The organism is Escherichia sp. XD33, assembly GCF_019375075.1.
GTDB classification, from domain to species: domain Bacteria; phylum Pseudomonadota; class Gammaproteobacteria; order Enterobacterales; family Enterobacteriaceae; genus Enterobacter; species Enterobacter flexneri_A.
In genome coordinates this window covers 57,672-115,342 of the sequence record NZ_JAENDM010000009.1, presented here as the reverse complement: position 1 = coordinate 115,342, position 57,671 = coordinate 57,672, and the positions used below count along the sequence as shown (strand labels likewise).

Here is a 57,671-nt window from a genome sequence, read left to right as displayed (position 1 = left end):
CCGATCAGCCTCGCTGATGGGTAATTGCGTCAGATTAATGCTGTGCGGCTGCGCGTCGGGGTTACGTACATGTGCCAGTAACTCATGCGCCAACGGTAGGCCATTCATCAGGCCATCAATGGGCGGCGGTAACAGCGAATCTGTCGGCAAGAGATTTTGCGTTGCCGCCTGCCACAACGCCAGCGGCGCGCAGCCAGCCTCCAGTTTGTCCTCCAGCAACTTTTCGCCGCGACGTCTGCGCACCCGCCATAATCCGCAGAAGATCGCCTCCTGTATTTCACTTTCACTGTCGTCAGCCTGCTGAATGCGCACTGACACTTCCCCTTCCCCGAGAAGCGTATTGATAAAGTGACGATCGTCGGCGTTGAGATTTAACAGATCGACTGCCAGCACCTCGCCCAACGGCGGTTGGCGTTCGCTTAGTTGATGTTGTAACTCGTTTAACAGCGCAATCACCTGCGGGCTGTGAGCACATTGCTCCAGGGCCGCCATACTCGGTTCATCATTCACCTGACAGGTGATCGGCAGTGGATTCATGCTGAAACTGTCATCGTTCGGTTGCGTTCCTGGCCCCAGCAGATGGAAAAAAGTTTCGCTCATGAGGCACGCTCCTGCTGCGGTTCGACAAGCCCGCGCATCAGGTTTATCAGTTCCGCCCACGGGTGAATACCATTCAGCACGCCGCGATAGTTTCCGCCGGTAAACACTAAAGTGGCAGGAAAGCGAAAGACGCCAAAGCGATCGCCGATGGCTTCGCTCTGCTCAAGGTCAGCAATCGCCACCTGCCATGTATAGTCGGGAAACTCGCGCAGTAATTCGCCAATCATTACCGGATTATCGCTGACCTCTGGCGTGCGTTTCGGGTCACTGCTTAATAACACCACGCCGTCTGGCGCTTGCGTAAGCCAGTCGTCAAGACGGGATTCACTGACTGGCGTCCAGCCGCGCGCCAGCATTCGTTGCCACAACGCATCAAATGGCGTGTCGTTGCTCATCCCTGCTCCTCCTGTGTCATCCGGTACTGGCGCAAGCGAACGCCTTCGTAATTTTCCATCGACAGACAGTCATAATTGAGACAGCGCGATTCATTAGCCGGTTGCGGCACAATTCCCCACGCAGCAAGCTGCGCCAGCGCCGCCTGTTCCGCAGCGGGCAGTTGCTCCCGTGCCAGTTCGCTCAGGCTACCGCCGTAGTCGTCGAGCATTGCGGGTTGCAGACCGACGAGGGCAATATGTGCTGGCAGATGTCCGCGGATATCCGCCAGCGCCAACACTTCGGAGAAACTGTTCTGATGCAGGCTCATTTTCTTCGCGCTGAGATAAGCCGGAATGCGTTCTCCGGCATAGGTTCGCAGCGTTCCAGGTTCCAGCCCGTAGTCAATGGCATCGAGAATCAACAGATGGCTGGCGCTTTCGACATACCCCAGCAAGTTCAGTCCCTGAGTACCGCCATCGACAATCTCCACATACTCGGGCCAGTGGTAATGGGCATACAGCCGTTCCGCCACCCGCACGCCGAAGCCTTCATCGGCCCACAGCAGGTTGCCCAGCCCCATGACCACCACGCGTTGCTCGCTCATGAACGCTCCTTGTTACTTATTTTGCCAAATTTGTGGCTACGGTAGCCGTTGACCATGGTGGAGATCACCGTGTCGTCGGACATGATGTCTTCACGCAGCGCCATGTAGACATGACCGATCACAAACGCGCCAATCAGCCACATCCCCAGCCGATGCCAGCTGTGAATGTCCATTGAGTTGCCACCCGTCCAGTAGAAAAATTCCACCACATAACGGAACGGCGCAAAAATAGCGTACTGGCTGTGTTCGCTGTACAGCGCAAAACCAGTGATGATCATAAAGACCGACATCAGGAAATAGCCGAACATCGCCGCCTGGGCGATGGGATTATGGCCTATATCGGCACTCGGACGTTTTGCCAGAAACAGATACCAGCGGATTTCATACCACACGCCCTGCCACCAGCTTTTACGCCATACCGGCACGATAAACAGCTCGCGGGAGTATCGATTGCCAACAAAAGCCCAGTAGATCCGCATCAGCAAAACCACGGTAAAAACCATCCCGGCGCTGAAGTGAATTAACCTGATGTAGCCCATATAGAACAGATACGTCGCCTCGCCGCTGACGGAAGGTAGCGGCTTGCCGATAAAGTATCCGGTGACCATCAACACCGCCATGCATAACACCGTCAACCAGTGCCAGATGCGCACTGGCGCTTCAAAGACATAGTGGCTGACAACGTTGTCGCTTTTCTGTTGCATGATGATTCTCCTTCGCTGTTAACGCACCTGCACGGAGATCAGCTCGCTACCGTCGTCGCCCAGCACGTGTGTTGAACAGGCGAGGCACGGGTCAAAGCTGTGCAGAGTACGCAGGATCTCCAGCGGTTGCTCGGGGATCGCCATTTTGGTGTTCATCAGCGCCGCTTCATAAGCGCCAATCTGCCCTTTGGGATCGCGCGGGCTGGCGTTCCAGGTGGTCGGCACCACGCACTGGTAGAGATCAATCTTGCCATCGCGAATGGCGGCCCAGTGGCCTAACGCCCCGCGCGGCGCTTCGGTAAAACCGACACCACGGCACTCTGTCGGCCAGGTTGCAGGTTCCCATTTTTCCGTGGAAGCAGTGGCGAGATTGCCGTTTTTCAGGTTGGTCATCAGCTTGTCGAAGAAATACTGCAACTTACCTGCGGCCCACTGCGCTTCGTGCGCGCGGCACAAAATGCGGCCTAACGTTGACTGGATACCGGAAAGCGGCAGGTTCAACGCCGACATCATGCGATCGACCGACTCAACGGTCGCAGCATCGCCTTTGTGATAAGCGATTAACGTGCGCGCCAGCGGCCCCACTTCCATCGCGTTACCGCGCCAGCGTGGCGCTTTGATCCACGAGTAGCGTTCCTGTTCATTCAGCTGCTGAATGTTGGTATCGCTGCCTTTGACATCGCCGGGGTTGTACCACGGGTCGGTGATGCCATCGAACGGATGACGCCCGACCTGATCGTTGGGATATCGATACCAGGCGTGGTCGACAAACTCCTGCACCTGCTGCGGATCAACCAAATCCACTGGCAGCACATTGTTGAAGTCGCCGTTAATCACCGCGCCGCCAGGCATCAGCAGACTTTTCTCGCCAAAGTCGTTGGCAATATCCGGGAATGCGCCGTAGCTGAGAACGCATTTATCAGAAAGACCAGTGCCGATTTCGCTCCACGGTTTGTTGAACTGACCGATGGCTAAGGCGTCGGGGATCATCACGTTGTTAATGAAGTCCGCCGTGCGGGTGATAATTGACTGCACCAGGTTCAGGCGTTCCATATTGACTGCCCCGACCGCGCCGCTTTCGTCAATGTTGATGGCGCAAGGCATCCCGCCGACAATCCAGTTTGGATGCGGGTTTTTACCGCCAAAGACCGCGTGGATTTTGACAATTTCACGCTGGAAATCGAGAGCTTCGAGATAGTGGGCAAAGCCCATCAGGTTAGCTTCTGGCGGCAGTTTGTACTGCGGGTGCCCCCAGTAGCCATTGCGGAAGATCCCCAACTGCCCGCCTTCAACAAATTTTTTCAGGCGGTTTTGTACGTCGAAGAAATAGCCAGGGGATGATTTCGGCCAAGAGGAGAGACTTTGCGCCAGTTCGGAGGTTTTCCGCGGGTCGGCTTTCAGCGCATCTAACACATCGATCCAGTCCATCCCGGCAAGCTGATAGAAGTGCACCAGATGATCGTGGCACCAGAGCGTTGCCAGCATAATGTTGCGGATGATATTGGCGTTGTCCGGCACTTTAATGCCGATAGCATCTTCGATGGCGTAAACCGAAGCCAGGGCGTGTACGCCAGTACAGACGCCGCAGATACGTTCAACGAACGCCCACGCATCGCGCGGGTCGCGCCCTTGTAGGATGATCTCCAGCCCGCGAAACATGGTGCCGCAGGAGACGGCATTGGTGATCACATTCTGATCGTTAATATTCACTTCGCAGCGCATGTGGCCTTCGATGCGCGTAATCGGGTCGACCACCAGGCGGCGTCCGGCATTATTGATGGTGTATCCCTGAGTTTCGTACTGAGTGCTCATGCCTGTTTATCCTCATTGCCTGGCTGATGTTCGGTTTCTGTAGGTTGCTGGTTATGACGTCTGCGCTGGTCAACGGCGCTGGCGACTGCGTGCACACCAACAGCCGCTGCCACCACGCCAAGCGCGGTTAAACCGACGGTATCGGCGGTGGAATGAGTACCCATTTGCGGAATATCGACCACGCGGCTGTAGAACGAACCGCGATCCCAGAAACCATTTTCCGCACAGCCCAGGCAGCCGTGACCAGACTGGATTGGGAAAGAAACGCCATCATTCCAGCGTGTGGAGGAACAGGCGTTATAGGTGGTAGGCCCTTTGCAGCCCATTTTGTACAGGCAGTAACCTTTGCGGGCAGCGTCATCATCCCAACTCTGGACGAACTCTCCGGCGTCGAAGTGGGCGCGGCGATAGCATTTATCGTGGATTCGCTGACCATAGAACATCAGCGGACGGCCCATTCTGTCGACATCTGGCAAGCGATCAAAGGTCACCATGTAAGTAATGATGGCGCTCATCACATCCGGGATCGGCGGGCAGCCAGGTACTTTGATAATGGGTTTGTCGGTGATGACTTTGTCGATAGGCGTTGCCTGCGTCGGATTGGGTCGCGCGGCCTGCACGCAGCCCCAGGACGCGCAGGTTCCCCAGGCGATAATCGCGCTGGCTCCGGCAGCGGCACGTTTGAGTTTCTCAATAAACGGTCGACCGCTGCTGATACAGAACATCCCCTGCTCGCCCAGCGGCGGATTACCTTCTACTGCGAGGATATATTTGCCATTGTATTGCGTGATGATGTCTTCAAAGACTTCTTCCGCCTGGGTTCCGGCGGCAGCCATCAAAGTATCGTCGTAATCGAGGGAAATCAGGGAAAGGATGACGTCCTTCGCCAGTGGGTGAGCGGAGCGGATAAAAGATTCGGTACAGCAGGTGCATTCCAGACCGTGGATCCATACCACCGGAATGCGCGGTTTGTTCTCCAGCGCCCAGGCAATCTTTGGTGCCATTCCCGCGCCTAATCCCAGCGACGTGGCAGCCAGACTACAATATTTGAGAAAGCTGCGCCGGGTAACGCCCTGACGCCGCATGGCCTGGTAAAATGTTTCCTCGTTATTCATATCGCACGTCTCTCCTCCTTGCGACACCGGCAGGACACCGGGCGCTTATGGTCGGCAAGCGACGTCCCTGTAGCAAGGCAAACCATCGCTTCACGTGAGATGCTGAAAACGAAAGCTCATCCTTCTGCACTGGCGCACGTCGCCAGAAAGTATTGTTAATAAAGCGTAGTGAAACTTTTGCACAAAACAATACAAACTGTGTGGATTTATCTTTTAGCGATAAAAATGGACCTATTTTTCTTTTGGCCGGGCGGTGGGGATGTTTAGCCGGTTGCTAAACGAGTAAAAGAGAAGGAATTCATGGTGATGAAATGATCAATCTGCTGTTATTTCACGCTATCAATGCACTTTTGGCTGTTTTTCAGGCAAACAAACAAATTAGGGGTTTACACGCCGCATCGGGATGTTTATAGTGCGCGTCATTCCGGAAGTGTGGCCGAGCGGTTGAAGGCACCGGTCTTGAAAACCGGCGACCCGAAAGGGTTCCAGAGTTCGAATCTCTGCGCTTCCGCCAAATAAGATAAGGGGTTAGCTAAATGCTAACCCCTTTTTCTTTTGCCTGTCGAAATTCTCAGGGCGTTATATTTGCTTAATGACCTGATAATCCGCTGTTAAACCTGTTCCAGATCAAATGCGTAAAGATGGGTAAAACTTCTGGGTGCCCTTACGCATTATCATTATGCTGCTTAATTAATTACATCTGTCATAGAGAGTGACTCAATGGATCGTATTGTTAGTTCTTCACATGACCGTACATCACTGCTTAGCACCCATAAGGTGCTGCGTAATACCTATTTTCTGCTGAGCCTGACGCTGGCCTTTTCGGCGATTACCGCAACTGCCAGTACGGTGCTGATGCTGCCATCTCCGGGTCTGATTCTGACGCTGGTGGGTATGTATGGTTTGATGTTCCTGACCTATAAAACGGCGAATAAGCCGACCGGGATTATCTCCGCATTCGCCTTTACCGGTTTTCTGGGTTATATCCTCGGACCTATTCTGAACACCTATCTGTCTGCCGGAATGGGTGACGTAATCGCTATGGCACTGGGCGGAACGGCGTTAGTGTTCTTCTGCTGCTCTGCATATGTGCTGACCACCCGCAAAGATATGTCGTTCCTCGGCGGTATGCTGATGGCGGGTATTGTGGTGGTGCTGATTGGTATGGTTGCGAATATCTTCCTGCAGCTGCCTGCTCTGCATCTGGCGATCAGCGCGGTCTTCATTCTGATCTCCTCTGGCGCTATCTTGTTTGAAACCAGCAACATCATTCATGGCGGTGAGACGAACTATATTCGTGCCACGGTTAGCCTGTATGTTTCGCTGTACAACATCTTCGTCAGCCTGCTGAGCATTCTGGGCTTCGCTAGCCGCGATTAATCTCACCCGCTAACACTTTCATAGCCTCGCTTTATGCGGGGCTTTGTTTTTTGTTACACTGCCGCCAGTCTGATTAAGGTAGTAATAATTATGCTGATCTTCGAAGGTAAAGAGATAGAAACGGATACCGAAGGCTATCTCAAAGAAAGCAGCCAGTGGAGTGAGCCGCTGGCTGTGGTGATTGCAGAGAACGAAGGGATTTCGCTGTCACCGGAACACTGGGAAGTGGTGCGTTTTGTGCGTGATTTCTATCTGGAATTCAATACTTCTCCGGCGATTCGTATGCTGGTAAAAGCGATGGCGAATAAATTTGGCGAAGAAAAAGGTAACAGCCGCTATTTATACCGACTGTTTCCGAAAGGTCCGGCTAAGCAAGCCACCAAAATTGCTGGCCTGCCAAAACCGGTAAAATGTATTTAACGGATACGAAAATCGGTTAATTCCCCCGAGGGATGATGCGGCTCGCTGAGCACCCGTTCTACACGCGCAGAACGCGGGCCGCCACTCTTTAACCACTGCATTAATTTTTCCACCTGCCCTTCTTCACCGCAAGCAACCACTTCCACGCTGCCATCGTCAAGATTTTTGGCGTACCCGGTTAAACCCAGTCTTTTCGCTTCGTACTGTGTGGTGTAGCGAAATCCTACGCCCTGAACTCGCCCGTAAACCCAGGCAATTATGCAGACTTTCGACATTGCTGCTCTCCTTATCCTTAATGGACGCGTTGCAAATCCATGGAAAACTCCGGACAATGACGCCCATTTCTTTGCATCGACAGAAAAGTAAATTATGAGTGTACGTTTAGTGTTAGCCAAAGGGCGCGAAAAATCATTACTTCGTCGCCATCCGTGGGTCTTTTCCGGGGCCGTTGCCCGCATGGAAGGTAAAGCCAGCCTCGGTGAAACCATCGATATTGTTGATCATCAGGGAAAATGGTTAGCACGCGGCGCTTATTCGCCAGCTTCGCAAATCCGGGCGCGCGTCTGGACGTTTGACCCGTCTGAGTCTATCGACATTGCTTTTTTTTCCCGCCGTTTGCAACAAGCACAAAAATGGCGTGACTGGCTGGCGCAAAAAGATGGCCTCGACAGCTATCGTTTAATCGCCGGAGAATCTGATGGCCTGCCGGGTATTACTATCGATCGTTTCGGTAATTTTCTGGTGCTGCAACTGCTGAGTGCTGGGGCAGAATATCAGCGCGCGGCATTAATTAGTGCCCTGCAAACGCTGTACCCGGAATGTTCGATTTACGATCGCAGCGACGTCGCGGTACGTAAAAAAGAAGGAATGGAGCTGACCCAGGGCCCCGTCACCGGCGAGTTGCCACCTGCCCTGCTGCCGATTGAAGAACACGGAATGAAACTGCTGGTGGATATTCAGCACGGACACAAAACGGGCTACTACCTGGACCAGCGTGATAGCCGCCTGGCTACCCGCCGCTACGTTGAAAATAAACGTGTGCTGAACTGTTTCTCCTATACCGGTGGTTTCGCCGTATCGGCACTGATGGGCGGTTGCAGCCAGGTTGTCAGCGTTGATACCTCCCAGGAAGCGCTGGATATTGCACGGCAGAACGTTGAGCTGAACAAACTGGATCTGAGCAAGGCTGAGTTTGTCCGTGATGATGTCTTTAAATTGCTGCGTACTTATCGCGATCGCGGTGAAAAATTTGACGTTATCGTGATGGACCCGCCGAAGTTTGTTGAGAATAAAAGCCAGTTGATGGGCGCGTGTCGTGGTTATAAAGACATCAACATGCTGGCGATTCAGCTGCTGAATGAAGGCGGTATTCTCCTGACTTTCTCCTGTTCCGGTCTGATGACCAGCGATTTATTTCAGAAAATCATCGCGGATGCCGCAATTGATGCCGGTCGTGATGTACAATTTATAGAGCAGTTCCGTCAGGCAGCCGATCATCCGGTGATCGCTACCTATCCGGAAGGGCTATATCTGAAAGGGTTTGCCTGTCGCGTCATGTAACTTGAAATGTGGAATTTTACCCTTATATCAAAGGTAAAGATTTCCCGGGAGGTGACTATGATTGCCAGCAAATTCGGTATCGGCCAGCAGGTCCGCCATTCCCTGTTAGGTTATCTCGGAGTGGTCGTGGATATCGACCCGGTTTATTCGCTCTCTGAACCGTCGCCTGATGAGCTGGCGGTGAATGACGAGCTTCGCGCCGCTCCGTGGTATCACGTAGTGATGGAGGACGATAACGGCCTACCGGTTCATACCTACCTGGCTGAAGCCCAGCTAAGTAGCGAATTGCAGGATGAACATCCTGAACAGCCATCCATGGATGAGCTGGCGCAGACCATCCGCAAACAACTCCAGGCCCCGCGTCTGCGTAACTAATCCCTGAACAAATCCCCGGAAGGTTTTTGCCTTCCGGGGATTTTTTATTTGGCCAGGCCCAGGCGAGGGATCTCAATAGCCGGGCAGCGATCCATCACCACATTTAACCCGGCATCCCGTGCCAGTACTGCCGCTTGCTCATTAATCACCCCCAGTTGCATCCAGAGGGTTTTCGCGCCAATGGCAATAGCTTCCTGTGCCACGCCCCACGCCGCTTCTGAATTACGGAAAACATCGACCATATCGACTTTTTCCGGAACGTCTGCCAGCGTGCCATACCCCTTCTGGCCCAGCAGCGTTTTGCCGGCAACTTTTGGCGAAACCGGAATGACGTGATACCCCTGGTCGAGTAGATATTTCATCACGCGATAGCTGGGACGATCGGGTTTGTCGCTTGCCCCCACCAGCGCAATGGTGTGAGTGGACGTTAAAATGCCTGCAATATCGGTTTCTTTCATTATTTCCTCCAGACTGTTTAACAAAGTGTACGACAAAGCCGACATGCCAACCATGCAGCTAATACGAATGAATGAGAGCAAAAGCGGGAAATATGTCTATATGTTAGTAAGTATGATTAAAGAAAAATTTTGACACATTATTATTCGGGCGGTCTTTTGACAGGAGCTACCTATGAAAACCGGCATCGTGACCACCTTGATTGCATTATGTTTGCCGGTATCCGTTTTTGCCACCACGCTGCGGCTTTCAACCGATGTCGATCTTCTGGTACTCGACGGCAAGAAGGTTTCCAGCTCTCTGCTGCGCGGTGCGGACAGCATTGAACTGGATAATGGACCGCATCAGTTAGTGTTTCGCGTTGAGAAGACGATTCATCTTTCCAATAGTGAAGAACGGCTGTATATCTCCCCACCGCTGGTGGTCAGTTTTAATACCCAGCTCATCAACCAGGTCAATTTTCGCCTGCCTCGCCTGGAGAATGAGCGGGAAGCTAACCATTTTGATGCCGCGCCGCGCCTTGAATTGTTGGATGGCGATGCGACGCCGATTCCGGTAAAGCTGGATATTCTCGCCATTACCTCAACGGCAAAAACGATTGATTATGAGGTCGAGGTTGAACGCTATAACAAATCCGCGAAACGCGCTTCACTACCGCAATTTGCCACGATGATGGCAGATGACAGTACGCTGCTTTCGGGTGTTTCCGAGCTGGATGCTATTCCACCGCAGTCTCAGGTGCTCACAGAACAACGGCTGAAGTATTGGTTTAAACTGGCTGACCCACAAACGCGAAATACTTTCCTGCAGTGGGCGGAAAAACAACCATCTTCCTGAGATTTTTGTGCCTGTGCGCAGGCTTTTTCGGTCTTTATCTTGCAGCGATAAGTGCTTACAGTAATCTGTAGGAAAGTTAACTACGGATGTACATTATGGAACTGACGACTCGCACTTTACCTGCGCGGAAACATATTGCGCTGGTGGCACACGATCACTGCAAACAAATGCTGATGAGCTGGGTGGAACGGCATCAACCGTTACTGGAACAACACGTACTGTATGCAACAGGCACTACCGGTAACTTAATTTCCCGCGCGACCGGCATGAACGTCAACGCGATGTTGAGTGGCCCAATGGGGGGTGACCAGCAGGTTGGCGCATTGATCTCAGAAGGGAAAATTGATGTATTGATTTTCTTCTGGGATCCACTAAATGCCGTGCCGCACGATCCTGACGTGAAAGCCTTGCTGCGTCTGGCGACGGTATGGAACATTCCGGTCGCCACCAACGTGGCAACGGCAGACTTCATAATCCAGTCGCCGCATTTCAACGACGCGGTCGATATTCTGATCCCCGATTATCAGCGTTATCTCGCGGACCGTCTGAAGTAATATTGCACAGGTGGCAAACGCCACCTGTTTCTTACGGTTTTCTCGCCACCGGCACATCCAGATTTTTCAGTATTTCCACAAAGGGAGAGGGATTCTCTTTGTTAAACAGTGCCCATACCCGATGGCGTGCCCGGGTCAGCGCCACGTACATTAACCGCCGTTCTTCAGCGTCCGGGAAATCCTCAACCGGTGGCAGTAGCGCCTCTTCCATAATCGACTCCCGCGCCGCAGCCGGAAAACCATCACTTCCCTCCTGCAAGCCAACGATGATGACGTAATCCGCCTGTTGCCCTTTGCTGGCATGAATGGTCATAAAGTCGATTTGCAACTTCGGCCAGCGTGTTGCCGCTTTTTCCAGGCTGGCAGGCCTCATGTGATGGTAACGCGCCAGGATCAGAATGCGCTCTTCCGGTTTGGCATAACCAGAGAGCTTATCCAGCAAAGCGTCAAGTTGACTCTCATCCAATAACGTGACGGCTTTTTTGTCTCCATTGGTTAAGCTGTTTAGCGGCTTTTTCAGCTGGCCTGGGTTCTGCTGAATAAACCGGTTTGCCACCTCACCGATACGACTGTTAAAACGGTAAGTCGTGTCTAAATCACAGCGTTCGCCTTCACCAAAGTTTTCATGGAAAGCGGTGGTGAGCGACATTTGCGCACCGCTGAATCGGTAAATCGCCTGCCAGTCATCACCAACAGCGAACAACGTCGTCTGACTGTTTTGCTTGCGTAATGCCGCTAACAACGCTGCCCGCTGCGGCGAGATATCCTGAAATTCATCAACCAGAATATGCTTCCACGGGCTGATAAAGCGACCTTTCTCCAGAATCACAATCGCCTGATGAATAAGGCCCGAAAAATCGACAGCGTTTTCTGCCTTCAGCGCACCTTTCCAGGCTTTTAATAACGGGGCCATCAACTTGATACGTTTACTGAACAGATCGCGAATCTCTTCGGGTGCACTGGCAATCATTTCTGCCTGTGCACCACCGTGCATCCGCATCAGACTTACCCAGCGATCGAGGCGAGAGGCAAGGCGACGCTGTAATTTTTCATCATCCCAGAAGTTACCTTCTGGCACTGACCACTGCATTTCTTCCGTCAGCCATTGCCGCCAGCCCTTCGCCTGCGCTTTCTTTTCGCTGCATTGCTTGCGCCACTCAGCAATAAAGAGTTCATGACGGGCAGCGGTATCATTTTCCAGTTTGCTGACTATCGGAACTTTTTTGCTGCCCTGCTGAATAATATGCAGCGCCAGCGCATGAAACGTGCGTGCGGTAATGTCTTCGGTATGTAGCCGTTCGCGAATCCGCTCGTCCATCTCTTCAGCGGCTTTGCGACCAAACGCCAGCAATAAAATTTGCTCAGGGGACGCTTCACCACGCGCCAGCAACCAGCCTGCACGGGCCACCAGCACCGACGTTTTTCCGCTTCCTGCACCTGCCAGCACTAACAGAGAATGCTCGCCATTAACGACTGCCCGGGCCTGCGCCGGATTCAGCGGTGAAGACTCGACCTGGCGGAAAAAATCCGCATACTCGGTAAGCATGGCTTCGGTATACGCCTGGTTATGCTGCAACCGAGCGCTTTCAATATCTTTCAACCAGGCCTGACATTTACGCCACGCCTCACGGCAGTTATCGAATTCTTCCAGTCGGTTAACCGGCAACGGCAACGCCGACAAAGCCTGGCGGATTTGTTGCTGCACGCCAGAGGTTTGCTCACGCGTCAGCCATTTATTTTCCCCAGTGCGCGTGGCAATCAAATCCAGTTGCTGGCGTAAAACACCAGACGCAATTTCGCTCATCTCGCCACTCCACCGCCGCCAGTGAGCATCAAGATGATGGTAAAAACGCTGCGTCTCGCCCCATTCGGTGCCGTGCAGACGCACCACTTTTTCGTCCGGCAGTACAAATTCCAGCTCGCCCCATACCAGACCGCGCTTACAGTGAATCGCCAGTAATTGATTGAAAGGAATAAGGTATTCGTGGCGATCGCCGGAGACTTTAATCCCGGCATTGAGGATCACCGCCCGATCGTAAGGGTGCTGTGCCAGACGTTTTCCAAGCGTTGTCGCTTTCAGTTCCATGACTCTGTAGATCCACACGAAATTATTTCTTATCAGTGTAACCGTCAGAGAAAACGTGCTCCAGCCCAAAAAAACGTTACAATTGCCGCCCATTACTGAAAACCACAGTAAAGCGAGGTTTTATGCGTACCGTTTTGAACATTCTGAACTTTGTGCTTGGCGGATTTGCCACCACTCTGGGCTGGCTGTTGGCGACTCTGGTCAGTATTGTGCTGATTTTTACCTTACCGCTGACACGATCCTGCTGGGAGATCACTAAACTGTCTCTGGTGCCTTATGGCAATGAAGCTATTCATGTCGATGAACTGAACCCGGCTGGCAAAAATGTGCTGCTGAATACTGGCGGTACGGTATTGAATATTTTCTGGCTGATTTTCTTTGGCTGGTGGTTATGCCTGATGCACATTGCAACGGGCATCGCACAATGTATTTCAATCATTGGCATTCCTGTCGGCATTGCGAACTTTAAAATTGCCGCTATTGCACTATGGCCGGTTGGTCGTCGCGTGGTATCGGTAGAAACAGCGCAAGCTGCGCGTGAAGCCAATGCACGTCGTCGTTTTGAATAATCCACTAATATGGCCTTTATGCTAAGTCCTTTGCTCAAACGCTATACCTGGAACAGCGCCTGGCTGTATTACGCGCGTATTTTTATTGCGCTTTGTGGAACCACAGCGTTTCCGTGGTGGCTGGGTGATGTAAAACTGACGATTCCGCTAACGCTGGGGATGGTGGCAGCGGCGCTGACCGATCTCGATGACCGACTGGCGGGACGTTTGCGTAACCTCATCATTACGCTGTTCTGCTTTTTTATCGCCTCGGCCTCAGTAGAATTGCTGTTTCCCTGGCCCTGGCTATTTGCGATTGGCTTAACGCTCTCTACCAGCGGCTTCATTTTGCTCGGCGGTCTGGGTCAACGCTATGCAACAATTGCCTTCGGTGCATTGCTGATCGCCATTTACACTATGTTGGGAACATCACTGTATGAGCACTGGTATCAGCAGCCGATGTATCTGCTGGCCGGTGCCGTCTGGTACAACGTCCTGACACTTATTGGTCATCTGCTGTTCCCGGTCCGCCCGCTGCAGGACAACCTGGCGCGTTGCTATGAACAACTGGCGCGTTATCTTGAGCTCAAGTCGCGCATGTTTGATCCTGATATTGAAGATCAAAGCCAGGCACCGCTGTACGATTTGGCTCTCGCCAACGGTCTGCTGATGGCGACATTGAATCAGACGAAACTCTCGCTGCTGACCCGCTTACGTGGCGATCGTGGTCAACGGGGAACGCGTCGCACGCTGCATTATTACTTTGTCGCACAGGATATTCACGAGCGTGCCAGCTCTTCTCATATTCAGTATCAAACATTGCGTGAACATTTTCGCCACAGCGACGTGCTGTTCCGTTTTCAGCGGCTGATGTCGATGCAGGGCCAGGCGTGCCAGCAACTGTCACGCTGTATTTTGTTGCGTCAGCCTTATCAACATGATCCGCATTTTGAGCGCGCTTTTACGCATATTGATGCTGCGCTGGAGCGGATGCGCGATAACGGCGCACCCGCCGATTTACTCAAAACACTGGGATTTTTGCTGAACAATTTACGCGCCATTGATGCCCAACTGGCAACAATTGAATCAGAACAGGCCCAGGCACTACCCCATAATAATGACGAAAATGAGCTCGCTGATGACAGCCCGCACGGGTTGAGTGATATCTGGCTGCGTCTTAGCCGTCACTTCACGCCGGAATCCGCCCTCTTCCGTCATGCGGTAAGAATGTCGCTGGTGTTGTGCTTCGGCTACGCCATCATTCAGATAACCGGAATGCATCACGGGTATTGGATCTTGCTGACAAGTTTGTTTGTCTGCCAGCCAAACTATAACGCCACGCGCCACCGCCTGAAGTTAAGGATTATTGGTACGCTGGTAGGTATCGCCATTGGCATTCCTGTGCTGTGGTTTGTGCCATCACTGGAAGGGCAGCTGGTGCTGCTGGTTATTACCGGCGTGCTCTTTTTTGCCTTCCGTAACGTGCAATACGCTCATGCAACGATGTTCATCACACTTTTGGTGCTACTGTGTTTTAACTTACTGGGTGAAGGTTTTGAAGTAGCGTTACCTCGCGTAATCGATACGCTGATTGGTTGTGCCATTGCGTGGGCGGCAGTGAGCTACATCTGGCCTGACTGGCAGTTTCGCAATCTGCCGCGCATGCTCGAACGCGCCACAGAGGCCAACTGTCGGTATCTCGATGCCATACTGGAGCAATACCATCAGGGGCGTGATAACCGTCTGGCGTATCGTATTGCCCGCCGCGATGCACACAACCGTGATGCTGAGCTGGCGTCGGTGGTATCAAATATGTCCAGCGAGCCGAACGTTACCCCGCAAATTCGCGAAGCCGCGTTTCGGTTGCTGTGCCTTAACCATACGTTTACCAGCTATATCTCAGCCCTCGGTGCTCACCGGGAGCAGTTAACTAATCCTGAAATTCTGGCGTTTCTTGATGACGCAGTTTGCTATGTTGATGACGCGTTACATCATCAACCTGCTGATGAAGAACGCGTCAATGAGGCATTAGCTAGCCTGAAACAGCGGATGCAGCAACTTGAACCACGGGCAGACAGCAAAGAACCTCTGGTCGTACAACAAGTTGGATTATTGATTGCATTACTGCCTGAGATTGGTCGTCTGCAACGCCAGATTACTCAAGTTCCGCAGGAAACTCCTGTTTCGGCGTAAGAGAGTCAGCCCATTCTGCAAGCTCCTGGCGGCGTGCCACCGGGAGCGCAGCTTCATGAATGCCGATAATGGCACCTTCAAGCATAAACAGAATCTTTTCTGTCACCAGACTGTTTTGCTGCCGCAGTCGCAACCAACACATTTTTGCCCCAAGTATACGTAACGCCCGTACATCCTTAATCCCCACCTCCCCGAGAATCGCTTCCAGATGAAAAGACATATTGGGCAAATCTTTCAGTCTTTCCCGGGTATTGCGCGTGCTTTTCTCTTTCAGCGCTGCATCGAGAGAATATTTCGACAGACGCACCAGCTTCAGTTGATTTCGCCATAGACTTTCATCAACCCGATAGTAATTGAGGGTAACGGATCGGCCACACTTTTTATATGTCAGCCAGACAGGCGGATGTTTTACACAGTACTGTGCACTTTGCTCACAAGCCCGAAGATACAACTCACCATCAGAAACCATCGCAAACACCGTGTCGTCAACGGTCAGGCTGTAACTGCCAAACAATGATCGGTATTCAATTGTGCCCAACGTTGCCAGGTATTCTTGTGATTTATAGATCCGCTTATAGGAGAGGCTTTTCATAAAATTCCTTTTAAAATCATAACATAAAAGAATGATTCACATTAACGGATCCGTTAACTACGAAAATAGGCAACTTATTCTTAAGGGGCAAGATTAATTTATGTTTTCCCGTCACCAACGACAAAATTTGCGAGGCTCTTTCCGAAAATAGGGTTGATCTTTGTTGTCACTGGATGTACTGTACATCCATACAGTAACTCACAGGGGCTGGATTGATTATGTACACTTCAGGCTATGCACATCGTTCTTCGTCGTTCTCATCCGCAGCAAGTAAAATTGCGCGTGTCTCTACGGAAAACACTACAGCCGGGCTTATCAGTGAAGTTGTCTATCGCGAAGATCAGCCCATGATGACGCAACTTCTACTGTTGCCATTGTTACAGCAACTCGGTCAGCAATCGCGCTGGCAACTCTGGTTAACACCGCAACAAAAACTGAGTCGGGAATGGGTTCAGGCATCTGGGCTACCCTTAACGAAAGTAATGCAGATTAGCCAGCTCTCCCCTTGCCACACTGTGGAGTCAATGGTTCGCGCTTTACGCACGGGCAATTACAGTGTGGTGATCGGTTGGTTGGCAGATGATTTGACTGAAGAAGAGCATGCTGAACTTGTTGATGCGGCAAATGAAGGTAACGCTATGGGGTTTATTATGCGTCCGGTAAGCGCATCCTCTCACGCCACGAGACAACTTTCCGGGCTAAAAATTCACTCTAATTTGTATCATTAAGTAAATTTAGGATTAATCCTGGAACTTTTTTTGTCGCCCAGCCAATGCTTTCAGTCGTGACTAATTTTCCTTGCGGAGGCTTGTCTGAAGCGGTTTCCGCGATTCTCTTCTGTAAATTGTCGCTGACAAAAAAGATTAAACATACCTTATACAAGACTTTTTTTTCATATGCCTGACGGAGTTCACACTTGTAAGTTTTCAACTACGTTGTAGACTTTACATCGCCAGGGGTGCTCGGCATAAGCCGAAGATATCGGTAGAGTTAATATTGAGCAGATCCCCCGGTGAAGGATTTAACCGTGTTATCTCGTTGGAGATATTCATGGCGTATTTTGGATGATAACGAGGCGCAAAAAATGAAAAAGACAGCTATCGCGATTGCAGTGGCACTGGCTGGTTTCGCTACCGTAGCGCAGGCCGCTCCGAAAGATAACACCTGGTACACTGGTGCTAAACTGGGCTGGTCCCAGTACCATGACACTGGTTTCATCAACAACAATGGCCCGACCCATGAAAACCAACTGGGCGCTGGTGCTTTTGGTGGTTACCAGGTTAACCCGTATGTTGGCTTTGAAATGGGTTACGACTGGTTAGGTCGTATGCCGTACAAAGGCAGCGTTGAAAACGGTGCATACAAAGCTCAGGGCGTTCAACTGACCGCTAAACTGGGTTACCCAATCACTGACGACCTGGACATCTACACTCGTCTGGGTGGCATGGTATGGCGTGCAGACACTAAATCCAACGTTTATGGTAAAAACCACGACACCGGCGTTTCTCCGGTCTTCGCTGGCGGTGTTGAGTACGCGATCACTCCTGAAATCGCTACCCGTCTGGAATACCAGTGGACCAACAACATCGGTGACGCACACACCATCGGCACTCGTCCGGACAACGGCATGCTGAGCCTGGGTGTTTCCTACCGTTTCGGTCAGGGCGAAGCAGCTCCAGTAGTTGCTCCGGCTCCAGCTCCGGCACCGGAAGTACAGACCAAGCACTTCACTCTGAAGTCTGACGTTCTGTTCAACTTCAACAAAGCAACCCTGAAACCGGAAGGTCAGGCTGCTCTGGATCAGCTGTACAGCCAGCTGAGCAACCTGGATCCGAAAGACGGTTCCGTAGTTGTTCTGGGTTACACCGACCGCATCGGTTCTGACGCTTACAACCAGGGTCTGTCCGAGCGCCGTGCTCAGTCTGTTGTTGATTACCTGATCTCCAAAGGTATCCCGGCAGACAAGATCTCCGCACGTGGTATGGGCGAATCCAACCCGGTTACTGGCAACACCTGTGACAACGTGAAACAGCGTGCTGCACTGATCGACTGCCTGGCTCCGGATCGTCGCGTAGAGATCGAAGTTAAAGGTATCAAAGACGTTGTAACTCAGCCGCAGGCTTAAGTTCTCGTCTGGTAGAAAAACCCCGCTGCTGCGGGGTTTTTTTTGCCTTTAGTAAATTGAACTGACTTTCGTCAGTTATTCCTTACCCAGCAATGCCTGCAGATCCTGCTTCAGAGAAGACATTTTATTCGCGTATTTCTCTTTGTTTTCCGCATCTTCAATCAGCTGAACAATCGTTTCAGAAAGCGTTTTACCGCGACGCTGCGCAAGACCAGCCAGACGTTGCCAGACAATAAATTCCAGATCGATCGATTTTTTGCGCGTATGCTGGTGTTCCGCATTAAAATGGCGCTTTCGTCTTGCCCGAATGGTTTGCTTCATGCGATTGACCAGTTCCGGATTCATATGCTTGTCAATCCAGCCATTTACCAGCACGGGTTCATTTTCCAGCGAGAGCAACACATCGACGGCTTCCTGGGCGGCACTGGCTTCTATGTAACGGGTGATTAACTCCCCTTCGCGATGCTTCTTAACCAGATACTTCCATTTCCAACCGCTTTCAAGATTTTCAAGTTGTTGATATTTCATAGCGATCTCAATGTTACCGTGTAACTCTTTACAGAATATCAGCTTTTTAGGCCAGTGAAGAAAAGAATCTCCATCCTGTGAGCTTTAACGCCCATGCCAGGAGTATTGTCGGTGCTTTCTACGTGTGCTGTAGTGCCGGTTACGGTATAATCGCGGCTTTGACAACAGACTAAAAAACATCAACTTTGACCATTACGAAACTTGCATGGCGTGACCTGGTTCCTGATACCGATAGCTATCAGGAAATATTTGCTCAGCCACATTTGATTGACGAAAACGATCCTTTATTCAGTGATACTCAACCGCGGCTGCAATTTGCGCTGGAGCAGTTGCTGCATACGCGAGCATCCTCCTCTTTTATGCTGGCGAAGGCCCCGGAAGAGTCTGAGTATCTGAATCTTATTGCCAATGCCGCGCGTACGCTACAAAGCGATGCAGGCCAACTGGTGGGCGGTCACTATGAGGTTTCCGGCCACTCCATCCGCTTACGTCACGCAGTGAGTGCAGATGATAATTTTGCGACTTTAACGCAAGTTGTCGCTGCCGACTGGGTAGAAGCGGAGCAACTCTTTGGCTGCCTGCGCCAGTTTAATGGCGACATTACCCTGCAGCCTGGTCTGGTGCATCAGGCAAATGGCGGTATTCTCATCATCTCTTTGCGTACACTGCTGGCGCAACCTCTGCTGTGGATGCGGCTGAAAAATATCGTTAACCGCGAGCGTTTTGACTGGGTTGCGTTTGATGAGTCGCGCCCTCTCCCCGTCTCTGTGCCTTCGATGCCATTGAAGCTGAAAGTCATTCTGGTAGGCGAACGCGAATCATTGGCTGATTTCCAGGAGATGGAGCCAGAGCTTTCAGAGCAGGCTATTTATAGCGAATTTGAAGATACTCTGCAGATTGTCGATGCGGAGTCAGTAACCCAGTGGTGTCGCTGGGTGACATTTACCGCCAGACATAATCACTTACCTGCACCGGGAGCGGATGCCTGGCCGATACTTATCCGCGAAGCAGCACGCTACACCGGTGAACAAGAAACACTTCCGCTTAGCCCGCAGTGGATCCTCCGCCAGTGTAAAGAGGTCGCCTCCCTGTGTGATGGCGACACCTTCTCCGGCGAGCAGCTAAACTTAATGCTGCAGCAGCGTGAATGGCGCGAAGGTTTCCTCGCTGAACGTATGCAGGATGAGATCCTTCAGGAGCAAATCCTGATTGAAACCGAAGGCGAACGCATCGGGCAAATTAACGCCCTTTCGGTCATTGAATTTCCGGGTCATCCACGCGCTTTTGGCGAACCTTCTCGCATTAGCTGCGTTGTGCATATTGGCGATGGTGAATTCACCGACATCGAACGCAAAGCGGAGCTTGGCGGCAATATCCATGCGAAAGGGATGATGATCATGCAAGCGTTCCTGATGTCGGAACTACAGCTTGAGCAACAGATCCCCTTCTCAGCATCGCTGACATTTGAGCAGTCATACAGTGAAGTTGATGGAGATAGTGCCTCGATGGCTGAACTCTGCGCCCTGATAAGCGCCCTCGCCGATGTGCCGGTGAATCAGAGTATCGCTATCACAGGTTCAGTCGATCAGTTCGGTCGCGCCCAGCCGGTCGGTGGTTTAAATGAGAAAATCGAAGGCTTCTTTGCTATTTGCCAGCAACGTGAGTTAACCGGGAAACAAGGTGTCATTATCCCCACAGCTAACGTTCGCCATTTAAGTCTTCACAGTGAACTGGTGAAAGCGGTAGAAGAAGGCAAATTCACCATCTGGGCAGTAGACGATGTGACTGACGCACTGCCGTTATTATTAAATCTGGTGTGGGATGGCGAAGGCCAAACGACGCTGATGCAAACCATCCAGGAACGTATCGCGCAAGCATCGCAACAGGAAGGACGTCACCGTTTTCCATGGCCATTACGTTGGCTGAACTGGTTTATTCCGAACTGATCGGACTTGTTCAGCGTACACGTGTTAGCTATCCTGCGTGCTTCAATAAAATAAGGCTTACAGAGAACATGGTAGATAAACGCGAATCCTATACAAAAGAAGACCTTCTTGCCTCTGGTCGCGGTGAACTGTTTGGCGCTAAAGGCCCGCAATTGCCAGCACCGAACATGCTGATGATGGACCGTGTGGTCAAAATGACCGAAACGGGTGGTAACTTCGACAAAGGGTATGTTGAAGCAGAACTGGATATCAATCCGGATCTGTGGTTCTTCGGATGCCACTTTATTGGCGATCCGGTTATGCCGGGATGCCTGGGCCTGGACGCAATGTGGCAGCTGGTAGGGTTCTACCTCGGCTGGCTGGGCGGCGAAGGTAAAGGCCGCGCGCTGGGCGTTGGCGAAGTGAAATTCACTGGTCAGGTACTGCCGACAGCGAAAAAAGTGACCTACCGTATTCACTTTAAACGCATTGTTAACCGTCGTCTGATTATGGGCCTGGCGGATGGCGAAGTGCTGGTTGATGGTCGTCTGATCTATACCGCCAGCGACCTGAAAGTCGGTCTGTTCCAGGATACGTCTGCCTTCTGATTATAATCAGACAGAGTATCAAAAGGCGAAACCTCCGCAATGCGGAGGTTTCTTTTTAAAGAGACAGAATCAGGCCATTACTACCCTGTCCGCCATGGCTTCTCGCCAGCCTCCCAGCCATTGTGACCTTTGATTCAGCGTCTGATAGGGACACATTTCTTTTGAGCGTCCGGCGATGCCGGCCTGATAACCACGTTGATGTGCCCGTTCCAGGCGATCTCGTTTTTGTCTCTTCATGCCTCGTTTCCCTCATACTGGTTTCTGGTGGAAAAGAAAACAGTGATTACTAAATATGCAATCACAGTTAAGCAATACCGCGAATCATAACTGCCGTCAATGCGCAAAATTCACGCCACTGTCATATTTGTGAGCTACACGGGCATGTCGGTTGTACAAAAAATGTGAAGAGGAACAAATTTTTCCGCACGTTAGAGACAAAAAAACCGCCTCAGGCAACATACCGGAGACGGTTATATTTACAAATCTTTATAATTAAGGTAGACGCTTTATCTCTTGTGCAATAGAAGCGGCTTCCTGACTCCAGACACCGGCCAGCACTTTAACCATCTCATCGTAACCATCCTGAGTTTGCAATCCTTCCAGACGGAACGGACGTTTGATCAGTTGTCCCTGGTGGTTCAACAGCCACTCACCACTGACAATGACCTTGCCATCATAGCGACCGTTAAACTCCGTTACGGTAACATTGAGCGTGTCCTGGGCGCTTCCCAGAGGCTGGGAGGCAACCACCCAGCCGGGCAGTTGCGTACTCAGGTTGGCAACCAGGGTGTTGCGCAACTGTTGATCCAACGGGCTGGCCCACAAGTTGTTGTTGGCAATCACATACTTCACATCACTGGTTTGATAAACCACACCATTCCCCGCCAGATAGTCAGGAACAGTGACCTGCTCTACCCATAACAGACGATTGCCCTGGCTGGCGGTACTTTGTGTACCGCTCTGCACCACAGGTAACTGGTAATAGTTTTTATTAATTTCGCCGGAGCTGCATCCGGCCAGCCACAGTGCTGCAATCGTCACTAGCCACTTTTTCATTGTTTCGCCCTCTTCGGCTCTGGATCTTTTTTGTCCTTCGCTTCAAATACCAGCGCGTTACTCTTCTCATTGAGCGTTTTCAGCACCGGTTGCAGTTCTCGCAACACCTGATCAAGGCGCTGCATATCCGCCACCATCTTGTTGTAGGCTGCGGAGCCAGGCTGGAAGCCCTGCATGCTGCGATTCAATTCACGCAACGTTGACTGCATATCCGTCGGCAACTGCTGCATCGACTGGCTAGCGAGGATCTTGTTCATGCTATCCAGCGTCGTTTGCAGGTTTTTCATTGTGCGCTGACTTTCAGAAAGCGTACTGGTTGCCTGTTCAATCATCGGATTCAATGGCAGTTTGTTGATCTTATCCAACGCTTCCATCAGTCGTTGCTGGATTTGCGCCAGGCCGCCGCTAACGGTCGGGATAATCTGATAACCATTAAATTCACGAATACCGGTTATTGCAGGCGTATTTGGATAGAAATCGAGATCAACATACAGTGCACCAGTGACCAGGTTTCCGGTTTTCAGCGATCCGCGTAAACCACGTTTCAACAATTCGCCAAGGTGCTCAACAACATCCGCATTTTCGCCAAGCTGCATTTTCAGCCGCTCTGGCTCGATACGAATCAGTACCGGAATACGGTAATCATCGTTAAATGTCTGACGCATATTCGGCGCAAAGAATGGCACTTTGCTTACGGTACCCAGGCGAATACCCCGGAACTCTACCGGAGCTCCCGGTTGCAGACCGCGTACCGAATCTTTAAAGAACATCAGATAATCAATGTGATCGGTGTACAACGAATCCTGAATGCTCTTCTGATCATCATACAAAACGAAAGCTGTTTTCGGTGCCACTGGCTGCCCTAAATCCAGACCTTCCGGCACATCAAAGCTGACACCGCCACTCAGCAGCGTTGTCAATGAGCCCATCTCCACACGCATCCCTGCTGACGTCAGATCAACCGCAATGCCACTATCTTTCCAGAAGCGAACATTGTTGGTCACCAGTCGGTCATAAGGTGCATTGATGAACAGTTGATAGCTGATATTGCGTTTTTGTGTATCGAAGGTGCTGGTTTCAACCGAACCTACCCGATAGCCACGGAACAGCACCGGATCTCCTGGCGAGAGCTGCCCGGCTTTTTTGCTATCGAGAATCACACGGATACCTTTCGCATCAGGCGGGGCCAACGGTGGCGAGTCCAGCAAATCGTATTTATCCATTTTGCTGCCTTTCGCGCCTGGCTGCAGTTCGATATAAACTCCAGACAGCAGCGTTCCCAGGCCGCTAATCCCTTCGCGACCAATCTGCGGTTTCACCACCCAAAAGACGGTGTCTTTATGCAGCAATTTTTCCATACCGGAATTCAGCCGCGCTTTGATTTCAACGTGCGTCAAATCATCAGCCAGTGTGGCGCTTTCAACCACGCCGACGTCAACGCTACGGCTTTTAATGGTGGTTTTGCCACCTTCAATTCCTTCCGCATTCGCGGTGATCAGGGTCACTTCCGGTCCCTGATGGCTGTAATGATAAAAAAGAACCCAGGCCCCAATGAGCGCCGTGACGATAGGAAATATCCACACGGGAGACCAGTTCTTCACTTTCTGGATTTTGGCTTCCCCATTATTAGATTCCATACTGTCAGGACTCCTCATGCTCTGATTCAGGTTGACGATCCCACGACAAACGCGGGTCAAACGTCATAGCAGAAAACATTGTCATTATGACGACTAAAGCAAACATTAATGCACCCATTGCCGGATAAATACTCATTAAACCTCCCATACGCACCAGCGCCGAGAGCACCGCGATAACGAAAACGTCAATCATCGACCAGCGGCCTACAAACTCAACAACTTCATAAATCAAATGCATTCTTTCACTGTCGCGCTTGCCATGCCCTTTGGCATCCCAACACAGCCACGCGATGGCGATCATCTTTAACGTTGGCACCATAATACTGGCCAGAAAGATCACCGCAGCGACGGGATAAGAGCCTTCGCTCCATAACAGAATGACCCCAGCGAGAATCGTCGACGGCATCTTCGAGCCTAATAAATCCGTCACCATGATGGGCAAAATATTAGCCGGAAGATACAGCATGATGGACGTTACAAGCAGCGCGAGTGTCCACTGCAGGCTGTTTCTACGCCGAACGTACCCTTTGGTACTACAACGCGGGCACACGGGTTCATCAGCAGGAAGGATTGCCGTACAACAGGAGCACGAACGCAGCCCCTGACGTATCCCCGTGACGCCTGGTTTTAGCGGCTGGCGCAGTTCTGGCATCGGGGCGATGTCGTCCCATAACCAGCGACGATCAACGCACTGAAAAGCGCGCAGTTGCAGGACACAAAATAAACACCAGGGGAGAAAGCTGCTGCCTACCCCAATGCTGCCGTAAGCCATCAGTTTAACGAAACTGACCAGCACACCAGCGAGGAAAATCTCCGCCATTCCCCAGGTTTTGAGTTGAAAAAGCACCCGTGCCAGTTGCTCTTTTAAACGGACCGGTAATTCCGCGCGATTCACCAGTAACAGAATGGTTATCAGACAAAACGCGGGAACCAGTTGCACAAACAACAGGAAAAAGGTGCCGAGGCTGGCGTAGTCCTCAGAAAAAAGCACGCCGGGAATTTCCAGTAATGTAATTTCACTGGTAACTCCTGCAACGTTCATATTCACAAAAGGAAACAAGTTGGACAGCAACAGCATGAACAGTGCAGCCAACGCATAGGCGGTGGGACGCTGCCGAGGGGCATCCCACGCCACGGTTAACGTTGTGCCACACCGGGGACATGCCGCTTTCTGACCATGCTCAAGGCGCGGTAACGCCACCAGCATGTCACACTGCGAGCACAGGATGTGCTTCGCGGCATGATGATGTTCGCACATTGGTACTCCTTAATGATGCGCTATTTTACAGATGACTAACAAAGTGTTGGTTTTCATGCCTGATAAACCCAGTTCATCAGGCAATTTTACCGTTGTCAGCTGTCTCTGTTTAAATCGACTATTTTGCGATCAGCCACCATTTTTTAACGCTTCAAGATACTCCCAGCGTTCAAAGGCTTGCTCCAGCTCCTGCTCTGCAGCAGCCATATCGGCGAGCACTTTTTGTGTCTGCTCATGTGGCTGACTGAAGAAGGAAGCATCCGCCACCTGCGTCTGTAGGGCTTCCAGCTTCGCCTCCAGATCTTCGAGCAATTGCGGTAGCTGCTCCAGTTCGCGCTGCAATTTATAGCTTAGTTTGCTACTGCTGCGTTTTACAGTTTCTGCTTTTGCCGCGGCGGCTTCTTCGGTTTTTTTCACCGCAGGCTGTTTGAGCGCCACATACTGCTCTTGCTGACCACGGGCATCATGATAACCGCCGACATAACGACCAATTTTACCGCCGCCTTCGAAGATCCAACATTCTGTAACGGTGTTATCGACAAACTGACGATCGTGGCTAACCAGCAATACCGTGCCCTGATAGCTGTCGATCAGTTCTTCCAGCAGTTCCAGCGTTTCGACATCAAGATCGTTGGTCGGTTCGTCAAGAATCAATAAGTTGCTTGGTTTGAGGAACAAACGCGCCAGCAGCAAGCGGTTCCGCTCACCGCCAGAAAGCGCACGTACCGGCGTCATCGCCCGTTTCGGATGGAACAGAAAGTCCTGCAAATAGCCCAATACGTGGCGTGGCTTGCCGTTAACCATCACCTCTTGCTTACCTTCGGCAAGGTTATCCATCACCGTTTTATCGGGATCCAGTTCCGCGCGGTGCTGATCGAAATAAGCCACTTCCAGTTTGGTGCCAACGTGAATACGCCCGCTGTCCGCTTGAAGCTGACCGAGCATCAGTTTCAGCAGCGTGGTTTTGCCGCACCCATTCGGACCAATCAGGGCAATTTTGTCGCCACGTAGAACCTGGGCCGAAAAATCTTTCACCAGTTGCTTACCGTCAACCTGGTAGCAAACGTCTTCCATTTCGAAAACGATCTTACCGGAGCGGCTGGCCTCTTCCACCTGCATCTTTGCGGTACCCATCACTTCGCGACGTTCACCACGCTCGCGACGCATCGCTTTCAGGGCGCGTACGCGGCCTTCATTACGGGTACGGCGTGCTTTGATCCCCTGGCGGATCCACACCTCTTCCTGCGCCAGTTTGCGATCGAACTCGGCATTTTGTAATTCTTCCACGCGCAGGGCTTCTTCTTTTTCCAGCAGGTACTGGTCGTAATTCCCTGGATAGGTCACCAGCTTGCCGCGATCGAGATCAACAATGCGCGTCGCCATATTGCGGATAAACGAACGGTCGTGGGAGATGAAAATAATCGTCCCGTTGAAAGTTTTCAAAAACCCTTCCAGCCAGTCGATGGTTTCAATATCCAGGTGGTTTGTCGGTTCATCAAGCAACAGCACGCGCGGATTACTCACCAGCGCGCGTCCTAATGCCGCTTTACGCAACCAGCCGCCGGAAAGCGACGACAGCGCAACGTTAGGATCTAACCCCAGTTGCGCCAGCACTTCGTTGATGCGGTTTTCCAGCTGCCACAGGTTGTGGTGATCCAGCTGTTCCTGAACCTTCGCCAGTTCGTTGAGATTTTTCTCGCTCGGGTCGTTCATCACCAGGCGCGAAATATCGTGATAGCGTTTCAGATATTCCGCTTGTTCTTCAATGCCTTCGGCAACGAAATCATAAACGCTACCCTCAACGTTACGCGGCGGATCCTGTTGCAGACGAGCTACAATCAAATCTTGCTCGTAAATAATGCGACCGTCATCCAGCCCTTGTTCACGGTTGAGGATTTTCATTAACGTCGATTTGCCCGCGCCGTTGCGGCCCACCAGACAAACACGTTCGTTATCTTCGATATGCAGTTCTGCGTTATCGAGAAGCGGCGCGTCGCTGAACGACAGCCATGCGCCATGCATACTGATTAATGACATTACTATTCCTTTAGGCTGCGGTAATCAGCCAGCAGTTGTGGATCTGGCGGTTACGGGCGAAATCCTGGGAGAGCGTTTTTTGCGTAATTTCTTGTGCTTTCAGTCCCAGTTTTGCCAGGCCGTCGAGATCCATACGGAAGCCACGTTTATTGTTCGAGAACATGATCGTCCCACCTGCACGCAGCAGACGTTTCAAATCTTTCATCAGCGCCAGATGATCGCGCTGAACATCAAACGCATCTTCCATTCGTTTTGAGTTAGAGAAGGTTGGCGGATCGATAAAGATCAGATCGAACTGTTCATTTGCCTCACGCAGCCACGCCAGGCAATCGGCCTGAATCAGGCGATGCGCACGCCCGGTCAGGCCATTCAAACGCAGGTTGCGTTCTGCCCACTCCAGATAAGTACGCGACATATCCACGGTGGTGGTGCTGCGTGCACCGCCTAATCCCGCATGCACGGTGGCGCTGCCGGTATAAGAGAACAGGTTGAGGAAATCTTTGCCTTTGCTCATCTGACCGAGCATACGACGGGCGATACGGTGATCGAGAAACAGACCGGTATCGAGGTAATCCGTCAGGTTCACCAACAAGTGAGCGTTATATTCGGTAACTTCAAGAAACTCGCCCTTCTCGCCCAGTTTCTGGTACTGATTTTTGCCCTTCTGGCGTTCACGGGTTTTCAGCACCAGTTTGTTTGGCGCAATCCCCAGTACCGAAATGGTTGCAGCGATAATATCGAACAGACGCTGACGCGCTTTGTGAGCATCAATAGTTTTTGGCGGCGCATACTCCTGCACCACCACCCAGTCGGCATAACGGTCAACGGCAACGTTATATTCCGGTAGATCGGCGTCATACAGGCGGTAACATTCAATTCCTTCCTGGCGAGCCCACTTCTCGAATTTTTTGAGGTTCTTACGCAGGCGGTTGGCGTAGTCTTCCGCTACCATCGCCGGTTTGCTGTCTGGAGTGCTTTCGGCAACGTGGTAATTTTTCTGTACGCAGTCCAGCGGGCCGTTTTTCGCCTTGTACTGTTTGTCTGCACGCAGCTGCAAGCAGCTTAGCAGATCCGGCGAGGCACTAAACAAAGAGAGATTCCAGCCACCAAACTGGTTTTTCATGATCCGACCCAGCAGGCTATGCAGCGCAATCAGCGCCGGTTCGCTGTCCAGACGTTCCCCGTATGGCGGGTTGCTCAACACTGTGCCGTACGGCCCTTTCGGCAGCGGATTGGTCAGTTGCGCGACATCTTTCACCTCAAAGGTGATCAGTTCACCAATCCCCGCAAGACGGGCGTTAGTGCGTGCACGTTGAATCACCCGTGCGTCGCTGTCCGAACCGTAAAAATGAGAGCTATACTCAGCCAGGCCTTTACGGGCGCGAGTTTGCGCTTCCGCTTTCACTTCCTGCCAGATAGCTTCATCATGCTGCGCCCAGCCGCTAAAGCCCCAACGCCCACGGTGCAAGCCTGGTGCGCGATCGGTCGCCAGCATCGCCGCTTCAATCAGCAACGTACCGGAACCACACATCGGATCGAGCAGCGGTGTTCCTGGCTGCCAGCCGGATCGCATCACAATAGCGGCTGCCAGGGTTTCTTTGATCGGCGCAATACCAGCACGATCGCGATAGCCACGCAGATGTAAACCATCACCACTCAGATCAAGAGCGATACTGGCGGTTTCTTTATGCAGCCAGACGTTAACGCGGATATCCGGCGCATCGCGATCAACATTTGGACGCGGCAGATTTTTCCGCGTGAAAGCATCGACGATCGCGTCTTTCACTTTCATCGCGCCGTACTGACTGTTGCGGATGGTGTCATTCAAACCACTGAAGTGGACAGCGAAGGTCGCGCCAGGATTAAACATCTCTGTCCAGTTGATCGCCTGAACACCGAGATAGAGGTCTAAATCGCTGTAAACCTTACACTCGCCCAGCGGCAACATAATACGCGAGGCCAGGCGGCTCCACATCAGGCTCTGGTAAACAAGCCGTGTGTCGCCCTTGAAATGGACCCCACCCTGAACCACCTGGCATTCAACGGCCCCCAGGTTTTCCAGTTCAGTTTTTAACAGCTCTTCCAGCCCACGGGCCGTACTGGCAAACAGAGAATTCATATCGTCACTTTTACTCTAAGAGCCTACCGCAGTAGGCGTAATTGTTGCAGTCAGTCTGGACATGGACAGCGCGGAGAAACCGGAGCGTACACAAGTACGTGAGGATTTCGAGCACAACCCAGGGCCAAACTGACAAATAAAATAGCCTAATGGGACAGGCGCTAAGAAAATTGTTGCGCATTATAGCTAATAAGCGCGTCATGTCATAAAGTTGAGGGCTTATTTTCATTTGAGGACCGCACCGTGGCGACATTAACCCGGCTTTTTATTCATCCTGTTAAATCGATGCGCGGCATTGGTCTTACACATGCTCTGGCTGATGTCAGTGGTCTGGCCTTCGATCGCATCTTTATGATCACGGAACCTGACGGTACGTTTATTACCGCTCGCCAGTTTCCCCAGATGGTACGGTTTACTCCTTCACCTGTGCATGATGGCTTGCATCTCACCGCACCAGATGGCAGTAGCGCATATGTTCGTTTTGCTGATTTCGCCACACAAGACGCACCAACCGAAGTTTGGGGCACACATTTTACCGCGCGAATTGCGCCAGACGCGATCAACAAATGGCTAAGTGGATTTTTCTCCCGCGAAGTGCAATTACGCTGGGTGGGGCCACAAATGACCCGGCGCGTGAAACGCCACAACACTGTACCCCTGTCATTTGCTGATGGCTATCCTTACCTTCTTGCTAACGAAGCCTCGTTACGTGATCTCCAACAACGTTGTCCGACCAGTGTAAAAATGGAGCAATTCCGCCCCAATCTGGTGGTTTCCGGCGCGTCAGCCTGGGAAGAAGATAGCTGGAAAGTGATTCGCATTGGTGATGTGGTGTTTGATGTGGTTAAACCTTGTAGCCGCTGTATTTTCACCACCGTCAGCCCAGAAAAAGGGCAAAAACATCCGGCAGGCGAACCATTAAAAACATTGCAATCTTTCCGCACTGCCCAGGATAACGGCGATGTCGATTTTGGTCAGAATTTAATTGCCCGTAATAGCGGCGTGATTCGCGTTGGCGATGAGGTGGAAATTCTGGCAACGGCTCCGGCAAAAATTTACGGCGCAGCTGCCGCTGATGATACCGCCAACATCACGCAACAACCGGACGCAAATGTAGATATTGACTGGCAGGGACAGGCATTTCGTGGAAATAACCAACAGGTGTTGCTGGAGCAATTAGAAAATCAGGGAATTCGTATCCCTTATTCTTGCCGCGCGGGCATTTGTGGAAGTTGCCGTGTTCAGCTTTTAGAAGGCGAAGTCACGCCGCTGAAAAAATCAGCAATGGGCGATGATGGCACCATTCTTTGCTGTAGCTGTGTACCGAAGACTGCACTTAAGTTGGCGCGTTAGACAGCCTGTTCGAGGCTGAAGCTGTCAACATTAACCTGCGGTTTCAGCCTGTCGTTCATGATTTTAATGGCGTCGCCCAACTGCATCGCGCGACCCGCAATAACAACGCAGGGTTGTGCCAGCAGGCATAGTGCGGCATTTTCGCCAGATTCAACGACCAGCAAATTGACCTGCTCGTGAGTATCGCTCAACCAAACGCAGGCCGCATCGCCCGGCATGGGCACCCACATTTCACCATGGGAAACAAAATGCCAGCTTTTCGGCATTTGCGGTTTGAGATAGCGAATTGCTACCAGTGCATTCAGCACCAGTTCGGCTTTTTGTTCTTTAGATAAATTAAAATCGCGGCACTTTTCTTCAAAAGAGAAATAGAGCGCGGCGTCGTCAACGCAAAAGCCTGCGGGAGAAAAGGCATCTGGAGTCAACATCTTGCGCGCAAAACGTGAGCGAAATAGCATACCATTGGCTAAATCGAGCATCATTCGATCGTGCTCTTCATCGTAATACCAACGCCAGTTATCGTCTGGTTTAATTCGCATCTGCCTCTCCCCTACCCTATAAAACCGCAGCAACACAATCCATTGTCGCTTCGCTTAATAACCTCAACAATAAAAGTACAAAATGTCTAAATAAGCAACAGCGATGAATATAAAACAACCAGGGCTGAAAATAAAGCCCTGATTATCTTATAAAGAGGAATTCGAAGAAATAATTAGATATGGGTAACGATTTCTTTAATCAGCGGCGGACCTTTAAAAATAAAACCAGAATAAATTTGCACCAGTGAGGCACCCGCAGCAATCTTTTCACGCGCAGCGATAACCGAGTCGATGCCGCCAACACCGATGATCGGTAAGCGACCGTTTAATTCCAGTGACAAGCGGCGAATAATTTCGGTGCTTTTTAACTGAAGCGGACGACCACTTAAGCCACCGGTTTGATCGCAATTTTTCATTCCCTGAACAAGAGAACGATCGAGTGTGGTATTGGTTGCAATAACGCCATCAATATTATGGCGAACTAAACTATCGGCAACCTGGATCAATTCTTCTTCAGAAAGATCCGGCGCGATCTTCACTGCGATCGGCACATATTTATGGTGCATCGCTTGCAAATCATTTTGCTTATTTTTAATCGCGGTTAAGAGATCATCCAGCGCTTCACCATATTGCAGCGTGCGTAATCCTGGGGTATTCGGCGATGAAATATTGATGGCGATATATCCCGCATAGGCATAGATTTTTTCCATACAAATCAGATAGTCATCTTTGCCCTGCTCCACTGGCGTATCTTTATTTTTGCCGATGTTAATACCCAGGACGCCGTCATAATGGGCCTTTTTTACGTTCTCTACGAGGTTATCAACGCCAAGATTATTAAAGCCCATACGGTTGATCAAACCTTCGGCATCTACCAGACGAAAGAGACGCGGCTTGTCATTACCTGGCTGTGGACGTGGCGTGACGGTACCGATCTCGATCGATCCAAATCCCATCGCGCCTAACGCGTCAATGCACTCCCCGTCTTTATCAAGACCGGCTGCCAGACCAAGCGGATTTTTAAACGTCAGGCCCATGCAGTTAACAGGTTTCGCAGGCACTTTCTGCCGCACCAGTGCTTCAAACGGCGTTCCTGTAATACGGCGTAATTGCTGAAAAGTAAACTCATGAGCGCGCTCTGGATCGAGCTGGAAAAGGGCTTTACGAACGAAGGGGTAGTACATGAACTCTCCTGGATTCCCGGTGTGCAAACCGGGGGCGTATTATGTGCGAGTTCGGACCAAAAGGGAATTGACCTGCGGCAAAAAAAACGCAAACGTTTTCCGAACCTGTTTCAGGGCAGATTTTGCTCCTTCTTTGCACTCAACCCGCCGTAATCATTTATCGCCCGCCAGGCGACATGACACGGTGCGATTGCCTGACACCAGCTTGTCTGACGCTGGCTTTTAGGCGGCACAACTCCCGCATTACTTAACGCTTCACCATTTACGCTCAACTGAATCAGGTTAATGTAGTAAGGCGTTGGGTTAGTGAGTTGTACACCCTGCGAATTCCGTGTCCAGCGTAATTGTTGATAAGCTTCCAGCGGGTCGCCCGGCAAACCTTCGGGTCGCCAGAACAGTTTAAATACCGAGCGCATCGCCACTTTTACGCTCTGATTTTCAACTTTGCCGGATGGCACGCTGGCAATGCTTAACTCAAATAGCGTTTCGCGATCCACAGGCAAGATGTCGCTTTCCGTTCTCAGCAAGCGCAACGTGCCTGTCGTACCGGGCTTCAGGAGAATAAGTGGCGGAGCGGCCAGTAATGGTGCTGGCACTGTCGACGCTTCCCCCCCGGCCCAACGCGTTGGGCGGTTGATTTTACTGTTAATAAGCCAGGATTCCTGACTGGTATTAGTCAGTAAAATAGATATCGATTCTCTGTCTGCCGGAAAGATAAATCGCGTTCCGCCGACCACCACTCCTGCCTGCAATTCACCCGCCACCAGCAGCGATAAAACGGCGAAAATCAAGAGCGCCAATCTGTTCCACGTATTAGTCATAATGAAGTACAAATGTCGCGCTGGCATTCACTTTACCCGACTGCACATCGCTATTGACAGGTCGCAATTGCGCATAAAAAGTTAATGGCACCTTACCGCTATGTAGGCTGTAGTCTTTACTCGCCTGGTTAAGCGGAATCAATATCTTCGCATCATCCAGAATCGCAATTGCCAGCCCGCTGGCTGCATCCGTACCACTTTCAATGGACAACATTTCGCTCTGCACTCCGTCGGGGGTTCCTGAAAAGGTGACGTCAACCGTGCTGACATCTGTTCCGCAATCCTGCAAATTAATGATGAAAGATTTCTCCGGGCCATAATTCCCATGAGAAAAACGTGTCAGCGAGACATCGCCTAACTGCACATTGATTTGCTTGCTATCCTGTGCCAGCACGCATGTATTACGGCGAAACGATCCGCTAATGTTGACCGTGCCATCATGGGCAAATAGCTCACAGCCCCACGTTAATCCCAATAAGAACAGAATCCAGATTATCCGTTTCAACATCACTCCTTCACTGGTAAACCAGATCAAAATAGAGAACCGCCGTCGCATTACCGCCCGTTGCTCCCGCCTTTGTGGACTTATAACGAAGTTGATATTTGAGTGTGTTATCCCCGGCTTTTAAGGGCGTAAGAGGCTGGACCTGATTGAGCGGGATTTCTTGCTGACTTTGCGCATCAAGAATTTGCACGGCAATCCCCGTTGCCATACCACCGCTTCCGCCTGTGTCAGTTAGTTTGAGCAGTGTCGGCGCAAGGGTGTCAGCCTCGCCGCTAAAAAGGACGTCCGCGCCAGTAATACCAGCGGCACAACCGGTGATATCGATATTCAAATCAGCAGCAGTGCTTACGGTATTCGCGGCCTGAAAATCACTGATATTAAAATCACCAATATGAATATTTTGTAATGCACTTTTGGTGGCGACATCACAGCCCTGATCGACCACATTCCCATAAATATGCATACTAACTTGTTCAGGCCCAGCCATCCCGACATGGATGTTAAGAATGCTAAAGAACAAGATAACGCACTGAAATATCGTTTTTTTCTTCATACGTTCACGCGTTAATCAAAATTTATTCTCACCGTTGCCGTGGCTTCAAATCGCCCGGTTTCTGGTGGTACACCTGTCGTGCTGACTGGATAGACATTCATTCGCGCGATACTGTCTGCATCATCAGGAATAGAGAGCGGTAATGTTCCACCAGCAGGGGAAATAATGTTGTTCTGGCTATCGGTCACCACCACGCCCACGCCAGGACGTGACGTCTTAATCGCCTGGGGATAGCTGGGGTCTGTGGTTGCCGTCAGACTCAGGTTGACATTAACTAATCCCGCGTTTCCCGTGTTACACCTGACTGGAATTGCAAGTTCTGCCGTTCTGGCCCCAAGAGGTTTATGCCCTACAACACGGAAATTGGCAGCGAAGACATCACCTAAATCAACTTCAATTGTCTCTCCGGCATTGACGGAACATGAGCCAAGTGAATTGATCGTACCAGACAGGTAATACACTAAAACCGGTGTACCTGTAGTCGTGCAGGAATCACCTGCGGGTATGTTGTAGCATTCATATAATCGCGCCAGCGCCATAGGAGGAATGACGACCGAGCCAACGAACGGCTGCAATATTTTCAGGGAAAAGCTACCGCTATTACCGCTTGCCCCCTGCCCACCTAAACGTTGACCGCCAGGGTCGCAAATATGCCATCGGGTATCCCCCCCTGTGCCCACGTTTTCGAAAGGAACCGCAGTAGGAGAACTGCCTTTAACCTGCAATAAAACTTTGGCGGCAAGATAGTCATTAATTTTGTACCAGTTGTCGCCTAAATAGACTAACGGTGAATCCGCGGCGAATGCCCATCGGCCACTTCTGACATTGTCTTTATCGCAATCACAGGAAACATAATAATCATTCGATTCGTTCCACTGATAAAATTTGTCTTTAACTACCCCTGCCGTATTTGCTTCTTCCTCCAGGGTTTTAACGCCAAAATTGACGCCAATATACGGATTCCCCTGAGTAGTATGACACTGCCCGCTATAAGCAGCGGTTTGAGCGCACCATAGCATTAAGACGGCGGCAAAAAATAGTCGTAGTAATGACACGCATTTTTCTCCAAAGATTATCTGCATATGGCATCCATTCGCGTAATCGCAGAGTTAATTTGTTGTTCGGTAAGCTCGTAATTGATATGACAAATTTGATCGGGAGCTTCGCCCCAGCGCACGCTTATTGTTCCCTTCGCCGGTAAACCCGCCATATAGAGCGAGCCATCATCATCAATTATGCCGCTATTAGCCTGTACGCCGTCCAGCGTCGCTATCGCGCCAAAACGCAGCGGTATACCCTGCTTTGATGTTTTCATTAATACCCTTGCACCCGCATGGGCATTGAACTCCGCCAGAACCAACGCCCCTTTGGTGGGAACCACGTTGACTACTGCATTTTCAAGATCCACGTTACGTTTTAACGACGCCGCATCAAGTGCGATTCGATTTTCCCGATAAGAAGTGGCATAAGGAACAACGGTATATCCGCGCCAGTCAGTTTTCAGCCCGGTGCTGTTCGCCACACGAGTATTCTCTGCGCCTGGTGCTGCAATCAGAACGTTAGTTTCCCCCAGCGATTGCCCCAGGGTAATGCCCTGTGAATGGGCAACTAAACTGCCTGAAAGAGCGTAGTTCAGTTGTTGTTGACTGCCGTTATCGCTGTAGTTGTAGCCCACTCGGGCATCTGCAAACGCCCCTTTGTAATCCATGCTGGCGCTACCATTAGCCGTTTTCCCCTCGCTGTTATATCCCTGTTGCACGCTGTAGCTCAGGTTACCGTCATCGAGTAATGTCTCCGTTAAACCCAGGTTTTGTGTAGTGTGCCCTTCGTTATCGATACTGGTGTTAGAGGTCATCCAGGCGTAATTTTTTTTCCTGGTATAGTTATCATTACTTCTGGGGAGCAACAGATTGAGCGGCAGGGAAAAATTTAGAGCAAACACCTGATCAGCATCAGGTTGACCACGGGACTTACTGTAGTTCCAGGAAATCCCCAGCGAAAGATCTTTAATTTGCGTGTTGTAGCCAAACTGTAATAGCCGATCCTGTTGATCCGTATGCCAGTAAGTTTGCTGGCTACCACTTAAATAAAACGAACCGTACTCGCCTAATTGCTGGGAGATATTGACCTGCAGTTTGCCACGTTTGGTGTAAAACAAATTGTAATAACGCGACCACATCGGCGTATCTTCATCATCACCGTCATTAAATTCGTAGCCATCCATATGTTTATACATGGTGTCGGAAAGGGTGTAGAAACCCGACGTCGAATAGCGATAGCCCATCAATTGAAAGTTAGTGCCCAAGTGGTTGAGCGTTTTGGCATACAGAAAACGATATGACTGACCTTTATGTTCGCTTTGATCTGCTAGCGTACTCTTCGCCTGGGTCGCATCGAACGAAATTGCTCCGAAATCGCCGAGGTTAAATCCCAGACCAAACATGGCGGCACGGTAATATTCAGCATATTGTCCACCACCATACCAGGTCGTTCCCCACGGTCCGCCCCACTGCAACGTGGCCTGGGCAAATTTGCTCTCCTGCTGTTCATTACTATTGGTTCTGTATTTCGCCAGTGTCACCGCGTATTTGATTCGCCCCTGACGCTGGAGTAATGGCACACTGGAGAACGGTACGCTGTAGCTATTGACGCTGCCGTCCGCTTCTTTGATTTCAACTAACAAATCACCGCTCGACGACGTGGAATAGAGATCACTAATTTCAAAAGCACCAGGCGATACATAAGTTTGGTAAATGGTGTAACCATTTTGCTTAATCGTTATCTGGGCATTGCTTTTGGCGATACCACGCACCACAGGCGCAAACCCTTTCAGGCTGTCTGGCAGCATGTTGTCATCTGACGCCAGCTGCACACCACGAAAGCTGACACTATCGAAAAAATCGCCTGCAGTATAATCATCACCTACGGTCAGTTCGCCTTTCAGAGGAATAACCGCCCGTTGCAAATAGCTGCTGAGATTCTTCCATTCTGCGGTTTGGCCACTACTACGACTCCATGTTGAATTGTTGCGCAATCTCCATGGGCCTAAATTAACGCCACTGTTTAAATTCAGAAAATAGCTGTCGCCAGAATCACTGTCTGCGCTGCTATGAATACTGTTAGCCCCGCTAAACGAATATCCCAGTAATAGCGCGTTGATCCCTTCATCCCAACGTTCAGGGGGGACATAACCACGGGCATTACTTTTGATGGCGATTTGCGGTACTGAAATTTCCAGACGGAGTTTATTCACATTAAACGTTACGCTGGCATCCGGAATAATCTCCGCCAATGGCACACACGCTTGTTTGTCCAGTTGTTTAAAAGCCGGAAACGCATCAGTATTAACACCCATTGCATCCAGGCTTTCAGTCGTCAAACAGGCGGCAATCCCCTTCTCTGGCGTTATCTCAACAAAATTGACGTTGCGCGTATCTACAATTGTCTGATTCAGAACAATATCGACACGATAAACCCCTGGCGTTATTTTTTGTCCTTTTTCGAAACGAGACAAATCGGCCACCATTGAGGGATCATCTTTGAAAAAAGCAGGATCGAACCAGGTTTCAGCTTGTGCATTGAACGCTGCCGACACAAACACCACCAGCCCACCAATAAACGATGGCACTCCACCAGAGCTTAACAGGCTGTGTTGTCGATGAGTTCTATACATCTCGCTCTCTTAACTGAAGACGGCTTACGATTTACAGTTGAGTTGCGGCGTTTCCGCCCCGTAGTCATTGATGGTTCGATACGTTACGCTGCTATTTTTGGCCCCCTTTGGCAGAGAAAATTGGTATTTATCAAAGGGGGAAATCATTTGATTTTTAACTACTTTTCCACCTATTTTCAGGTCTGTCAGGGTAATGAAATAAGGTGTTGGGTTACTGACCGTAACCATGTCAGCTGACGAAGTGCAACGCAGTTTCGCCGGAGCCTCGCCTAAGGGATACGCTAAACCTTTTGGTCGCCAGAAAAGTTTGATGACGCTTTGTGTGGCAATCTTCAGGGTATTTCCCTCTTTCCGCTTCGTTGTTGAAGGGACTGCCCGTACGCTAGTGAAGAAAAGGGTTTCTCTGTCTTTCGCCAACGGCGCTCCAATGTACATAATGCGTAACAGATTCTCATTTGCCGGATTCAGCACAAATAGCGGTGGTGTAATAATAAAGTCTGCTGATTTTTTATTATCTGGGGTCATCACCCATGACTGAATAAGATAAGGAACATCCGGACTGGTGTTACGTACACCCAGTGAAATTTGCTCTTCACCTTCTGAATAAACAAGACGTGTTGCTGCAAGTCCAATCCCGCCTTTACCTGCCGCCCATGCGGATGAGCAGCTGAGTAATATTGCCGTTAAACTTACGGTCACAATTCCCTTTGTTATGCAAGTTTTCATAAATAGTCACTCTTAAAAAATATGAATATCCCCTCCAGAACACTGGAGGGGTACTAATTAATAAAACAATTAATGAGTTCTATTAATAATAGTTAATATGGAAATTTGTTACCGCATTCACATTACCTGAAGTCGCTTTCCCCGTAGCGATATAATCAACTTTAAAAGTCAACGTCTGATCTCCATCCTGCAACAAAATGTTCCCGGTTTCTGTGTCTGGCGTGATGGCCGTTGTACCATCATTCATATACATTTGCAGGGCCACGTTTGTAGCAGCATCAGATGAGGCCTGGTTAGCAAACGCTGTAATCTGAGTAGTATCCGCAGTGCCATTAAAGGTGAACGTTGCATTTTTTGTTACGGTAGTATCACAATCTTTTAATTCAATTGGCACATCAATTTGCACGCCAGAAACCTGACCATTGGTTTGCAACTTCGTGGCACTAACATCTGGCAAAGTCACCACGGAATCTTTCGTCGCAGCTACCAGGGTACAAGCTGGAGCAATAACTTTACCATTAAATGTTACTGAGCCATCCGTGATAGCATTATCATCAGCAGCCATAACGCTGGACGTTGCACATACCACAGTTATAAACGCCGTCAATACACTTTTTTTCATCGTTATCATCCTGATCTCTTCGTAAATATGATAATGCCTTTAAATGACATTAGACTTAATAATAACAATAATTGTCCGCCATTTAAATCAAGCATACTAAATCCAATAAGTGACAAATCTTTAATTTATAGATTTCATGAATATTTAAATATTAACTGAACGAGTAATTCATTGATTCAACATCTAATGACTATCCAATAAATAAATATGCGTGATATATAAAGCCCTTTCTTTAGTTTATTTTCAGAAAAAGATACACAAAATTTATATTTGGAATTTTCTTGTCTCTCCGACAGACTGACCGAATTGTTATCAATGTTAACAAAAAAAAGAACAATTGGTTATAAGGAGAGAGTATGCGTGTCATCACCCTGGCGGGTAGTCCTCGCTTTCCTTCTCGCTCCAGCTCCTTGCTGGAATATGCGCGGGAAAAACTAAATGGCCTGGATGTAGAGGTTTATCACTGGAATCTGCAAAACTTCGCCCCGGAAGATCTACTTTATGCTCGTTTCGATAGTCCGGCACTCAAGACCTTCACCGAACAACTGCAACAGGCCGATGGGCTGATTGTCGCCACGCCTGTGTATAAAGCCGCCTATTCCGGTGCGTTGAAAACCCTGCTCGACCTGCTGCCAGAACGCGCTTTGCAAGGCAAAGTGGTGCTACCGCTGGCGACGGGCGGTACCGTGGCCCATCTGCTGGCGGTCGATTATGCCCTTAAACCAGTTTTAAGCGCACTGAAAGCTCAGGAGATCCTGCACGGCGTGTTTGCCGATGACTCACAAGTAATTGATTACCATCACAGACCCCAGTTCACGCCAAATCTGCAAACCCGTCTTGATACCGCGCTAGAAACTTTCTGGCAGGCATTGCACCGCCGCGATGTTCAGGTTCCTGACCTTCTGTCTCTGCGAGGTAATGCCCATGCGTAACATCATTAAACTGGCGCTGGCGGGATTGCTTAGCGTCTCTACTTTTGCGGTTGCTGCAGAATCCTCGCCTGAAGCGTTACGTATAGGCTATCAGAAAGGCAGTATTGGTATGGTGCTGGCAAAAAGCCACCAGTTACTGGAAAAACGCTATCCGGAATCAAAAATCTCCTGGGTGGAGTTCCCCGCGGGTCCGCAAATGTTGGAAGCGTTAAACGTTGGCAGTATTGATCTCGGCAGTACCGGGGATATTCCGCCAATCTTTGCCCAGGCTGCCGGGGCTGATTTGGTGTACGTGGGCGTCGAGCCACCGAAGCCCAAAGCCGAAGTGATTCTGGTGGCAGAAAACAGCCCGATCAAAACCGTAGCCGATCTTAAAGGTCACAAAGTTGCCTTTCAGAAAGGTTCCAGTTCACACAACCTTTTACTGCGTGCACTGCGTCAGGCCGGACTTAAGTTTACCGATATCCAACCCACTTACCTGACGCCCGCTGATGCCCGCGCCGCGTTCCAGCAAGGTAACGTTGACGCCTGGGCTATCTGGGATCCCTACTACTCTGCTGCATTATTACAGGGCGGCGTGCGGGTGCTGAAAGACGGCACCGATCTCAATCAAACTGGATCGTTTTATCTGGCAGCTCGTCCCTATGCAGAAAAAAACGGCGCTTTTATTCAGGGCGTACTGGCAACCTTTAGTGAGGCCGATGCGTTAACCCGCAGCCAGCGCGAGCAAAGCATCGCTTTACTGGCAAAAACGATGGGCTTACCGGCACCGGTGATTGCCTCTTACTTAGATCATCGCCCTCCTACCACCATCAAACCGGTTAACGCCGAGGTTGCCGCCTTACAGCAGCAAACGGCAGATCTGTTTTATGAAAATCGTCTGGTGCCGAAAAAAGTCGATATTCGCCAGCGCATCTGGCAGCCCACTCAACTGGAAGGAAAACAATTATGAGTCTGAATATGTTCTGGTTTTTACCGACCCACGGTGACGGGCATTATCTGGGAACGGAAGAAGGTTCACGCCCGGTTGATCACGGTTATCTGCAACAAATTGCGCAAGCGGCGGATCGTCTTGGCTATACCGGTGTGCTAATTCCAACGGGGCGCTCCTGCGAAGATGCGTGGCTGGTTGCCGCATCGATGATCCCGGTGACGCAGCGGCTGAAGTTTCTTGTCGCCCTGCGTCCCAGCGTAACCTCACCTACCGTTGCCGCCCGCCAGGCCGCCACGCTTGACCGTCTCTCAAATGGACGTGCGTTGTTTAACCTGGTCACAGGCAGCGATCCACAAGAGCTGGCAGGCGACGGAGTGTTCCTTGATCATAGCGAGCGCTACGAAGCCTCGGCGGAATTTACCCAGGTCTGGCGGCGTTTATTGCAGAGAGAAACCGTCGATTTCAACGGTAAACATATTCATGTGCGCGAAGCAAAACTGCTCTTCCCGGCGATTCAACAGCCGTATCCGCCACTTTACTTTGGCGGATCGTCAGATGTCGCCCAGGAGCTGGCGGCAGAACAGGTTGATCTCTACCTCACCTGGGGCGAACCGCCGGAACTGGTTAAAGAGAAAATCGAACAAGTGCGGGCGAAAGCTGCCGCGCATGGACGCAAAATTCGTTTCGGTATTCGTCTGCATGTGATTGTTCGTGAAACTAACGACGAAGCGTGGCAGGCCGCCGAGCGGTTAATCTCGCATCTTGATGATGAAACTATCGCCAAAGCACAGGCCGCATTCGCCCGGACGGATTCCGTAGGGCAACAGCGAATGGCGGCGTTACATAACGGCAAGCGCGACAATCTGGAGATCAGCCCCAATTTATGGGCGGGCGTTGGCTTAGTGCGCGGCGGTGCCGGGACGGCGCTGGTGGGCGATGGTCCTACGGTCGCTGCGCGAATCAACGAATATGCCGCGCTTGGCATCGACAGTTTTGTGCTTTCGGGCTATCCGCATCTGGAAGAAGCGTATCGGGTTGGCGAGTTGCTGTTCCCGCTTCTGGATGTCGCCATCCCGGAAATTCCCCAGCCGCAGCCGCTGAATCCGCAAGGCGAAGCGGTGGCGAATGATTTTATCCCCCGTAAAGTCGCGCAAAGCTAAGGAAGAAATAATGGCAACGCCAGTGAAGAAGTGGTTATTGCGCGTTGCCCCCTGGTTTTTACCGGTGGGCATCGTGGCGGTGTGGCAACTGGCCTCCTCGGTTGGCTGGCTGTCGACGCGTATTTTGCCTTCACCGGAAGGAGTGGTGACGGCGTTCTGGACGCTCTCCGCCAGCGGCGAACTGTGGCAGCATCTGGCGATCAGCTCCTGGCGGGCGCTGATTGGCTTTTCAATTGGCGGATCGCTGGGGTTGATTTTGGGACTGATTAGCGGGCTATCTCGCTGGGGAGAACGGCTGCTGGATACCTCAATTCAGATGTTGCGCAACGTGCCGCATCTGGCGCTGATCCCGCTGGTGATTTTGTGGTTTGGCATTGATGAATCCGCAAAAATCTTTCTGGTGGCGCTCGGTACGCTATTCCCCATTTATATCAACACCTGGCATGGCATCCGTAATATCGATCGCGGGTTGGTGGAGATGGCGCGTAGCTATGGATTATCCGGCATACCGCTGTTTATCCATGTGATCCTGCCTGGTGCCCTGCCCTCAATTATGGTCGGCGTGCGTTTTGCGTTGGGCCTGATGTGGCTGACGCTGATTGTTGCCGAAACCATTTCTGCCAATTCAGGCATTGGTTATCTGGCGATGAATGCGCGGGAGTTTTTGCAAACGGACGTGGTGGTAGTCGCTATTATTCTTTACGCCCTGCTCGGCAAACTGGCTGACGTCAGCGCGCAGCTGTTAGAGCGCCTCTGGTTGCGCTGGAACCCGGCTTATCATTTGAAGGAGGCCACGGTATGAATACTGCTCGTCTGAACCAGGGCACGCCATTGTTGCTCAATGCAGTAAGCAAACATTACGCGGAAAATATCGTCCTGAACCAACTGGATTTACATATTCCGGCAGGTCAGTTTGTGGCGGTGGTGGGCCGCAGCGGTGGTGGCAAAAGTACCCTGCTGCGCCTGCTGGCAGGTCTGGAAACGCCAACCGCAGGCGATGTGTTAGCGGGCACCACACCGCTGGCTGAAATTCAGGAAGACACGCGAATGATGTTTCAGGATGCGCGTCTGCTACCGTGGAAATCGGTGATTGATAACGTTGGGTTAGGCCTTAAAGGCCAGTGGCGCGATGCCGCACGTCGAGCGTTGGCTGCGGTAGGACTGGAGAATCGCGCAGGGGAATGGCCTGCCGCACTTTCTGGCGGGCAGAAACAGCGAGTGGCGCTGGCAAGAGCGTTGATTCATCGACCGGGATTATTGTTGCTTGATGAACCGCTCGGGGCGCTGGACGCCTTAACGCGACTCGAGATGCAGGATTTGATTGTGTCACTTTGGCAGGAGCACGGCTTTACCGTACTGTTGGTGACGCATGATGTGAGCGAAGCGGTAGCGATGGCTGACCGGGTGCTGTTAATTGAAGAGGGAAAAATTGGTCTGGATTTGACAGTGGATATCCCCCGTCCGCGTCGATTAGGGTCGGTGCGATTAGCGGAGCTGGAAGCGGAGGTGTTGCAACGGGTGATGCAACGTGGTGAATCTGAAACTCGCCTGAGAAAACAGGGGTAAATTCCCCGAATGGCGGCGCTATTGCCGCCATTCGGTTATTTATCAAGCCAGTGCTTTAGTTATCTTCTCGTACAGATCGCCAGAGAGATTTTCCAGCCCTTTCAACTGTTCCAGCGCCGCGCGCATTTTCTCCTGACGTTTGGCATCGTAACGTTTCAGGCGAATCAGCGGTTCAATCAGACGTGAAGCCACCTGCGGGTTACGGCTGTTGAGGTCGGTAAGCATTTCCACCAGGAACAGGTAACCGCTGCCATCTTCGGCATGGAACGCTGCCGGATTGCTGCCCGCAAACGCGCCAATCAACGAACGAATACGGTTCGGGTTGCTCATGGTAAATGAGCGATGCTGCAACAGGCCGCGCACCGTCTCCAGCACATTCGCCGCCGGGCTGGTGGCTTGCAGGATAAACCATTTATCCATCACCAGACCGTTCTGATGCCACTTGTCGTCGTACTCCTGCATCAGCGCGTCACGGCAAGGCAGCTGTGCGGCAACCGCCGCAGAAAGCGCCGCCAGCGCATCAGTCATATTGTTTGCTTCGTGGAACTGCTTGCTCACCAGCACATCAGCCAGATGCGTTTCACCAAAAGCGAGGAAACGCAGGCAGGCATTACGCAGAGTGCGTTTTGCAATATCTTCATGCTCAACACGGTACTCGCTCTGGTAATTCGCGTTGTAAATAGCCAGTAGCTCATCCGCCAGTTCAGTCGCCAGAGTACGAGTGAGTGCTTCGCGTACTTCGGCAATAGCAATCGGGTCGATGATATCGAACAATTCAGCCATTTCATTGACAGAAGGCAGCGTCAGGATTTCTGCCGCCAGCGCTGGATCAATCTTCTCATCAAGCAGTACCGCGCGGAAAGCATCAGCCACATGCACCGGCAGAGACAGCGGCTGACCTTGCTGATGACGCGCGACGTTCAGCTTGATGTAGGTTGCCAGCAAACTTTGCGCCGCATCCCAGCGGGAGAAATCATTACGCGCATGACGCATCAGGAAGGTCAGTTGCTGATCGCTCCACTTATATTCCAGTTTCACTGGCGCAGAGAATTCGCACAGCAGCGCAGGCACCGGCTGGAAGTAGACATTATCAAAGACAAAGGTCTGTTCCGCCTGAGTGACGTTCAGCACGGAATTCACCGGATGACCGCCTTTCTGCAACGGGATCACTTTGCCTTCGTTATCATACAGTTCGATGGCAAACGGAATATGCAGCGGCTGTTTTTCTGCCTGATCCGGCGTGGCTGGCGTGCGCTGGCTGATGGTCAGGGTGTACTGCTCGGTTTCCGGATTGTAGTCGTCTTTGACGGTCACAATCGGTGTACCGGACTGGCTGTACCAACGGCGGAAATGGGAGAGATCGACATTCGACGCATCTTCCATCGCCTGCACAAAGTCGTCACAGGTCGCTGCACTACCATCATGACGCTCGAAATAAAGCTGCATCCCTTTCTGGAAGTTTTCTTCGCCAAGCAGGGTGTGGATCATGCGAATCACTTCCGCGCCCTTCTCGTAAACGGTCAGGGTGTAGAAGTTGTTCATCTCAATGACCATATCCGGGCGGATCGGGTGCGCCATCGGGCTGGCGTCTTCTGCAAACTGCAATCCGCGCATGGTGCGTACATTATTGATGCGGTTAACTGCGCGGGAACCAAGGTCAGAGCTGAACTCCTGATCGCGGAAGACGGTTAAACCTTCTTTCAGGCTGAGCTGGAACCAGTCGCGACAGGTCACTCGGTTACCGGTCCAGTTATGGAAATATTCATGGCCGATAACGCGTTCAATATCGAGGTAATCTTTGTCGGTGGCGGTGTCGGTGCGGGCCAGCACATATTTGGAGTTAAAGATATTCAGCCCCTTATTCTCCATTGCGCCCATATTGAAGAAATCCACCGCGACGATCATATAGATGTCGAGGTCATACTCCAGGCCAAAGCGTTCTTCATCCCATTTCATGGAGTTTTTCAGCGAGGTCATCGCCCACGGCGCGCGATCAAGGTTGCCGCGATCGACGTACAGCTCCAGTGCTACTTCGCGACCAGAACGCGTGGTAAAGGTATCGCGCAGTACATCAAAGTCGCCTGCCACCAGCGCAAACAGGTAGCACGGTTTCGGGAACGGGTCCTGCCACTGTACCCAATGGCGTCCGTTTTCCAGTTCGCCTTGCGCAACGCGGTTACCATTGGAAAGCAGGAAGGGATATTTGATTTTATCGGCAATAATTTTGGTGGTAAAACGCGCCAGCACGTCCGGGCGGTCGAGATAATACGTAATATGGCGGAAACCTTCGGCTTCACACTGGGTGCAAAGCGCATCGCCTGACTGATAAAGCCCTTCCAGCGCGGTATTCGCCGCCGGGCTTATTTCATTAATGATCTTAAGCGTAAAACGCTCCGGCAAATTACTGATAACCAGTGCGCCCTCTTCTTCTTTCCAGGCGGTCCACGGCTCATCATTAATATGAACAGAAACCAGTTTGAGGTCTTCGCCGTTGAGACGAAGGGGAGCATCTGATGCACCATGACGGACAGCCTGGCTGACCGCGGTAACGACCGTCTTTTGCGCGTCGAGGTCAAAGGTCAAGTCAATATCAGTAATCTGGTAATCCGGCGCACGATAATCGTGACGGTATTTGGCTTGTGGCTGTTGAGTCATAAATAACCTTTAGCATCTTTTATAGAGTCTGGTGTTCAGTCTATTCCTGTTGCGTAAATCGCGCTATGCAGAATCTTCATCTTTTCAGGTACAAACGCCTTTATTGCTACATTTTTATAACATACACCGCGTAATGCCATCGACCAGAAAGGTGGCATATGGTGTGATCGGGGTTCAATAAATTGCGAAACAAGGTATACTCCAGCAGTTCCTGAAGATGTTTATTGTACTAAACGCTCCTGTACGAGGACGCTACTGCGCACCTATGACACAATTCGCTTCTCCTGTTCTGCACTCGTTGCTGGATACAGATGCTTATAAGTTGCATATGCAGCAAGCCGTGTTTCATCACTATTACGATGTGCATGTCGCGGCGGAGTTTCGTTGCCGAGGTGACGATCTGCTGGGTATTTATGCCGATGCTATTCGTGAACAGGTTCAGGCGATGCAGCACCTGCGCCTGCAGGATGATGAATATCAGTGGCTTTCTGCCCTGCCTTTCTTTAAGGCCGACTATCTTAACTGGTTACGCGAGTTCCGCTTTAACCCGGAACAAGTCACCGTGTCCAACGATAATGGCAAGCTGGATATTCGTTTAAGCGGCCCGTGGCGTGAAGTCATCCTCTGGGAAGTTCCTTTGCTGGCGGTTATCAGTGAAATGGTACATCGCTATCGCTCACCGCAGGCCGACGTTGCGCAAGCCCTCGACACGCTGGAAAGCAAATTAGTCGACTTCTCGGCGTTAACCGCCGGTCTTGATATGTCGCGCTTCCATCTGATGGATTTTGGCACCCGTCGCCGTTTTTCTCGCGAAGTACAAGAAACCATCGTTAAGCGTCTGCAACAGGAATCCTGGTTTGTGGGCACCAGCAACTACGATCTGGCGCGTCGGCTTTCCCTCACGCCGATGGGAACACAGGCACACGAATGGTTCCAGGCACATCAGCAAATCAGCCCGGATCTAGCCAACAGCCAGCGAGCTGCACTTGCTGCCTGGCTGGAAGAGTATCCCGACCAACTTGGCATTGCATTAACCGACTGCATCACTATGGATGCTTTCCTGCGTGATTTCGGTGTCGAGTTCGCTAGTCGGTATCAGGGCCTGCGTCATGACTCTGGCGACCCGGTTGAATGGGGTGAAAAAGCCATTGCACATTATGAAAAGCTGGGAATTGATCCACAGAGTAAAACGCTGGTTTTCTCTGACAATCTGGATTTACGCAAAGCGGTTGAGCTATACCGCCACTTCTCTTCCCGCGTGCAATTAAGTTTTGGTATTGGGACTCGCCTGACCTGCGATATCCCCCAGGTAAAACCCCTGAATATTGTCATTAAGTTGGTAGAGTGTAACGGTAAACCGGTGGCGAAACTTTCTGACAGCCCTGGCAAAACTATCTGCCATGATAAAGCGTTTGTTCGGGCGCTGCGCAAAGCGTTCGACCTTCCGCATATTAAAAAAGCCAGTTAATATCATCAGGGAGCTAATCGGCTCCCTTTTTTTACCTTTAATTCCGAAATCTTTCGCTGCATTTGCGAATTCTGCTTGTCTGATTGCAGATGCCAGGTAACATAGGTATCCCCCCATTTACGGGTGGACAAGTGTTTATTTTTTCCGACTATTAACAGAGAGAATATTATGAGCGTTGTGCCTGTAGCCGACGTACTCCAGGGCCGTGTAGCCGTTGACAGCGAAGTCACCGTGCGCGGATGGGTACGTACCCGCCGAGATTCAAAAGCTGGCATCTCCTTCCTCGCCGTTTATGACGGTTCCTGCTTTGATCCTGTACAGGCTGTCATCAATAATTCTCTGCCCAATTACAATGAAGACGTCCTGCGTCTGACCACCGGCTGCTCGGTCATTGTGACGGGTAAAGTCGTGGCGTCGCCGGGCCAGGGGCAACAATTTGAAATTCAGGCCAGCAAGGTTGAAGTTGCTGGTTGGGTTGAAGATCCAGACACTTACCCGATGGCGGCAAAACGCCACAGCATTGAGTATCTGCGTGAAGTCGCTCACCTGCGTCCGCGCACAAACCTGATTGGTGCCGTCGCGCGCGTTCGCCATACGCTGGCGCAGGCGCTGCATCGCTTCTTTAACGAGCAGGGATTCTTCTGGGTTTCAACGCCACTGATTACCGCATCTGATACCGAAGGTGCAGGCGAAATGTTCCGCGTTTCTACGCTGGATCTGGAAAACCTGCCGCGTAACGATCAGGGCAAAGTGGATTTCGACAAAGACTTCTTTGGTAAAGAGTCTTTCCTGACCGTATCTGGCCAGTTGAACGGCGAAACCTACGCTTGCGCATTGTCCAAAATTTATACCTTCGGCCCGACTTTCCGTGCTGAAAACTCCAACACCAGCCGTCACCTGGCGGAATTCTGGATGCTGGAGCCGGAAGTGGCGTTTGCTAACCTGAACGATATTGCGGGTCTGGCTGAAGCCATGCTGAAATATGTCTTCAAAGCGGTTCTCGAAGAACGCGCTGACGACATGAAATTCTTCGCTGAACGCGTAGATAAAGATGCCGTTTCACGTCTGGAACGCTTCATTGAAGCCGATTTTGCGCAGGTGGATTATACCGACGCAGTGACCATTCTCGAAAACTGCGGCAGGAAGTTTGAAAACCCGGTTTACTGGGGAGTCGATCTCTCTTCTGAGCATGAGCGTTATCTGGCGGAAGAACACTTTAAAGCACCGGTAGTGGTTAAAAACTATCCGAAAGATATTAAAGCGTTCTATATGCGCCTTAACGAAGACGGTAAAACCGTTGCGGCTATGGACGTTCTGGCTCCGGGCATCGGTGAGATCATTGGTGGCTCCCAGCGTGAAGAACGTCTGGACGTGCTGGACGAGCGTATGCTGGAAATGGGCCTGAATAAAGAAGATTACTGGTGGTATCGCGATCTGCGTCGCTACGGTACTGTTCCGCATTCAGGTTTCGGTCTTGGTTTTGAACGTCTGATTGCTTACGTAACTGGCGTGCAAAACGTACGTGATGTGATTCCGTTCCCACGTACTCCGCGTAACGCCAGCTTCTAATTTAGCGTCTTCAAGAGCCAGCGCCCGCTGGCTCTTTTTTTATCTTTTCTGTCAAGTTATCTGTTTGTTAAGTCAAGCAATCTATTTGCAACCCCGCCATAACGATCATCCTGTTACGGAATATTACATTGCAACATTTACGCGCAAAAACTAATCCGCATTCTTATTGCGGATTAGTTTTTTCTTAGCTAATAGCACAATTTTCATACTATTTTTTGGCATTCTGGATGTCTGAAAGAAGATTTTGTGCCAGGTCGATAAAGTTTCCATCAGAAACAAAATTTCCGTTTAGTTAATTTAAATATAAGGAAATCATATAAATAGATTAAAATTGCTGTAAATATCATCACGTCTCTATGGAAATATGACGGTGTTCACAAAGTTCCTTAAATTTTACTTTTGGTTACATATTTTTTCTTTTTGAAACCAAATCTTTATCTTTGTAGCACTTTCACGATAGCGAAACGTTAGTTTGAATGGAAAGATGCCTGCAGACACATAAAGACACCAAACTCTCATCAATAGTTCCGTAAATTTTTATTGACAGAACTTATTGACGGCAGTGGCAGGTGTCATAAAAAAAACCATGAGGGTAATAAATAATGATGAAGCGCAATATTCTGGCAGTGATCGTCCCTGCTCTGTTAGTAGCAGGTACTGCAAACGCTGCAGAAATCTATAACAAAGATGGCAACAAAGTAGATCTGTACGGTAAAGCTGTCGGTCTGCATTATTTCTCCAAGGGTAACGGTGAAAACAGTTACGGTGGCAATGGCGACATGACCTATGCCCGTCTTGGTTTTAAAGGGGAAACTCAAATCAATTCCGATCTGACCGGTTATGGTCAGTGGGAATATAACTTCCAGGGTAACAACTCTGAAGGCGCTGACGCTCAAACTGGTAACAAAACGCGTCTGGCATTCGCGGGTCTTAAATACGCTGACGTTGGTTCTTTCGATTACGGCCGTAACTACGGTGTGGTTTATGATGCACTGGGTTACACCGATATGCTGCCTGAGTTTGGCGGTGACACGGCATACAGCGATGACTTCTTCGTTGGTCGTGTTGGCGGCGTTGCTACCTATCGTAACTCCAACTTCTTTGGTCTGGTTGATGGCCTGAACTTCGCTGTTCAGTACCTGGGTAAAAACGAGCGTGACACTGCACGCCGCTCTAACGGCGACGGTGTTGGCGGTTCTATCAGCTACGAATACGAAGGCTTTGGTATCGTTGGTGCTTATGGTGCAGCTGACCGTACCAACCTGCAAGAAGCTCAACCTCTTGGCAACGGTAAAAAAGCTGAACAGTGGGCTACTGGTCTGAAGTACGACGCGAACAACATCTACCTGGCAGCGAACTACGGTGAAACCCGTAACGCTACGCCGATCACTAATAAATTTACAAACACCAGCGGCTTCGCCAACAAAACGCAAGACGTTCTGTTAGTTGCGCAATACCAGTTCGATTTCGGTCTGCGTCCGTCCATCGCTTACACCAAATCTAAAGCGAAAGACGTAGAAGGTATCGGTGATGTTGATCTGGTGAACTACTTTGAAGTGGGCGCAACCTACTACTTCAACAAAAACATGTCCACCTATGTTGACTACATCATCAACCAGATCGATTCTGACAACAAACTGGGCGTAGGTTCAGACGACACCGTTGCTGTGGGTATCGTTTACCAGTTCTAATAGCACACCTCTTTGTTAAATGCCGAAAAAACAGGACTTTGGTCCTGTTTTTTTTATACCTTCCAGAGCAATCTCACGTCTTGCAAAAACAGCCTGAGTTTTCATCAGTAATAGTTGGAATTTTGTAAATCTCCCGTTACCCTGATAGCGGACTTCCCTTCTGTAACCATAATGGAACCTCGTCATGTTTGAGAACATTACCGCCGCTCCTGCCGACCCGATTCTGGGCCTGGCCGATCTGTTTCGTGCCGATGAACGTCCCGGCAAAATTAACCTCGGGATTGGTGTCTATAAAGATGAGACGGGCAAAACCCCGGTACTGACCAGCGTGAAAAAGGCTGAACAGTATCTGCTCGAAAATGAAACCACCAAAAATTACCTCGGCATTGACGGCATCCCTGAATTTGGTCGCTGCACTCAGGAACTGCTGTTTGGTAAAGGTAGCGCCCTGATCAATGACAAACGTGCTCGCACGGCACAGACTCCGGGGGGCACTGGCGCACTACGCGTAGCTGCCGATTTCCTGGCAAAAAATACCAGCGTTAAGCGAGTGTGGGTGAGCAACCCAAGCTGGCCGAACCATAAGAGCGTCTTTAACTCTGCAGGTCTGGAAGTTCGTGAATACGCTTATTATGATGCGGAAAATCACACTCTTGACTTCGATGCACTGATTAACAGCCTGAATGAAGCTCAGGCTGGCGACGTAGTGCTGTTCCATGGCTGCTGCCATAACCCAACCGGTATCGACCCTACGCTGGAACAATGGCAGACACTGGCACAACTCTCCGTTGAGAAAGGCTGGTTACCGCTGTTTGACTTCGCTTACCAGGGTTTTGCCCGTGGTCTGGAAGAAGATGCTGAAGGACTGCGCGCTTTCGCGGCTATGCATAAAGAGCTGATTGTTGCCAGTTCCTACTCTAAAAACTTTGGCCTGTACAACGAGCGTGTTGGCGCTTGTACTCTGGTTGCTGCCGACAGTGAAACCGTTGATCGCGCATTCAGCCAAATGAAAGCGGCGATTCGCGCTAACTACTCTAACCCACCAGCACACGGCGCTTCTGTTGTTGCCACCATCCTGAGCAACGATGCGTTACGTGCGATTTGGGAACAAGAGCTGACTGATATGCGCCAGCGTATTCAGCGTATGCGTCAGTTGTTCGTCAATACGCTGCAGGAAAAAGGCGCAAACCGCGACTTCAGCTTTATCATCAAACAGAACGGCATGTTCTCCTTCAGTGGCCTGACAAAAGAACAAGTGCTGCGTCTGCGCGAAGAGTTTGGCGTATATGCGGTTGCTTCTGGTCGCGTAAATGTGGCCGGGATGACACCAGATAACATGGCTCCGCTGTGCGAAGCGATTGTGGCAGTGCTGTAAGCATTAAAAACAATGAAGCCCGCTGAAAAGCGGGCTGAGACTGATGACAAACGTAACATTGCCTGATGCGCTACGCTTATCAGGCCTACGCGTCCCCTGCAATATTTTGAATTTGCACGATTTTGTAGGCCGGATAAGGCGCTCGTGCCGCATCCGGCATAAACAAAGCGCACTTTGCCAGAAATCCAGGCCCGCATTAAAAGCGGGCTTTTTTATGTGCCTTACCAGACGGGCATTTCGTCTTGCAGGAAGGGATTATGCAGGCGTTCATAACCAAGTGTGGATAATGGTCCGTGACCCGGAATAAATGTCACGTCATCCCCCAGTGGCAGCAATTTATCTTTGATTGAAGAAATCAGTTGATTATGATCGCCACGCGGGAAGTCACTGCGCCCTACTCCGCCTTTGAAAATAACATCGCCAGAAATCAGCAGCTTTGCCCGATCATCAAAAAACACTACATGACCCGGCGTATGCCCAGGGCAATGTAACACCTGTAAAGTCACATTCCCTATGCTGATGGTATCGCCTTCGTTCAGCCAACGATCTGGCGTCAGCGGCTGGCACTCTTCCAGACCAAACATACGACTTTGCGCAGGCAAGCCTTGCAGCCAGAACTCATCTTCTTTTTCCGGGCCAAAAACTGGCACGCCGTAATGTTGCGCCAGTTCCGCCGCTGCGCCAACGTGGTCCAGATGACCATGCGTCAGCAGGATCTGCATCAGTGTCAGGCCGCTGTCATCAACTTCCTGTTTGATTTTTTCCGCATCGCCGCCAGGATCGACCAGTGCGGCCAGACGGGTTTGTTCACACCAGATTAATGAACAGTTCTGGGAGAATGCGGTGACCGGAATAATACGATAGTTCATACTGCCCCTGTTTCGTTAAGCGATTGCTACCAGTGCCGTGCTGGCCCGGTATCAATATGCACAAAGTTACTACGTGGGTAATATCCTACACCACCTGCGCGCATAGATAACGCGGCTTTGCGAATATTGCTTAACGCGATACCTTCAATATGGAAATCCATCGCCTGGCCTTTAGTGTGATAGCTTTTCTTCGCTACTCCACGGCTGCGGGCGCGTAGTTCATTGTTGGTATCAATAGAACGATAACCGGAAATGAGTTGCACCGGTTTGCGCGTGCCTAACAACCCTTGCAGGCGATACAACTGGTCGAATAATCCTGGGTCGATGGACTTTATTTTGTTCGCGCGGTAATCGCGGAAAAAATGGTTAAGTTTTGCCAATTCTTCCTGAATATAGCCTCTGCCATCGAAAAACTCCGCTTTGATTGACTCTCCGGTATGAAGATTATTGAGTGTCAAAATGCGCGGGCGTGGGGTAGAGAGTGTTGCAAACGCAGGGGTCGGCAGGATGGCGGCACCGAGTGCAACGCCACCAAGCGCCAGCAATTTGCGGCGATTAGCGTCGAATTTGTCCATGATAATCAAGTCTACAGGTCAATGTTATCGTTTATATGCACTTCTGGCGCACAAGAGGCACCTTAACCGCCCGTAAAGCAGACGTCAAGATGACTCAACCCCAGCAGTGACGGGGGCTGCAGAGAATCGCCCCCAATCATGCTAATTATTACGACAACTGATTTCCCCGAACTACTTCATTTACCTGATTAATTGTTCCGCTTTCGATACGATTTGCGAGCTGGATCGCGCAGGCAGATCATAATTGTAAATATCTGTACGATACTGGGTACGACCATCTGCACCAACAAAGGCCGTCAGGTAGTAGAGATTCACCGGAATCGACTGCCGAATATTGACGTAACGTGTATCACCCTGCTTCAGCGCATCAGAAATACGTTTGTCATTCCAGCCTGCATCCTGCAACAGCATATTCGCCAGATCGGAAGCTTTATTCACTCGTACACAGCCTGAGCTCAATGCGCGTGTATCACGCTTGAACAGATTGTGGTTCGGCGTGTCATGCAAATAAATGGCCTCTGAACTCGGCATATTGAATTTATAGCGCCCCAGCGAGTTCCGTGGGCCTGGAGCCTGCTGGAAGCGGAACGGTAAATTCGAGGCCGTGATTGTAGACCAGTCAACCTGCCATGGGTCAATCGCTTCTCTGCTGTTCCAGCCGCGCATCACCGTATAGCCATGGCTTTCGAGATATCCCGGATCGTTGCGCACTTTTGGCAGAATATCTTTGCGTGCCAGAGTTGGAGGTACGTTCCACGGCGGGTTTACCACTACGTTGTTAAGGGCACTGCTCATCATCGGCGTTTTGCGATCGGGGCGACCGACAATGACTCGCGAATCCAGCACCTGATTGCCGTTCTGATAGTAGACCAGCGAATAGGCCGGAATGTTAACCATGATCCCGGTAGAAAGCTCTGTTGGCAGCAAGCGCAATCGCTGGATGTTGAGAGCCAACACGCCAGCACGCTGGGCGGGCGTTACGTTTAACCAGTCACGTGTTGCCGGGCCAATAGCACCATCTGCCCCCAATCCTTGCCATGCCTGAAAACGTTTAACGGCTTCCACCAGTTCATTATCGTAGGCGGCGCGAACGGCAGGCGCAGGTTTACTACGAGACGTCGTTTGCTTATCCATCGGCTTAGTTTCTGCTGTTTCAACAGTAACAGCGGATGGGCTGACTACCGCGTCAGTTGGCGTGTCATCGCCAGGTAGAGTAATTTTCGGCCCCCCGTCCAACATGCCTGTGCGTTGCAATATTTCGCGCAACGCCGGTACGTCGTTACTCCACTGCCCTGGGCGCAACGTTGCTTTGCCGGTCAGTTGGGGCCACGGTTTGGTGTCACAGAGTAAGGCCAGTAACGATTCATGCATCGCCGCATATTGCGGATGCTGCGGTGCCAGTCCTGCAACAAACGTAGGCAATTGACCTTTATCCAGCGCCAGCTGCCATTGGTTAATCACCGAGAGCGGCGGCGTTGCAAGTGCATAAGGTTTACTGCTATATAGCCAGCGAGTGCCTTTGACCGGAATATTTGCAATGAAATGGAGATAGCCCATCATCGCATCAGAGAGCACCACGTCGCGTGCCATCCCGTTAACACCAGGATCGGTCAGTAACTCTACCCATTTATTAAACTGCGGCTGGAAACCGGCAATCGCCACCTCTGCCAGCTGTTGCTGGAAGGCTTTAACAGCATCACGGTTTTCCCACATGGGTTGCATATCGCGTGCGGCATACAACAGTTGAAGCTGGTTAAGATAAACCGGCTTGTAACCTGCGGGTAATTGAGATTCGATTTGCGTGCGGGCTTTTTCTGCCGCACCTTCAGGCAATGGCTGGATCCCCGCCATTATTGCCGTGGCTTGCGCCTGCGGCAGTGCCTCGCCCTGTTCACTGACAGCCACCGGGCTGTCGCCAGGGATTACTTCAGGCTCATCGGCCTGCGCATTGAACAGTGGAGCGAATGTTACGGCCAGGCACAAACTGATTGCCGACAGCCGACGACCACACATCATATTAAGCAACATCCCTTGCCCCCTGTTTTTATCATACTCTGAATAGCCAGGCTGTTATTTTACGACTTGCCTGTACAACGCCAATACTCACGAAAGTATGACGAGCAAGCCTGTTACTCATCAGGCTTATCTTCAGTATATAAACGCCGATACGTTTTTACATAACCTAATGTAAAGAAGTTTAAAGAAAAGCGCGCCGTAATGTGCCACTTTTTTAGTGCAGAAACGGAGTTTTCGGAAAAAGAAAAGGCGGCATTGCTGCCGCCTTAATTTTAACTCGCCTGAGAAGGCGCTTCGTCAGTTCCTGGAAGCGTTTCAGGGAGTTGCGGCGCAAATCCTCGCAGGCCGACGACATGAACGTGTTCGGTATTCTGGAAGACTTTACGCACCAGTTTATAGGTGGTGCCTTTCTCCGGGCTGATATTTTCCGGCGCTGCGATGATGAGTTGCATTTGCAAACGCTCACACAATTCAAACAGCGTGGCGATAGAACGAGCATCCAGTCGCGCTGCTTCATCGAGGAACAGCAGGCGGCAAGGAGAGATATCTTTACCGCGCAGGCGGCGAGATTCATCTTCCCAGCTTTGTACCACCATCACCAGAATCGACATACCGGTACCAATCGCCTCACCGGTCGACAATGCACCAGACTCTGCGCGCAGCCAGCCATCGGAACCACGGTTAACCTCAACTTCCATTTCCAGATAGTTGCGGTAATCCAGCAGTTCTTCACCGATGGTCTGCGGCGTGCGCTGCCCCATATCAATCTGCGGGTTAAGACGTTGATACAGTTTCGCCAGCGCTTCCGAGAAGGTCAAACGGTTGCTGTTAAACAGATCCTGATGCTGCTCGTGCTGTTCAGAGAGCACATCCAGTAGCATGGCGTGCGTTTCACGCACGTTCACGTTGAGACGCACGCTGTTCACCTGACCAAACGATACGTTCTGCAACCCCTGGTTGAGCATACGGATACGGTTCTGCTCGCGCTGAATGGTTTTGCGAATGATGTTCGCCACGCTGCGGGAACTGATCGCCAGTTTCTGTTCACGGGAGGTTAATTCTTCGGTCAGACGGCTAAGTTCAATCTCCATCTGTTCGATAGCTTCCACCGGATCATCGGTACGAATAATATCCTGACGAATACGTTCACGCAGATGCTGATAAACCGCCACGAAGAACTGAATTTTACGCTCCGGACGTTTCGGATCTTCCGACATGCGCAGCACGTCGCGCAGATGTTCGTTATCCGCCACCGCCAGACGCAGCGCACCTAACGCCTTATCCGACATGGAACGCAAATCATCAGCGGAGAGATAAGCCAGCTCACGACGGTGTAAGCGGCGCTCAACGCCGTTATCTTTCACCATGCGCATCACCGCAC

The 57,671-nt window shown here is 50.9% G+C and carries 53 protein-coding genes and 1 tRNA gene (2 of these 54 cut by a window edge); 23 read left to right on the top strand and 31 right to left on the bottom strand.

The window, feature by feature from the left end; all coding sequences use genetic code 11:
* The 6 genes in view from K0778_RS08115 to hyaA are tightly spaced (at most 18 nt apart) and all read right to left on the bottom strand, a layout consistent with a single transcriptional unit that may run on beyond the window.
* Positions 1 to 600 carry the 5' portion of a hydrogenase expression/formation protein gene (locus tag K0778_RS08115; protein WP_000004899.1) on the bottom strand. The gene continues 258 nt to the left of window position 1, outside the view, so 600 of the gene's 858 nt are visible here — the first part of the coding sequence; it begins with the start codon at positions 598 to 600; its stop codon lies beyond the left edge, outside the window.
* Positions 597 to 995, bottom strand: coding sequence for a hydrogenase-1 operon protein HyaE (hyaE, locus tag K0778_RS08110; RefSeq protein ID WP_000063978.1), 399 nt, complete (start codon positions 993 to 995; stop codon positions 597 to 599). Before hyaE ends, K0778_RS08115 begins: the two co-directional genes overlap by 4 nt.
* Positions 992 to 1,579, bottom strand: coding sequence for a hydrogenase 1 maturation protease (gene hyaD, locus K0778_RS08105; RefSeq protein ID WP_000003671.1), 588 nt, complete (start codon positions 1,577 to 1,579; stop codon positions 992 to 994). Before hyaD ends, hyaE begins: the two co-directional genes overlap by 4 nt.
* On the bottom strand, positions 1,576 to 2,283 hold the full coding sequence (hyaC, locus tag K0778_RS08100) for a Ni/Fe-hydrogenase b-type cytochrome subunit (protein ID WP_001186424.1): 708 nt from the start codon (positions 2,281 to 2,283) through the stop codon (positions 1,576 to 1,578). The genes hyaD and hyaC overlap by 4 nt, the downstream gene beginning before the upstream one ends.
* 18 nt (positions 2,284 to 2,301) lie before the next feature.
* Complete coding sequence (gene hyaB, locus K0778_RS08095) at positions 2,302 to 4,095, bottom strand: Ni/Fe-hydrogenase large subunit (RefSeq protein ID WP_000107384.1); 1,794 nt, start codon at positions 4,093 to 4,095, stop codon at positions 2,302 to 2,304.
* Positions 4,092 to 5,210, bottom strand: coding sequence for a hydrogenase 1 small subunit (gene hyaA, locus K0778_RS08090; RefSeq protein WP_001058323.1), 1,119 nt, complete (start codon positions 5,208 to 5,210; stop codon positions 4,092 to 4,094). Before hyaA ends, hyaB begins: the two co-directional genes overlap by 4 nt.
* Positions 5,211 to 5,636: 426 nt before the next feature.
* Here hyaA and K0778_RS08085 point away from each other — a divergent pair.
* The 3 genes from K0778_RS08085 (at position 5,637) to tusE (ending at position 7,010) form a co-directional block, all read left to right on the top strand.
* Positions 5,637 to 5,724, top strand: a tRNA-Ser gene (locus tag K0778_RS08085).
* Between the two features lie 206 nt (positions 5,725 to 5,930).
* Positions 5,931 to 6,590, top strand: a complete 660-nt coding sequence (gene yccA / locus K0778_RS08080) for an FtsH protease modulator YccA (RefSeq protein WP_000375136.1) — start codon at positions 5,931 to 5,933, stop codon at positions 6,588 to 6,590.
* Between the two features lie 90 nt (positions 6,591 to 6,680).
* Positions 6,681 to 7,010 (top strand): sulfurtransferase TusE, encoded by a 330-nt coding sequence (tusE, locus tag K0778_RS08075; RefSeq protein ID WP_000904442.1) that lies wholly within the window; start codon positions 6,681 to 6,683, stop codon positions 7,008 to 7,010.
* Here the strand turns inward: tusE and yccX are convergent.
* A complete protein-coding gene (yccX, locus tag K0778_RS08070; RefSeq protein WP_000048252.1) occupies positions 7,007 to 7,285 on the bottom strand; it encodes an acylphosphatase in 279 nt (92 codons plus the stop codon). The genes tusE and yccX overlap by 4 nt on opposite strands.
* Before the next feature lie 94 nt (positions 7,286 to 7,379).
* On the opposite strand from yccX, the gene rlmI reads away from it, so the two are divergent.
* The gene (gene rlmI, locus K0778_RS08065; RefSeq protein ID WP_000116297.1) at positions 7,380 to 8,570 is read left to right on the top strand and encodes a 23S rRNA (cytosine(1962)-C(5))-methyltransferase RlmI; all 1,191 of its coding nucleotides are present in this window, start codon (positions 7,380 to 7,382) and stop codon (positions 8,568 to 8,570) included.
* 57 nt (positions 8,571 to 8,627) lie between these two features.
* Positions 8,628 to 8,945: a heat shock protein HspQ gene (gene hspQ / locus K0778_RS08060; protein ID WP_001295356.1), complete on the top strand. Its 318-nt coding sequence runs from the start codon at positions 8,628 to 8,630 to the stop codon at positions 8,943 to 8,945.
* A 44-nt stretch (positions 8,946 to 8,989) separates the two neighbouring features.
* Here the strand turns inward: hspQ and K0778_RS08055 are convergent, their stop codons facing one another.
* Positions 8,990 to 9,403 carry a CoA-binding protein gene (locus tag K0778_RS08055; RefSeq protein ID WP_001301418.1) on the bottom strand — a complete coding sequence of 138 codons (414 nt, stop codon included), beginning with the start codon at positions 9,401 to 9,403 and terminating at the stop codon, positions 8,990 to 8,992.
* Between the two features lie 172 nt (positions 9,404 to 9,575).
* Here K0778_RS08055 and K0778_RS08050 point away from each other — a divergent pair, with 172 nt between their 5' ends.
* Both K0778_RS08050 and mgsA read left to right on the top strand, forming a co-directional pair.
* Positions 9,576 to 10,238 carry a DUF2057 family protein gene (locus K0778_RS08050; RefSeq protein WP_000847791.1) on the top strand — a complete coding sequence of 221 codons (663 nt, stop codon included), beginning with the start codon at positions 9,576 to 9,578 and terminating at the stop codon, positions 10,236 to 10,238.
* A gap of 95 nt (positions 10,239 to 10,333) precedes the next feature.
* Positions 10,334 to 10,792: a methylglyoxal synthase gene (gene mgsA, locus K0778_RS08045; protein WP_000424181.1), complete on the top strand. Its 459-nt coding sequence runs from the start codon at positions 10,334 to 10,336 to the stop codon at positions 10,790 to 10,792.
* A gap of 31 nt (positions 10,793 to 10,823) precedes the next feature.
* Here mgsA and helD read toward each other — a convergent pair whose 3' ends face one another.
* The gene (helD, locus tag K0778_RS08040) at positions 10,824 to 12,878 is read right to left on the bottom strand and encodes a DNA helicase IV (protein ID WP_001295354.1); all 2,055 of its coding nucleotides are present in this window, start codon (positions 12,876 to 12,878) and stop codon (positions 10,824 to 10,826) included.
* 122 nt (positions 12,879 to 13,000) lie between these two features.
* Between helD and K0778_RS08035 the strand changes: the two genes are divergently transcribed.
* Positions 13,001 to 13,447, top strand: a complete 447-nt coding sequence (locus K0778_RS08035; RefSeq protein ID WP_001261235.1) for a YccF domain-containing protein — start codon at positions 13,001 to 13,003, stop codon at positions 13,445 to 13,447.
* A 9-nt stretch (positions 13,448 to 13,456) separates the two neighbouring features.
* Positions 13,457 to 15,619, top strand: a complete 2,163-nt coding sequence (gene yccS, locus K0778_RS08030) for a YccS family putative transporter (RefSeq protein ID WP_000875061.1) — start codon at positions 13,457 to 13,459, stop codon at positions 15,617 to 15,619.
* On the opposite strand, the gene sxy is transcribed toward yccS, so the two are convergent.
* Positions 15,582 to 16,211 (bottom strand): CRP-S regulon transcriptional coactivator Sxy, encoded by a 630-nt coding sequence (gene sxy / locus K0778_RS08025; RefSeq protein WP_000839153.1) that lies wholly within the window; start codon positions 16,209 to 16,211, stop codon positions 15,582 to 15,584. The genes yccS and sxy overlap by 38 nt on opposite strands.
* Before the next feature lie 218 nt (positions 16,212 to 16,429).
* Here sxy and sulA point away from each other — a divergent pair, with 218 nt between their 5' ends.
* Together sulA and ompA are read left to right on the top strand one after the other, a co-directional pair.
* Positions 16,430 to 16,939: an SOS-induced cell division inhibitor SulA gene (sulA, locus tag K0778_RS08020; protein WP_000288710.1), complete on the top strand. Its 510-nt coding sequence runs from the start codon at positions 16,430 to 16,432 to the stop codon at positions 16,937 to 16,939.
* Positions 16,940 to 17,295: 356 nt separating this feature from the next.
* Positions 17,296 to 18,336 carry a porin OmpA gene (gene ompA, locus K0778_RS08015; RefSeq protein WP_000750416.1) on the top strand — a complete coding sequence of 347 codons (1,041 nt, stop codon included), beginning with the start codon at positions 17,296 to 17,298 and terminating at the stop codon, positions 18,334 to 18,336.
* Between the two features lie 75 nt (positions 18,337 to 18,411).
* Here ompA and matP read toward each other — a convergent pair whose 3' ends face one another.
* Positions 18,412 to 18,864, bottom strand: a complete 453-nt coding sequence (matP, locus tag K0778_RS08010) for a macrodomain Ter protein MatP (protein ID WP_000877161.1) — start codon at positions 18,862 to 18,864, stop codon at positions 18,412 to 18,414.
* 185 nt (positions 18,865 to 19,049) lie between these two features.
* Here matP and K0778_RS08005 point away from each other — a divergent pair, with 185 nt between their 5' ends.
* Both K0778_RS08005 and fabA read left to right on the top strand, forming a co-directional pair.
* Positions 19,050 to 20,810 carry a Lon protease family protein gene (locus K0778_RS08005; protein WP_000156518.1) on the top strand — a complete coding sequence of 587 codons (1,761 nt, stop codon included), beginning with the start codon at positions 19,050 to 19,052 and terminating at the stop codon, positions 20,808 to 20,810.
* Positions 20,811 to 20,878: 68 nt separating this feature from the next.
* Complete coding sequence (gene fabA, locus K0778_RS08000) at positions 20,879 to 21,397, top strand: bifunctional 3-hydroxydecanoyl-ACP dehydratase/trans-2-decenoyl-ACP isomerase (protein ID WP_000227927.1); 519 nt, start codon at positions 20,879 to 20,881, stop codon at positions 21,395 to 21,397.
* Positions 21,398 to 21,466: 69 nt separating this feature from the next.
* Here the strand turns inward: fabA and rmf are convergent, their stop codons facing one another.
* The 6 genes from rmf to rlmKL form a co-directional block, all read right to left on the bottom strand.
* Entirely contained in the window at positions 21,467 to 21,634 is a 168-nt protein-coding gene (gene rmf / locus K0778_RS07995) for a ribosome modulation factor (protein WP_000828648.1), read from the bottom strand.
* A gap of 255 nt (positions 21,635 to 21,889) precedes the next feature.
* Positions 21,890 to 22,453 (bottom strand): membrane integrity-associated transporter subunit PqiC, encoded by a 564-nt coding sequence (gene pqiC / locus K0778_RS07990; RefSeq protein ID WP_000759118.1) that lies wholly within the window; start codon positions 22,451 to 22,453, stop codon positions 21,890 to 21,892.
* Positions 22,450 to 24,090 carry an intermembrane transport protein PqiB gene (pqiB, locus tag K0778_RS07985; protein ID WP_000445533.1) on the bottom strand — a complete coding sequence of 547 codons (1,641 nt, stop codon included), beginning with the start codon at positions 24,088 to 24,090 and terminating at the stop codon, positions 22,450 to 22,452. The genes pqiC and pqiB overlap by 4 nt, the downstream gene beginning before the upstream one ends.
* 4 nt (positions 24,091 to 24,094) lie before the next feature.
* Entirely contained in the window at positions 24,095 to 25,348 is a 1,254-nt protein-coding gene (gene pqiA / locus K0778_RS07980; protein WP_000333176.1) for a membrane integrity-associated transporter subunit PqiA, read from the bottom strand.
* A gap of 129 nt (positions 25,349 to 25,477) precedes the next feature.
* Positions 25,478 to 27,385 (bottom strand): ABC transporter ATP-binding protein, encoded by a 1,908-nt coding sequence (locus tag K0778_RS07975; RefSeq protein ID WP_000053089.1) that lies wholly within the window; start codon positions 27,383 to 27,385, stop codon positions 25,478 to 25,480.
* A gap of 10 nt (positions 27,386 to 27,395) precedes the next feature.
* On the bottom strand, positions 27,396 to 29,504 hold the full coding sequence (gene rlmKL, locus K0778_RS07970; RefSeq protein WP_001086517.1) for a bifunctional 23S rRNA (guanine(2069)-N(7))-methyltransferase RlmK/23S rRNA (guanine(2445)-N(2))-methyltransferase RlmL: 2,109 nt from the start codon (positions 29,502 to 29,504) through the stop codon (positions 27,396 to 27,398).
* A 243-nt stretch (positions 29,505 to 29,747) separates the two neighbouring features.
* On the opposite strand from rlmKL, the gene ycbX reads away from it, so the two are divergent.
* Complete coding sequence (gene ycbX, locus K0778_RS07965) at positions 29,748 to 30,857, top strand: 6-N-hydroxylaminopurine resistance protein YcbX (protein ID WP_001619284.1); 1,110 nt, start codon at positions 29,748 to 29,750, stop codon at positions 30,855 to 30,857.
* Here the strand turns inward: ycbX and zapC are convergent.
* From zapC to K0778_RS07920, 9 genes are all read right to left on the bottom strand, one after another.
* Positions 30,854 to 31,396 carry a cell division protein ZapC gene (gene zapC / locus K0778_RS07960; protein WP_001295353.1) on the bottom strand — a complete coding sequence of 181 codons (543 nt, stop codon included), beginning with the start codon at positions 31,394 to 31,396 and terminating at the stop codon, positions 30,854 to 30,856. The two genes, ycbX and zapC, sit on opposite strands and share 4 nt — an antisense overlap.
* Positions 31,397 to 31,569: 173 nt before the next feature.
* On the bottom strand, positions 31,570 to 32,580 hold the full coding sequence (pyrD, locus tag K0778_RS07955) for a quinone-dependent dihydroorotate dehydrogenase (RefSeq protein WP_001295352.1): 1,011 nt from the start codon (positions 32,578 to 32,580) through the stop codon (positions 31,570 to 31,572).
* Positions 32,581 to 32,690: 110 nt separating this feature from the next.
* Entirely contained in the window at positions 32,691 to 33,428 is a 738-nt protein-coding gene (locus tag K0778_RS07950) for a fimbrial chaperone (RefSeq protein ID WP_001111463.1), read from the bottom strand.
* Positions 33,394 to 33,909, bottom strand: a complete 516-nt coding sequence (locus K0778_RS07945; protein ID WP_000919497.1) for a fimbrial protein — start codon at positions 33,907 to 33,909, stop codon at positions 33,394 to 33,396. The genes K0778_RS07950 and K0778_RS07945 overlap by 35 nt, the downstream gene beginning before the upstream one ends.
* A 7-nt stretch (positions 33,910 to 33,916) precedes the next feature.
* On the bottom strand, positions 33,917 to 34,459 hold the full coding sequence (locus K0778_RS07940) for a fimbrial protein (protein WP_000730614.1): 543 nt from the start codon (positions 34,457 to 34,459) through the stop codon (positions 33,917 to 33,919).
* 11 nt (positions 34,460 to 34,470) lie between these two features.
* Positions 34,471 to 35,541 (bottom strand): fimbrial protein, encoded by a 1,071-nt coding sequence (locus K0778_RS07935; protein WP_001165668.1) that lies wholly within the window; start codon positions 35,539 to 35,541, stop codon positions 34,471 to 34,473.
* Positions 35,532 to 38,132: a fimbrial biogenesis usher protein gene (locus tag K0778_RS07930; protein ID WP_063084800.1), complete on the bottom strand. Its 2,601-nt coding sequence runs from the start codon at positions 38,130 to 38,132 to the stop codon at positions 35,532 to 35,534. The genes K0778_RS07935 and K0778_RS07930 overlap by 10 nt, the downstream gene beginning before the upstream one ends.
* A 24-nt stretch (positions 38,133 to 38,156) precedes the next feature.
* A complete protein-coding gene (locus tag K0778_RS07925) occupies positions 38,157 to 38,858 on the bottom strand; it encodes a molecular chaperone (protein ID WP_001295349.1) in 702 nt (233 codons plus the stop codon).
* Positions 38,859 to 38,940: 82 nt separating this feature from the next.
* On the bottom strand, positions 38,941 to 39,480 hold the full coding sequence (locus K0778_RS07920) for a fimbrial protein (RefSeq protein ID WP_000750293.1): 540 nt from the start codon (positions 39,478 to 39,480) through the stop codon (positions 38,941 to 38,943).
* A 356-nt stretch (positions 39,481 to 39,836) separates the two neighbouring features.
* On the opposite strand from K0778_RS07920, the gene ssuE reads away from it, so the two are divergent.
* From ssuE to ssuB, 5 genes are read left to right on the top strand one after another with little or no spacing between them, the layout of a single operon-like run.
* Positions 39,837 to 40,412 (top strand): NADPH-dependent FMN reductase, encoded by a 576-nt coding sequence (gene ssuE, locus K0778_RS07915; RefSeq protein WP_001263933.1) that lies wholly within the window; start codon positions 39,837 to 39,839, stop codon positions 40,410 to 40,412.
* Positions 40,405 to 41,364: an aliphatic sulfonate ABC transporter substrate-binding protein SsuA gene (gene ssuA / locus K0778_RS07910; protein ID WP_001244308.1), complete on the top strand. Its 960-nt coding sequence runs from the start codon at positions 40,405 to 40,407 to the stop codon at positions 41,362 to 41,364. Before ssuE ends, ssuA begins: the two co-directional genes overlap by 8 nt.
* Positions 41,361 to 42,506, top strand: coding sequence for an FMNH2-dependent alkanesulfonate monooxygenase (gene ssuD, locus K0778_RS07905; RefSeq protein ID WP_063084799.1), 1,146 nt, complete (start codon positions 41,361 to 41,363; stop codon positions 42,504 to 42,506). The genes ssuA and ssuD overlap by 4 nt, the downstream gene beginning before the upstream one ends.
* Positions 42,507 to 42,516: 10 nt before the next feature.
* Positions 42,517 to 43,308: an aliphatic sulfonate ABC transporter permease SsuC gene (ssuC, locus tag K0778_RS07900; protein ID WP_000235203.1), complete on the top strand. Its 792-nt coding sequence runs from the start codon at positions 42,517 to 42,519 to the stop codon at positions 43,306 to 43,308.
* Complete coding sequence (ssuB, locus tag K0778_RS07895; protein WP_001090506.1) at positions 43,305 to 44,072, top strand: aliphatic sulfonates ABC transporter ATP-binding protein; 768 nt, start codon at positions 43,305 to 43,307, stop codon at positions 44,070 to 44,072. The genes ssuC and ssuB overlap by 4 nt, the downstream gene beginning before the upstream one ends.
* Positions 44,073 to 44,114: 42 nt before the next feature.
* Here the strand turns inward: ssuB and pepN are convergent, their stop codons facing one another.
* Entirely contained in the window at positions 44,115 to 46,727 is a 2,613-nt protein-coding gene (pepN, locus tag K0778_RS07890) for an aminopeptidase N (RefSeq protein WP_000193841.1), read from the bottom strand.
* Positions 46,728 to 46,992: 265 nt separating this feature from the next.
* Between pepN and pncB the strand changes: the two genes are divergently transcribed.
* The 4 genes from pncB to aspC all read left to right on the top strand — a co-directional run bounded on the left by pncB (position 46,993) and on the right by aspC (position 52,830).
* Positions 46,993 to 48,195, top strand: a complete 1,203-nt coding sequence (pncB, locus tag K0778_RS07885) for a nicotinate phosphoribosyltransferase (RefSeq protein ID WP_001307697.1) — start codon at positions 46,993 to 46,995, stop codon at positions 48,193 to 48,195.
* A gap of 168 nt (positions 48,196 to 48,363) precedes the next feature.
* Positions 48,364 to 49,764, top strand: a complete 1,401-nt coding sequence (gene asnS, locus K0778_RS07880) for an asparagine--tRNA ligase (RefSeq protein ID WP_000117881.1) — start codon at positions 48,364 to 48,366, stop codon at positions 49,762 to 49,764.
* A 602-nt stretch (positions 49,765 to 50,366) separates the two neighbouring features.
* On the top strand, positions 50,367 to 51,455 hold the full coding sequence (gene ompF / locus K0778_RS07875) for a porin OmpF (protein WP_000977920.1): 1,089 nt from the start codon (positions 50,367 to 50,369) through the stop codon (positions 51,453 to 51,455).
* A 184-nt stretch (positions 51,456 to 51,639) separates the two neighbouring features.
* The gene (gene aspC, locus K0778_RS07870) at positions 51,640 to 52,830 is read left to right on the top strand and encodes an aspartate transaminase (RefSeq protein WP_000462687.1); all 1,191 of its coding nucleotides are present in this window, start codon (positions 51,640 to 51,642) and stop codon (positions 52,828 to 52,830) included.
* Positions 52,831 to 53,051: 221 nt separating this feature from the next.
* Here the strand turns inward: aspC and gloC are convergent, their stop codons facing one another.
* The 4 genes from gloC to mukB form a co-directional block, all read right to left on the bottom strand.
* Complete coding sequence (gene gloC, locus K0778_RS07865; RefSeq protein ID WP_001109487.1) at positions 53,052 to 53,699, bottom strand: hydroxyacylglutathione hydrolase GloC; 648 nt, start codon at positions 53,697 to 53,699, stop codon at positions 53,052 to 53,054.
* Positions 53,700 to 53,725: 26 nt separating this feature from the next.
* Positions 53,726 to 54,274, bottom strand: a complete 549-nt coding sequence (locus tag K0778_RS07860) for a YcbK family protein (RefSeq protein WP_001295932.1) — start codon at positions 54,272 to 54,274, stop codon at positions 53,726 to 53,728.
* Between the two features lie 180 nt (positions 54,275 to 54,454).
* A complete protein-coding gene (gene ldtD, locus K0778_RS07855) occupies positions 54,455 to 56,302 on the bottom strand; it encodes a L,D-transpeptidase (protein ID WP_000925985.1) in 1,848 nt (615 codons plus the stop codon).
* Between the two features lie 260 nt (positions 56,303 to 56,562).
* Positions 56,563 to 57,671: the end of a chromosome partition protein MukB gene (mukB, locus tag K0778_RS07850; RefSeq protein WP_063084798.1), read on the bottom strand. It continues 3,352 nt past the right edge of the window; only the last 1,109 of its 4,461 coding nucleotides appear in the window; its start codon lies beyond the right edge, outside the window; its stop codon occupies positions 56,563 to 56,565.

Coding starts and splice junctions, on each gene's coding strand:
- hyaE (WP_000063978.1), bottom strand. CDS start 995: ATGAGCAACGACACGCCATTTGATGCGTTGTGGCAACGAATGCTGGCG.
- hyaD (WP_000003671.1), bottom strand. CDS start 1,579: ATGAGCGAGCAACGCGTGGTGGTCATGGGGCTGGGCAACCTGCTGTGG.
- hyaC (WP_001186424.1), bottom strand. CDS start 2,283: ATGCAACAGAAAAGCGACAACGTTGTCAGCCACTATGTCTTTGAAGCG.
- hyaB (WP_000107384.1), bottom strand. CDS start 4,095: ATGAGCACTCAGTACGAAACTCAGGGATACACCATCAATAATGCCGGA.
- hyaA (WP_001058323.1), bottom strand. CDS start 5,210: ATGAATAACGAGGAAACATTTTACCAGGCCATGCGGCGTCAGGGCGTT.
- yccA (WP_000375136.1), top strand. CDS start 5,931: ATGGATCGTATTGTTAGTTCTTCACATGACCGTACATCACTGCTTAGC.
- tusE (WP_000904442.1), top strand. CDS start 6,681: ATGCTGATCTTCGAAGGTAAAGAGATAGAAACGGATACCGAAGGCTAT.
- yccX (WP_000048252.1), bottom strand. CDS start 7,285: ATGTCGAAAGTCTGCATAATTGCCTGGGTTTACGGGCGAGTTCAGGGC.
- rlmI (WP_000116297.1), top strand. CDS start 7,380: ATGAGTGTACGTTTAGTGTTAGCCAAAGGGCGCGAAAAATCATTACTT.
- hspQ (WP_001295356.1), top strand. CDS start 8,628: ATGATTGCCAGCAAATTCGGTATCGGCCAGCAGGTCCGCCATTCCCTG.
- K0778_RS08055 (WP_001301418.1), bottom strand. CDS start 9,403: ATGAAAGAAACCGATATTGCAGGCATTTTAACGTCCACTCACACCATT.
- K0778_RS08050 (WP_000847791.1), top strand. CDS start 9,576: ATGAAAACCGGCATCGTGACCACCTTGATTGCATTATGTTTGCCGGTA.
- mgsA (WP_000424181.1), top strand. CDS start 10,334: ATGGAACTGACGACTCGCACTTTACCTGCGCGGAAACATATTGCGCTG.
- helD (WP_001295354.1), bottom strand. CDS start 12,878: ATGGAACTGAAAGCGACAACGCTTGGAAAACGTCTGGCACAGCACCCT.
- K0778_RS08035 (WP_001261235.1), top strand. CDS start 13,001: ATGCGTACCGTTTTGAACATTCTGAACTTTGTGCTTGGCGGATTTGCC.
- yccS (WP_000875061.1), top strand. CDS start 13,457: ATGGCCTTTATGCTAAGTCCTTTGCTCAAACGCTATACCTGGAACAGC.
- sxy (WP_000839153.1), bottom strand. CDS start 16,211: ATGAAAAGCCTCTCCTATAAGCGGATCTATAAATCACAAGAATACCTG.
- sulA (WP_000288710.1), top strand. CDS start 16,430: ATGTACACTTCAGGCTATGCACATCGTTCTTCGTCGTTCTCATCCGCA.
- ompA (WP_000750416.1), top strand. CDS start 17,296: ATGAAAAAGACAGCTATCGCGATTGCAGTGGCACTGGCTGGTTTCGCT.
- matP (WP_000877161.1), bottom strand. CDS start 18,864: ATGAAATATCAACAACTTGAAAATCTTGAAAGCGGTTGGAAATGGAAG.
- fabA (WP_000227927.1), top strand. CDS start 20,879: ATGGTAGATAAACGCGAATCCTATACAAAAGAAGACCTTCTTGCCTCT.
- rmf (WP_000828648.1), bottom strand. CDS start 21,634: ATGAAGAGACAAAAACGAGATCGCCTGGAACGGGCACATCAACGTGGT.
- pqiC (WP_000759118.1), bottom strand. CDS start 22,453: ATGAAAAAGTGGCTAGTGACGATTGCAGCACTGTGGCTGGCCGGATGC.
- pqiB (WP_000445533.1), bottom strand. CDS start 24,090: ATGGAATCTAATAATGGGGAAGCCAAAATCCAGAAAGTGAAGAACTGG.
- pqiA (WP_000333176.1), bottom strand. CDS start 25,348: ATGTGCGAACATCATCATGCCGCGAAGCACATCCTGTGCTCGCAGTGT.
- K0778_RS07975 (WP_000053089.1), bottom strand. CDS start 27,385: ATGTCATTAATCAGTATGCATGGCGCATGGCTGTCGTTCAGCGACGCG.
- rlmKL (WP_001086517.1), bottom strand. CDS start 29,504: ATGAATTCTCTGTTTGCCAGTACGGCCCGTGGGCTGGAAGAGCTGTTA.
- zapC (WP_001295353.1), bottom strand. CDS start 31,396: ATGCGAATTAAACCAGACGATAACTGGCGTTGGTATTACGATGAAGAG.
- pyrD (WP_001295352.1), bottom strand. CDS start 32,580: ATGTACTACCCCTTCGTTCGTAAAGCCCTTTTCCAGCTCGATCCAGAG.
- K0778_RS07950 (WP_001111463.1), bottom strand. CDS start 33,428: ATGCCAGCGCGACATTTGTACTTCATTATGACTAATACGTGGAACAGA.
- K0778_RS07945 (WP_000919497.1), bottom strand. CDS start 33,909: ATGTTGAAACGGATAATCTGGATTCTGTTCTTATTGGGATTAACGTGG.
- K0778_RS07940 (WP_000730614.1), bottom strand. CDS start 34,459: ATGAAGAAAAAAACGATATTTCAGTGCGTTATCTTGTTCTTTAGCATT.
- K0778_RS07935 (WP_001165668.1), bottom strand. CDS start 35,541: ATGCAGATAATCTTTGGAGAAAAATGCGTGTCATTACTACGACTATTT.
- K0778_RS07930 (WP_063084800.1), bottom strand. CDS start 38,132: ATGTATAGAACTCATCGACAACACAGCCTGTTAAGCTCTGGTGGAGTG.
- K0778_RS07925 (WP_001295349.1), bottom strand. CDS start 38,858: ATGAAAACTTGCATAACAAAGGGAATTGTGACCGTAAGTTTAACGGCA.
- K0778_RS07920 (WP_000750293.1), bottom strand. CDS start 39,480: ATGAAAAAAAGTGTATTGACGGCGTTTATAACTGTGGTATGTGCAACG.
- ssuE (WP_001263933.1), top strand. CDS start 39,837: ATGCGTGTCATCACCCTGGCGGGTAGTCCTCGCTTTCCTTCTCGCTCC.
- ssuA (WP_001244308.1), top strand. CDS start 40,405: ATGCGTAACATCATTAAACTGGCGCTGGCGGGATTGCTTAGCGTCTCT.
- ssuD (WP_063084799.1), top strand. CDS start 41,361: ATGAGTCTGAATATGTTCTGGTTTTTACCGACCCACGGTGACGGGCAT.
- ssuC (WP_000235203.1), top strand. CDS start 42,517: ATGGCAACGCCAGTGAAGAAGTGGTTATTGCGCGTTGCCCCCTGGTTT.
- ssuB (WP_001090506.1), top strand. CDS start 43,305: ATGAATACTGCTCGTCTGAACCAGGGCACGCCATTGTTGCTCAATGCA.
- pepN (WP_000193841.1), bottom strand. CDS start 46,727: ATGACTCAACAGCCACAAGCCAAATACCGTCACGATTATCGTGCGCCG.
- pncB (WP_001307697.1), top strand. CDS start 46,993: ATGACACAATTCGCTTCTCCTGTTCTGCACTCGTTGCTGGATACAGAT.
- asnS (WP_000117881.1), top strand. CDS start 48,364: ATGAGCGTTGTGCCTGTAGCCGACGTACTCCAGGGCCGTGTAGCCGTT.
- ompF (WP_000977920.1), top strand. CDS start 50,367: ATGATGAAGCGCAATATTCTGGCAGTGATCGTCCCTGCTCTGTTAGTA.
- aspC (WP_000462687.1), top strand. CDS start 51,640: ATGTTTGAGAACATTACCGCCGCTCCTGCCGACCCGATTCTGGGCCTG.
- gloC (WP_001109487.1), bottom strand. CDS start 53,699: ATGAACTATCGTATTATTCCGGTCACCGCATTCTCCCAGAACTGTTCA.
- K0778_RS07860 (WP_001295932.1), bottom strand. CDS start 54,274: ATGGACAAATTCGACGCTAATCGCCGCAAATTGCTGGCGCTTGGTGGC.
- ldtD (WP_000925985.1), bottom strand. CDS start 56,302: ATGTTGCTTAATATGATGTGTGGTCGTCGGCTGTCGGCAATCAGTTTG.